Genomic DNA, 57,671 nt, shown 5'->3' with positions numbered 1-57,671 from the left:
AAAACCTGATTGAGCATGTTGGCATAACTAAAGAAGAGGCATTAAGGATGGCAAGCCTTTATCCAGCGAGGGCTTTAGGCATCGAAGACAACTTCGGCAAGCTGAAAGCGGGTTACAAAGCCAATATCGTCATGTTAGATACCGCTCTGGATATAAAAGGGGTCTATCAAATGGGGATAAAGCGGATTTAAGTTTCACAATTGCCCTATCAATCGATGAAAGAGAGCAAGCCAATTCCCTTTATAAACCGGAACCGACTTGCCTTCCAAATGTATTGAGGGGTTACGATTCGAGGGCCTTGGTGGTGCGGAGCTTCTTGGACTGTGCGCCATCAACATCGTCTTTGACAAGCAAGGTATAAACCAAATCCAACACGAAAAGCTGAGTAATTTTGGTTCCGATCGAGTCTCCCTGCAGTTGCCCCTGTCGGTTGCCGTTTAGCAGCACCCAATCCGCATGTTTGCAGATCCCCGACTTGGGATTATGGGTCAAGGCGACCGTACTCGCTCCGGCTTCTTTGGCCAGCATTAAGGCCTTAGTCGTCTCTAACGAATTTCCGGAATGGCTGATACCAATCGCCAGATCCCCCGGCTGCAACAATGACGCTTTCATATACATAAAGTGGTTATTGGTCAGGGCATCAACATTGTAGCCAATACGCATGAACTTGTTTTTGGCATCTTCTGCAGTGATACCCGATGACCCCACCCCAAAGAAATACACAGCGCGAGCATCCCTGAACTGCTGAGCAACGGCTTCAAGTGCTTCGAAATTCAGCAGGTTCAAAGTCTCGGAAAGCACATTGTTAATGGTAGCTTGAAGCTTCTGACCAATGAGCTCAGCACCGTCACCAGCGGTAATATCCGTATCCAAAATCGACTTGTCACCCTGATTTTGGTTAGAAAGCTCGATAGCAAGATCCATTTTGAAATCTTGGAACCCTTTGAAACCCAGCATCCGACAAAAACGGATAATCGTCGCCTCGCCAACATTAACCGTCTGCGACAACTCAGCGATTGAAAGCTTGGTAACCCCTGCTGGATTATCCATCACAAATTCAGAAATACGTCGGGCCGAAGGCGTCATGCTCTCTTGCATGCTGCCCATCATATCAAGCACTTTTCCTGATTTTACGGGTATGTGATTTGCGACCATTCTTCCATCCTACGGTGCTTAAATTCATGTATTTTTGCTGATTCTCCCATTTATCATCACCTTTGTGAAGTAAAGCTCCATTGATATTTGCCTTAGCTCGGCAGACATCAAGCCCAGTAGCTACAATCTACTAGGATGATACCTTCATCACAATTTCGATGTGCCGAGGCGTTTTCGTGTGTATAGAGATTGCTAAATGAAACTTTACTCCATAAGATGACAACCAAACTCCATTATTAATAAATTTTCTGAAGTATAACTTCATAGGTATTTGACTATGCAAAAACTGACCGGGCTAATCGCTGCTCCTCATACTCCATTTACGGCAAATGGTGACGTTAACTTCACGGCTATTGATCAGATCGCCGCTCACCTAATTAAAGATGGTGTAAAAGGGGCATACATCTGTGGCACAACAGGTGAAGGGATCCACTGCTCAGTTGAAGAGCGTAAAGCAATTGCAGAACGTTGGGTGGCTGCTGCCAATGGCCAATTGAAACTGATCATCCATACCGGTGCCCTCAGCATTGTTGATACCCTAGAGCTTACCCGCCATGCCGACACATTGGATATCTTTGCAACATCGGCGATTGGTCCATGTTTCTTTAAGCCTGGCTCTGTGGCTGACTTGGTTGAATACTGTGAAACAGTAGCTGCAGCAGCACCATCAAAAGGCTTCTACTACTACCATTCGGGCATGTCTGGGGTGAATTTGGATATGGAGCAGTTCTTAATTCAGGCCGACTCCCGCATTCCTAACCTTTACGGGTTGAAATTCAACAGCGGTGACCTATACGAATACCAACGCTGCCTCCGTGCTTGCGATGGTAAGTTTGATATTCCATTTGGTGTTGATGAGCACCTACCAGGTGCACTTGCCGTTGGCGCAACCAGTGCTGTTGGTAGTACCTACAACTATGCCGCGCCACATTTCAATGCCATTATCGACGCCTTCCACCAAGGTGAACACCAACAGGTTATCGACGGGATGGACAATGTTATCGCTCTGATCCGTATATTGGTAGAGTATGGTGGCGTCGCAGCAGGCAAAGCAGCAATGGCACTTCACGACATTGACGCTGGCAACCCTCGCCTTCCGCTAAAAGCACTGACAGCTGAACAAAAAGCGGACGTTGTTGCCAAGATGCAAGCCGCTGGTTTCTTGAAAGCCTAAGCGCTACAGCCAAGCGTATCGCATGCTAGATACGATAAACTGATATGAAAAAGCGAGGCAGTGCCTCGCTTTTTTCTTGAATCGATAAAGCTCCGAGCCTATTTCGTCTCAGGCACATCGAAGCCAAAATGCAGGTAAGCACGGTGGGTAGCAATACGGCCTCGCGGCGTACGCTGCAGGAAGCCTTGCTGGATAAGGTATGGCTCTAGCACATCTTCGATGGTATCGCGCTCTTCACCAATAGCCGCGGCAAGGTTATCTAGACCAACCGGCCCGCCCATGAACTTGTCGATAATTGCCATCAGCAATTTACGGTCCATATAGTCAAAACCGCTGCTATCGACATCGAGCATATCCAGTGCCTTGGCGGCAACATCCGGGCAGATATGGCCATTGCCTTTGACTTCAGCAAAGTCACGCACACGGCGCAGCAAGCGGTTGGCAATACGCGGTGTGCCACGGGCACGCATTGCAACTTCCAACGCGCCGGCTTCTTCCATCGACAAATCGAGGCAGTTTGCACTGCGCTGGACAATGCCTTTGAGATCTTCCACCTTGTAATACTCAAGGCGCTGGGTAATACCAAAACGGTCGCGCAGCGGTGACGTCAACGAACCAGCACGGGTGGTGGCACCAATCAGGGTAAACGGCGGCAGGTCAATTTTGATAGAGCGGGCAGCAGGCCCTTCACCAATCATAATATCTAACTGGTAGTCTTCCATCGCTGGATACAGCACCTCTTCGACCTGAGGGCTGAGGCGGTGGATCTCATCGATGAACAGCACATCGTTTTCTTCCAGGTTGGTCAGCAGCGCTGCCAAATCACCGGCCTTTTCCAACACCGGGCCTGAAGTCGTGCGGATACTCACGCCCATTTCATTGGCGACGATATTCGCAAGCGTGGTTTTACCCAATCCCGGCGGGCCGAAAATCAACAAATGATCCAGGGCTTCATCACGCAATTTGGCAGCTTTGATGAAGATCTCCATCTGATCACGGACATGATCCTGCCCCTTGTAGTCTTCGAGCAATTTCGGTCGTATCGCGCGATCGATAATGTCCTCTTCACGCGTTGTCGGATACTCACTGGCGACCAGTCTGTCTGCTTCTATCATCAAGCCTTACCTACATTCACAATCAATAAAAACAGCAGTTAAACCATTGAACGCAGTGCGTCACGGATAATGGCTTCGCTGGTCATTTCCGGCTGGGCAACCTGAGCCACCACTTTCGATGCTTGCTGTGGTTTATAGCCAAGAGCAACAAGGGCACTGACCGCTTCATCTTCGGCGCGGGCTTGAGAGGCTGTATCTTGTACCGGCGCATTCGATGCAGCGGTATCCAGCGCTGGCGTAAACAGATCGCCCTCACCCCAACCTTTAAGACGGTCTTTCATTTCAACCACTAGGCGCTCGGCGGTTTTCTTACCGACACCAGGGATCTTCACCAAGGTTGTCACATCTTCATTCTCGACGCTTAGGACAAACTGGCTGGCTGTCATGGCCGATAGGATAGCAAGGCCAAGCTTAGGGCCAACGCCGTTAGCCTTGATCACTTCACGGAACAGGTCGCGTTCACTCTTCTTGTTGAAGCCATACAGCAGTTGCGCATCTTCGCGCACCACAAAATGGGTCGAGATAGTCGCTTCACGACCAACTTCCGGCAACTCGTAAAAGCAGCTCATCGGCATCTGGACTTCATAGCCCAGGCCGTTCACCTCAAGCAATACTTCAGGTGGTTGTTTTTCAAGGATGATTCCACGTAGTCGGCCAATCACAGTAAGATCTCTTTTCTCAATCCACAAAATTGGCTCTAGGATAGTAAAGAGCTGGATGTATATCCAGCTCTTTTTTCTTTCTGATAGTTACCCCAAGCCAAACATCACGCCATACGCTGGCGCAATCCCACGACCTGATTCAAGCTTTCGGCTAGTGCATTGAGGCGCTCAACCTGCTCTGCTAGCAAAGCTCCTTGCGAGGCTACCGCATCAGATACCTGATTGGTTTCCACTACGCTGCTAGCCACAGCCTGGCTGGCTGACGTCAACTCCCTCAGCGCTTCGACCTGCTGGCTAATATTTTCCGCCAATTGGCTCACATCGCCAGAGATACTGCTCACTTGTTCGATGATCCCCGTTAGCTCAGTGGTGCTGCTTTCGATCACCGCCTGCCCTTGTGATACTTCACGGCGACTGCGTTCAAGCAAAGCGCGGATATCCACCGCAGAGCTATTGCTCTTGGCTGACAGTTCACGAACTTGATCGGCGACAACCGCAAACCCCCTTCCCTGCTCGCCGGCTCTTGCGGCCTCTATCGCGGCATTAAGTGCCAGTAAATTAGTTTGCTCTGCGACCGAGGTGATCACATCGGCGACCGACATGATTTCATCATTACTGCTTAAGATACGGGCGATTGCTTCCTTGGAAGCCTGAAGAGATTCAGAACTGGTTTCCGCCTGGCGGTAAATAATATCGCTGCGCTGTTTCAACTCGGTCACAAACTGATCGGAGGCTTCCATACCTTGGGTAAGGTGCTTAACCTGCTCGCTCATCTGCTCGGCAGCACTGGCCTGTGATTCACAGTTTAAGTTGAGAGTCCCCACCTGCTGGTGCAACTCGGTCGACTGCTGCTCAATCACGGTAGAGACATTACTCAGTGATGCTGCATTGCCACTCGCCTTATCTAGCACTTCAGCCAACTGACTCGCTCCCTGCTTAGCCTGCTCGGCAATTGCTTCACTAGACTGGTGAGCAGACTCAGCATGCGAAATGGCCTGCTGCCGTTGGCGCGATGCCCATGCCTGTGCCATCACTATCACAACCAGGGGTAGCAAAAAGCCAGACCAGGTTTCTACCACCAATGCCGAGGAGTTAAGCTCAACATTAGGGAACACCTGACCGGCTAAGTGACTGTTGACCATCCAACCGGATACCATGACAACCAGCAATGACCATGCGGTAGCCATAAACAGCCTTGCCGATAAATAAAACGCCACAATCAATAACGGTAGCCAGAAAGCTTGGGTCGATTCTACGATGCCACCTGTTTGGTAAATAATATTGACCGCATGGATCACCATGCCAAGAAATCCGATGTTCAACGCCGCTTCTGCTTGTTTGCTCAGTCGAAAGATAATTCCGGCCAAGCACTCAAGCACTACCAGCAAAACGGAAGTCATCACCAATGCACTGTGGTCATGGCTATACCACTTGAACAGGCTATATATGCCGACAAAGAAAGAGGTGAGGGTAAAAAACAAAAAAGTATCGACGTAGCGAGCACCATCGCCCTGCCAACTTGCGTTTGCGGGCATAAATAGCGCACGCCAAATAGCCAATGGCGTCATGGAATCCGTTCCTTATTCTGTCTGAATTATTATTGTTCGCTCTTTAGCGTTGATCTGCAGCGATCACCATCACTTGGTCATATGACCTCCGACCAATATATGCCAAGAAACAATATCGCAACAAAACAAAAAAGCAGCCAAAGGCTGCTTTTTTGATCAAACACTCATTATGCAAGCATCTTACTATGAAATATAAGGCTTTGTATTAAAGGCAGTTATCGATAACGTCCCCGACGGGCGCCACGGGCCTGACCTGCCATAGCGACCAGTGTTTTATGGGTATGGGCATGACAAATCGCCACGGCCAAAGCATCGGCTGCATCTGCTTGTGGTTTACCCGGAAGCTTAAGTACCGAGCACACCATGTGCTGTACCTGTGCCTTGTCTGCCCCACCGGTACCTACCACAGCCTGCTTGATTAAGCGGGCTGCGTATTCACTAACCGGCAAGTCGGCATTCACCGCCGCAACAATCGCACTACCACGGGCCTGGCCCAGTTTCAGTGCCGAGCTGGCATTCTTGCCCATAAACACTTCTTCGATAGCAAATACATCGGGCTGGAACTGAGTAATCACCTCACTCACCCCAGCATAGATTTGCTTGAGTCGACCCGGGATATCTTCGACAGACGTTCTAATGCAGCCACTACCGAGATATTCAAGATGCCGCCCAACTTGGCGGATAACACCATAGCCGGTGATCCTTGAGCCAGGGTCGATCCCCAAAATAATAGACATACTCTTGAGTCGTTACAGCTGAGCCGCAACCTCATCGGAAATATCACCATTGTGATACACTTCCTGGACATCATCCTGATCTTCCAAGGCATCAATCAGACGCAATAGTTTAGGTGCCGTGTCAGCATCCAACTCTGCCTTGGTAGACGGAACTAAAGTCACTTCGGCGTTCTGAGCCTCAAAGCCAGCGGCGTCCAACGCATCTTTTACTGGGCCGAAATCTGCTGGTGCAGTGTAAACATCGATTGAACCGTCATCATTGGTTTCAACATCATCCGCGCCGCCTTCCAGAGCTGCTTCCATCACTGCGTCTTCATCAAGACCTGCTGCGTAGGAAATAACGCCTTTCTTGTCGAACAGGTAGTTCACGCTGCCATCGGTACCCAAATTACCACCGGCTTTCGAGAACGCATGGCGAACGCCTGATACTGTACGGTTACGGTTGTCAGTCATACACTCAACCATTACCGCCGTACCACCCGGCCCGTAACCTTCGTAGATCACGGTTTCCATGTTGTCGTCGCCTTCACCACCTGCACCACGACTGACAGCACGGTTGACCGTATCACGGGTCATGTTGTTTGATAGTGCTTTATCAATTGCTGCGCGCAGGCGAGGATTATTGTCAATGTCGCCACCGCCTTCTTTTGCAGCCACGACGATCTCACGGATCAGCTTGGTGAAAATCTTACCGCGCTTGGCATCCTGTGCCGCTTTACGGTGTCGGATGTTGGCCCATTTACTATGACCTGCCATATCACACTCCAATTTCTTGCTCGCCAAATGGCGAATGTTCCACGAAAAACCAACCTAATATTTTTTAATTAAGTGCCAGGATCGGCTTGAGATTAAAGGTTGGGTAAATCTAGCCCTAAAACAAAGACTGGCCTTTCGGCCAGTCTTAATCAAGGTTGTTGCTTACTCTTGCTCGGCGCTTTCTTCTTTCGCCAAGTTGACCGCAATCGCCAGTTCTTCAAGCGCTGCTGGGTTAGCCAGGCTTGGTGCGTCAGTCAGAAGACACGCAGCTGCCGTTGTTTTCGGGAAGGCAATCACGTCACGGATGTTTTCCGTACCACAAAGTAGCATTACCAAACGGTCTAGACCGAATGCCAGACCAGCGTGTGGAGGTGTACCGAACTTCAGTGCATCCAATAGGAAGCCGAACTTCAGCTGCTGCTCTTCGGCATCAATACCTAGAAGATCGAATACTGCAGACTGCATTTCAGCGTTGTGGATACGTACAGAACCACCACCAACTTCATAGCCGTTGATAACCATATCGTAAGCGTTAGAGTTAGTTGCAGCCGGGTTCGCTTTCAGCTCTTCCGGGCTCACGCCAAGAGGAGATGTGAACGGGTGGTGCATCGCGTGAAGGTTACCTTCGTCGTCTTCCTCGAACATTGGGAAGTCAACAACCCATAGCGGTGCCCAAGCATTGGTATCTGTCAGCTCAAGATCAGTACCTAGCTTCAGACGAAGTGCGCCCATTGCTTCTTCAACAATGCGCTTCTTATCTGCGCCGAACAGGATGATATCGCCAGACTCAGCCTGAGTACGGTCAAGTAGCTGTGCAACCACTTCTTCGTTCAGGAACTTAGCCACTGGAGACTGAACACCTTCGAAGCCAGCTTCGCGGTCATTCACCTTCATCCATGCCAAGCCTTTCGCACCGTAGATGCCAACGAACTTGGTGTACTCGTCGATTTGCTTACGAGTTAGCTTAGCGCCACCCGGTACGCGGATAACTGCAACACGGCCTTTCTCGTCGTTTGCAGGGCCTGAGAACACTTTGAAGTCAACATCTTTCAAGATGTCAGCGACGTCTACAAGCTCAAGCGGGTTACGTAGGTCCGGCTTGTCAGAGCCGTAACGGCGCATTGCTTCTTCGAAAGGCATGATAGGGAACGTGCCAAGATCTACGTTTAGTAGCTCTTGCCACATTTCAGTGATCATACGCTCAGTCACGCCACGTACCTGCTCGGCAGACATGAATGAGGTTTCGATATCGATCTGGGTGAATTCTGGCTGACGGTCAGCACGTAGGTCTTCATCACGGAAACACTTAACGATCTGGTAGTAGCGATCGAAGCCAGACATCATCAGCAGCTGCTTGAATAGCTGTGGAGACTGAGGCAGAGCGTAGAAGCTACCTTTGTGAACACGGCTTGGTACCAAGTAGTCACGTGCACCTTCAGGTGTCGCTTTTGTCAGTACTGGTGTTTCGATATCTAGGAAGTCGTTGCTGTCTAGGAAACGGCGAACAAAGCTCGATGCTTTCGCACGTAGCTTGATGCGGTCGCTCATTTCAGGACGACGTAGGTCTAGGTAACGGTACTTAAGGCGCTGCTCTTCAGTGTTCTTCTGGTTGAAGTCTAGCGGTAGCACGTCTGAGCGGTTGATAATTTCCAGGCCAGTCGCCAGGATTTCAACTTCACCAGTCGCCATGTCTTTGTTTACTTGGCTTTCTGGACGTACACGTACTTCACCAGTTAGGCGAATACAGAATTCGTTGCGCAGTTGGTTAGCGATCTCGAATACATCTTTCATATCTGGATCAACAACAACCTGAACAATACCTTCACGATCTCGCATATCAATGAAGATAAGACCGCCTAAATCACGGCGACGGTTAACCCAGCCGCATAACTCTACTGTTTGCCCTGCTAGGGACTTGTTCAGGTGACCACAATATTGGGTGCGCATATGAAATTCCCGATCTGTTTACTAACTTTCCTGTGCGTATGGCACTGCCCAAGCAGCCGACCACACACATACTGAATCCTTCCCGGCCAATTTGGTTAAACATCGCGCAATTATCGCGCTTAGTCAGGCCGAGAGACAAAAATAACGAGGCATTATATACCCAAGCGCCGTCAACATACATGATCCACGAGAATTAATTGGCAATCCGCCCCAACAGCGAACCATTGAGCTGGCAGCCAACCTATGGCCTAGTACTTTGTATTTTGAACATGCAGGGGAAATAAAGCGAAATACCACTTTAGGAAAAAGTACCCAGTAAGATCAAGGAAAAAACCTAAATCAAGGATTTAAAAGATTGACCTAGCACTACACCCCTTTGCACAATGGCGAGTAAACCCAGTTTGGAAGCCTCGCCATGCCCTCAACCCACGCTAACCTCCCTGTGCGCCTCGGCCTTGCCATGTGGTCCCACAACCAGTGGCAGCAAAGTTTGTATGGCAGCGGCTGTAAAGCAGGCGACCGACTAGCTCAGTATGCCGAGGTGTTCCACACCGTCGAGGGCAACACGACCTTCTATGCTACGCCGGGGATCCCGACAGTGAAGAAATGGCATGAGGCGACGGGAGACAACTTCCGTTTCACCTTTAAACTGCCGCAAACCATTACCCACCAAAACCAACTGGTGCATTGTGATCAGCTGCTAGCTGATTTCTTTACTACCATGGCCCCGCTTGAAGGCAAAATAGGGTTGTGGAAAATCCAACTGCCGGCCCAATTCGGCCCAACCGCACTACCTGCTCTAGAAAAGTTCTTGCAGAGACTTCCAACCAACTACCCTGTGGGCGTCGAAGTACGCCACCCGGCATTCTTTGCCAAGGGGGAGGAAGAGAAACAGCTCAACCGCTTGCTGGTCGAACGCGGGGCCAACCGCATTATCATGGATAGCCGCCCGGTATTTGCCGCCCCGCCAACCACCGAAGCGGTGATAGACGCCCACCAGAAAAAACCTAAGGTCCCGGTGCATGCTATCGCCACTGCAGGCTCCCCGATGATCCGCTTTATCGGCCACCCCGATGACGCTAGCAACGACGCTTTCTTTGCCAATTGGCTAGTCCGCCTGCCCCAATGGTTACGTGACGGCAAGCAGCCTTACCTGTTCATCCATACCCCGGACAACAACCATGCGCCGGAACTGGCAACACGGCTATACCGCTTACTGCAGCAAAAAGCGGCAGATACAAACCTACCAGATGTAGAACTGCCAAAGGCTGAGCCTGATCCGCAGATCACCTTGTTATAACAACACTGGTGTATCAGCGATCTGTCACCAAATGACCTAAACACTATTTAGGCAGATGATAACTTAACAAGCCACTGGGCACTCCCCCTTTGCCTAAGCAACATTATTGTTAAGGAATCATCATGAAAATAATCACTGCCCTGTTTGTCACGGCCCTTGTTACGTTTAACCCCGCATTGGCATCAACCGACTCCATTAGCCAAGAAGATACAGTTTCAGTCGTGCGCCTTGACCATGTTGCTATGAGGGTTGTCGATCTCGATAGCACCATCGCGTTTTACCAAAAGGCATTTAACTTCGAACTAAAAACTCGTTGGGAAACCATGACCTTGGGCAGTGGTGAGGATGCCAAGACCGTCGACATGCATGGAGCCATGCTTCAAGACGATAACGGCGGAATCATTGAACTTTTCGGTGATGGTGATGCAAACCAGCGCCAGCCATTCCAGCAGCCGATCAATCACTTTGGTCTAAACGTCCCTAATATCAACGCCACATACAACCAAGCCCTACAGGCTGGTGCAATGGCTGTGACACCGCCAACAGAAGTCAGTGCCCAAGGTATGAGCGCAACCATCGCTTTTGTTCTAGGGCCTGATGGCGAGCGTATCGAATTGATTCAGTATGATCAATTATAGTGATTACCGTGAACAAATTTCATGATTCAGGTAATCACAACGATAAAAGTAAAAATGAACGTTTTTATACACAATTCATAAACCTATTCTAACGATAAGTAGGTCAGATTAACTATAATAATTAGTGATTAAGTCTATTAGGTCTCTGTTTTCCATAATTAGATCATTTAAATATTACTGTTCAAAAAGTTTTTATTTCAAATTTAAAACTGCATAGAACAGAGTTAGATAATCGTAGAGAAAAATCTCAATTATCTTTAGTAATTGCTAAGAATGAAAACAGATAATCTGTCACATGCATAAAAACAATAGACCGAATAAGCTTGACTTTTCACCATTTTTCTCAATATAGCCAGGTTTTGGCACAACTTTACCTGACTTGGTTTCTTGAATTAAATATTGCATTCTGAAAGTTTCACCAGACTTAGACTTAGCTCTCACTTCAACTATGTCATTACCGTTACTTGATTGAAATTGCTCCCATTCAATATTCTCATTGTATTTTAATGATAACGTATCTTCGAAAGACAAGTCTGAGCCATCGCAAAAGTCAGAATTCTTTATTTGAGAAATTGGGCTTTTTTCACATCCACTAAGTAACAATGTTAAAGCAGCCGCTAATATTAATTTATTTAATCCCATACTATCCCTTTACAGTGCAATCATCTTGAAAAATTATACATTCATCAACTTGACAGTAAACATTGCTTGATGACAATCAATATATAACATTTAAAAAATAATGTTTGTGTGACCTGTGATAGATTGCAAATATAATGAGTATTATCAGTAGGGATTGTGATTAATAATATTTAACTTACGTCATTTTATTATTATAAAAAGGATAACACCAATACCCTATAGGCATCCCCCATTCCTTCACTTAGCCGACAATATATGTACTATCAATTTTAACTTCCACTCTTGAGGCTAACTGACTACACCCCCATAAAAAAACACCCCGCAGGCTTAAACTACGGGGTGTTGTATCTTGCAGTTATAGAATGTGGCTATTACTGCAAAATCTGGCCATTGTACTCACCGTTAAGGGTTTCTAAGTACGCGGTAATCTTGCCGATCTCAGCTTCCGATAGCTTAACGCCAACCTGGTAGTACGCCATCTTATCGACGGCATCCGCCAAGGTTTCTACGCTACCATCATGGAAGTACGGCGCCGTCAGGGCAACGTTACGCAGAGTCGGAACCTTGAAGCGGTGCAAGTCACGATCATCACCCGTTTCGTTGAAGCGGCCGTAATCGGCTTCAGTCAACTCACCGCCGCGCGAGGCAAAGTAGTCATGCTTAAGACCCATCACCTCAAAGCTTTGGCCCCCCATCGCTTCGCCAACGTGGCAAGTACTACATTTGTGTTCTTTGAACAGAGCATAGCCTTCTTGTTCTTCGGCACTCAGTGCGTCATAGTTGCCACGTAGGAATTGGTCGAAGCGACTGTTAGGCGTCACCAGGGTTTTCTCGAACTCGGCTATCGCATCGGTAATACTGTGTTCCGTAATACCTTCTGCATAAATGGCAGCAAAGGCAGCGTTCATTTCATCATCAACCTCAAGTTTTTCGATGATCTGCTCCCAAGAGTCAGAAGCCATCTCCAATGGGTTCAACGGTGGACCGCCAGCCTGAGCCTGCAAATCATGCGCTCGGCCATCCCAAAACTGATGGGTATTGAACACGGAGTTAAACACTGTTGGCGCGTTGATTGGGCCAATTGCGCCGCCAACACCCACAGAAGTCACCAGGCGATCTACACCGCCGGTGTCCAAGCCATGGCAACTGGCACAAGAGACCGTGTTATCACCTGAAAGACGGGTATCGTGATAAAGCTTGTCGCCCAGCTCAACTTTTGCCGTTTCAACATCGAAAGTAGTACGGATAGGCTGAACCGCTTCGTATTTGAATTCAGCCGTTATATTTTGCTGCTCGGTATGGTGGCGCAAGCGCTCTTGCTTCACCCAAGCTTGAAGTGTTTCAGTTTCTTCTTGAGAGAGTTTCGAACGCCAGTGCATAGTCAGGTACAGAGCTGGCGGCATCGAATTATCTTCAAGTACCGACTCAAGCTTAGCCAGGTCAACTTCTGACACCAATTCACCGGCGCGGACCTGATTTAACATGGCATCAACGTAGAAGTGGCGGGTACCGTCCTCTACATCTTTATCCATCAATTGCTTAGCAACCGGAAGGTTGCCATAGAATGGCATTTCACTATCGCTAGTATGGCAGTATGAACAGCCGTTTTTGTTCAGTACATCGAATGCCGCAGTTGAAAGCGGGCTGATATCCTGCTTGGCAATTTCATGGTAACGGGTTACCGCCAGTTGCTGGTCAAACTTATCGACCGTGTAGACCGAGGCCAGGTAGCCGACAAGGCCCACACCAACCGCATAATAGAATTTACGCATTTACTACTCCCCCTATACTCCCCCTAGATATGCGGGGAAGATAAAAGCTAGGAAACCACCTTTCCAATTGAAAAAAGCGTAAAGGCCAATTGATTTATCCGATAAAACATAACCTTAACAACTATAGGTTTATTAATAAGCAGTCTGATGCACCATTGGCGGGATATGTACTGATTTTACACATAACAGCAACAAACATTTTGTTACATTTCATATTCTGGCTTTCGGCTGGAGCAGGGAAATCCTAAACCTGATTTCCTACCCTATTTTGCTATAGGGGAAGTGCAAAGCAGAAAAAAATCATTAAAGACAAATGGCCGGATTTTCACTACAATACGCGACCTTTCAGCGGTGATGGATCACCCCAGTATGTTGATTGACGCCGAAGGCGCAGAAAAGTTCATACTTATCATTTGGGATCCCTGTTTTTTTTATAGATGAGGTTCGTGAAGATGGCCGGTCACGACAATATTTTTGCGGCGCCGATAGATAAAATCGGTGATTTTACGTTTGACGAACGTGTAGCCGAAGTTTTTCCGGATATGATCCAGCGCTCGGTACCGGGCTACAGCAACATCATTTCTGCCATTGGTATGTTGGCTGAACGCTTCGCCAAACCGCACTCGAAAGTTTACGATCTAGGCTGTTCCCTAGGTGCGGCGACCTTATCAATGCGTCGCCATATCCAGCAGGAAGGCTGCGAAATCATCGCAGTCGATAACTCCAGCGCCATGGTAGAGCGCTGCCGCCTGCACGTTAATGCCTACCGCTCAGACACACCGGTACAGGTTGTGGAAGCAGACATCCGCGATATCGAGATCAGCGATGCCTCTGTGGTGGTACTTAACTTTACCTTGCAGTTTCTAGCTCCCGATGATCGCCAAACCCTGCTAGAGAAAATTTATGCTGGTCTGCGCCCAGGCGGTATTTTGATCCTGTCAGAAAAATACATCTTCGACGATGAGCGTGCCCACGAGCTACTCATCGACCTGCACCACGATTTCAAGCGTGCCAATGGTTACAGCGAACTGGAAATCAGCCAGAAACGCAGTGCCATCGAAAACGTTATGCTGCCAGACAGCATCGATACTCATAAACAACGCTTTGAAAAAATCGGCTTCACCAGCTCAGAAGTCTGGTTCCAATGCTTCAACTTCGGCTCGATGTTTGCCATTAAATAAGGTTTCTATTGTCTATGTTTACTTTTGCTGAGTTTTACCAGCTCCTTGCCCAGCATGAAACACTGCGCCCTTGGCTAAACACCCTGCCAAAGCAATTGAGCGATTGGGAAGAAAAAGCTCACGGTGATATGGGACGCTGGATGCGTGCCCTTAAAAAATTCCCAACCGACAAGCCAGATATCATTGACCTGAAAAATGCGGTCAGCGTGCGTAATGAGGATGGTATTGCCGAAGGCGAGCAAAAACGCCTTGAGAGCTTGCTGCGCCTGCTTCACCCATGGCGCAAGGGCCCTTATGAAATGCACGGTATCCATATTGATACCGAGTGGCGTTCAGATTGGAAATGGGACCGCGTCTTACCACATATCTCACCACTCAAAGGCCGCACCGTGCTGGATGTTGGCTGTGGTAACGGTTACCACATGTGGCGTATGTTGGGTGAAGAAGCCAAACTGACCGTGGGTATCGACCCTTCAAACCTGTTCCTGATCCAGTTTGAGGCCATCAAGCGCCTGATGGGGATGGACGATCGTGCTTACCTACTGCCGCTGGGTATTGAACAACTACCTGAGCTGAAGGCTTTCGATACCGTTTTCTCAATGGGTGTGCTTTATCACCGCCGCTCACCGCTTGATCACATCATCCAACTCAAGAACCAGCTACGCAAAGATGGCGAACTGATTTTGGAAACACTGGTGATCGATGGCGACGAGAACGATGTACTGGTACCGACCCACCGTTACGCCCAGATGCATAACGTCTACTTCTTCCCGTCAGCAAAAGCGCTGAAAGTATGGATGGAAAAATGTGGCCTGGTTGACGTTAAAATTGTCGACGAGTGTGTGACCACTACCGACGAACAACGCTCCACTGACTGGATGACCAACAATTCCCTACCGGAATATTTAGACCCTAACGACCCGACAAAAACGGTCGAAGGTTACCCTGCACCTAAGCGTGCCGTGCTAGTCGCACGAAATCCTGACTAACTACTGACAAGGGGGTGCTGTTCGCATCCCTTTTTGTAAGTTAAAATATTGCCGCCTAAGAAAAAATTAGAAGTACCTCCGGGAGATATAATGCTTCGCCGCTTTGTACCATTACTGACCTTTGCCGTCCTTTCTGGCTGTAGCCTTACCCAGCCACAACAAGACCATGAGCAAACTATGCAAGCGATTAACGTCATGGAAGATCGTGTAAATTTCCAGCTTGCAACCATGATCAAACAAATTGATGACCAAAACGCTAATATTGATAAGTTAGAGAGGCAAATTTCTACTCTTTCTGATGATATGAGCCAACGCTACACCGATTCTACCTTGCTGGCTTATACCGAAGAGGAAGAAGAGGCCGCTCCTATCCCTGTCATCATTGATAACGACCCTCGCGTTGCCCATGGCAAGGTGATTTTAGGGGAAGAGGAATGGGTGTGGCTGGACGCTACCCAGAGCTTTTACAAAGCCCGTGTTGATACCGGCGCAACGACCTCATCGGTCAGTGCCACCAACATCCAGATTTTCGAGCGTGATGGCAAAGAATGGGCACGCTTTAATATGAACCACACATCGGATGAAAACCCGAGTGAGGCCGATATTGTCGAAGCGCCTGTGGTTCGTTGGGTCAAAATCCGCCAAGCCAGTGCGAACGGCGTAAACCGTCGCCCTGTCATCGAAGCATGGGTAAAACTCGGCCAGCTTCATGAAAAAGCACAATTTACTTTGGCAGATCGCACACAAATGACCTATCCAGTATTATTAGGGCGAGAGTTTTTCAAAGACATAGCGCTTGTTGACGTAGGTAAAAAGTTTGTTCAAGGAATGAATGAACAACAAGTACAACAAAACTAATAACAAATGATGAGGACGTCATGACATCAAGAATCCCGTTTTATTTTCTTATTACCCTGCTAGTCATCGCAGGGGCGGCACTGAGTATGTACCGCCACGATGTCTACGGGGTGCCATGGACGCCAGGTGAAGAACGCGCGTTATGGGAGCTCGAGGCTCGAATTGAATTCGATGCTATTGGTGACCCGGTAAAAGTCTCTATGGCCGCGCCGGAAACCCAGCAAGGGTTCACACAAATTGATGAGAGTACCTCATCACCGGGTTATGGCGTCGCGCTGATTGATACCAACAAAGGCCGCCGAGCAGAATGGTCGATCCGCGAAGCGACCGGCAAGCAAATCCTTTACTACAAAACCCAAATGCTGGTCGATGATCAGGCAAGCTTCAATATGGTACCGCCTAAAGGCGATACCGTTGCGGTAAGCCTAGATAACCCGCAGCAAACCGCTGCGACAGCCCTGCTCGACCAAGCCCGCAGCCTGTCTTCTGACAACGTCACATTGACCCGTGAGTTAATCAAGCAATTCAACGACCGCAATAACCAAAATGCGGCCTTGTTGCTAAACAGCTTGAGTCGCGAGCAAGCGATTATCAACCTACTGTCCCTAGAGAAAATTCACGCCCGTATCGTTGGTGGCCTGCAACTGGAAGATGGCCGACGTCGCCAGAGCATTACCCCAATGGTTGAAGTGTGGAACGGTCAGGTTTGGGAACTGTTTGACCTGCAAACCGGCCAAGAAGGCAAACCAGACAACATCCTGCTTTGGAACCAGCAAGGTCACTCCCTACTAGATGTGATCGGTGGTCGTAACTCCAACATCAGCTTCTCGATTATTGCCCAGGATATCACTCCGCAGCAGGCAACTCGCGAGAAGGTGCAGGCCGAAGATCTACTGAACTTCTCGATCCATAGCCTGCCGGTTGAAGAACAAGCCATGTTCAAGACCATCATGCTAGTACCTATCGGTGCCCTGATTGTGGTATTCCTGCGTATCATCGTCGGCCTGAAGACCTCTGGTACCTTCATGCCCGTTCTGATAGCGGTCGCATTTGTGCAGACCCAGCTGGTTACCGGTATCCTTGGCTTCCTGCTGATTGTCGGTACCGGTTTGGTGATCCGTAGTTATCTTTCCAAACTCAACCTGCTACTGGTGGCAAGGATATCTGCGGTAATCATCACGGTTATCATGATTATCTCGGTCTTCACCGTTGTTGCCTTCAAGATTGGCTTGGTAGAAGGCCTGACTATCACCTTCTTCCCGATGATCATCCTATCGTGGACCATCGAACGTATGTCTATCCTGTGGGAAGAGGAAGGGGCGAAGGAAGTATTAATCCAAGGTGGTGGCTCGCTGCTTACTGCGGTCTTCGTTTACTTGGCGATGACTAACCCATTGATCCGTCACCTGACATTCAACTTTATCGGTATTCAGCTGATCATCCTGGCGCTTATCCTGATGCTAGGTAACTACACGGGTTACCGTTTGAGCGAGCTACGCCGCTTCAAGCCATTAGCGGAGGACTAAACTATGTCACTGTTTTCACAGTTTACGTCCCCGTTCAAGCTGCGCGAGCGCGGGATCATGGGGATGAACCAGCGCAACCACAGCTACATCGGTCGCTACAATGACCGTAGCCTGTATCCGCTGGTTGACGACAAGCTCAAGACCAAGTTGATTGCCAAACAAGCCGGGGCCACGGTCCCGGAACTGATTGGGGTTATCGACAGCCAAGTATACGTCAAGCGCGTCCACGACATGGTCAAGGACTGGCCGGGTTTTGTTATCAAGCCAGCCCAAGGCTCAGGTGGTAAAGGTATTTTGGTTGTGGTCAAGCACAAGGACGGGATCTATGTAAAACCATCCGGTGCCGAAATGAACAAGCAAGATGTCGAGCGTCACATTACCAACACCTTAGCGGGACTATTCTCGCTAGGTGGTAAGAATGACGTGGCGATGATCGAGAACCTGATCCAGTTCGACGATGTATTCGATGGCTTCAGCTACGAAGGTGTGCCTGACGTCCGGGTTATTGTCTTCAAGGGCTACCCAGTAATGGCGATGATGCGTTGCTCGACGGCAGCTTCCGACGGTAAAGCTAACTTGCACCAAGGTGCGGTCGGGGTGGGTATTGATATCGCGACCGGTAAGGCTATCCGAGCGGTTCAGTTTGACCAGCCGGTCGAACGTCACCCGGATACTGACCGCCTGCTAAGTGAGCTCGCGGTACCGAACTGGCACAAGCTGCTTACCCTCGCCTCTAGCGCCTGGGAAATGACTGGCCTTGGCTATATGGGTACAGATATGGTTCTGGACAAGGTCTATGGGCCGATGGTACTTGAGCTCAATGCGCGTCCAGGTCTGGCAATTCAGACGGCAAATGGTGCCGGCCTGTTACCGCGCTTACAGCATATTGAAAACTTAGGCGTGCCAGCCAAGCCACCGACACCGGAAGAGCGAGTTGCCTACGCTGCAGATCAATTTGGCGTAAAATCAAAGTTCTAGCGCTAATCTCGAAACCTAAAATATCAAGCCCCAGCCATGTGCTGGGGCTTTTTTATTTTTTGCTCATGTGGCAATAATAGGCGAGTTAATTTGCGCAAAGGATTCTTCATGCAGCCCGCTAAACCAGCTAAATCAGCTAGTCCTCAACCCGACCCCTTGTTTGATCAACACATTGACCGTACCAGCAGCAATAGTATCAAATGGCAGAAATACCAAGGCCAAGATGTACTCCCTATGTGGGTCGCCGACAGTGACTTCAAGGTGCCAGAAGCTATCACTAATGCCCTACATAACCACGTCGATCACGGTATATTTGGTTATGGTAGTGCCCCTAAGGCGCTGACGGATCTCATCGTCGAACGTATTCAGCGCCTGTATCAGTGGCATATCGAGCCAGAGTGGATTGTATATTTGCCGGGATTAGTCTGCGGAATTAATCTGGCAGTCCGTGCCGTTTGCGATGCAGAGCAAGGAGTCGCTTGCCCGAGTCCGATTTATCCACCATTCAAATCATCGGCTAAACTTGCAAAGCGTTCTTTGAGCAAATTACCGGTATTGCTTGAAGGGCAACGCTGGTTGATGTCTCTGGATGAAAACGCGCTATTACCTGACACGCGGCTGCTGTTGTTTTGCAACCCATTAAACCCTGGTGGCACGATATACCGAAGAAACGAACTGGAAGCCGTTGCTGACTTTGCCAAACAGCAGGATTTGATTGTTTGCTCTGATGAAATCCATTGTGATTTGCTTCTCGAGCCTGGCTGCCAGCATATTCCTTTTGCCAGCCTCAATGAGGATGCAGCACAGCGATCTATTACCTTGATCGCACCGAGCAAAACATTCAACATCGCTGGCCTTGGTGCCTCGATGGCTATCATCCCTAACCCAACATTACGGCGGGAATTCATCCGTACCAAAGCCGGGATCGTACCGGATGTTAATGTTCTGGCTTACACTGCCGCCCAAGCAGCCTATGAGCACGGCCAACCTTGGCTCGACAGGCAACTTGCTTACCTAAGGCAAAACAAAACTACTGTCGAACAGGCCATTAACCGCATGCCCTATCTCACCCTTCAACCCATCGAGGGCACATACTTAGCCTGGATTGACGCTACGGCACTGCCCGTCCCTTCCCCCTTCAAATTCTTCGAGCAGGCCGGTGTGGGGCTGTCACCCGGAGCAGATTTCGGTCACCCTGGCTTTGTCAGGCTAAATTTTGCCTGCCGCCACCAAACATTGGTTGAGGCTTTACAACGTATGGAGCAAGCTGTTAATTCCTTGCAGGAGCAGCAATAGCCCCCACATAAGCAGTAATTGGCGAAAGAGTAACCATTCACTTGTCTCGCCGTATTTTTTATTAAAGAAATCACCGGCTGTACCGATACAAACCCTATAACACTGGTAGGTTTTCTCGGTACAGCATCCATGCAAATCCATTCACTCGACAAAGCACAGCTGATCAATGAAGTTCAGCTTGGCAGCCAACTCAGCCATGCGGTTGAGGGGGGACGTCGTGCCGATTTTGCCCTGATGCTCGCCCTGCTCTCTCCCGAGCAACTGGAAACCACCCCCGTTGACGCGCTACCTGCCGCAGGCAAAACAGAAAGCGAGCTTCGCGCATACTTTGAACTCCCTGAGCCGCAGCCGCTGTCGACAACAGAGAGCAGCTACCAGAATGCCGCCCTACAAGCACAAGCTTTCCATGAAAGCGGCTTAGCCGATGCCCGCCTGCTCGATAGCCTCAAACCAACCCCTCTGACCTACCCGCCACAAGGCACCAAGGGTATGCCAGAAGAGGTGTACCACAACCTATCAGGCCATGAACGCCGCCTGTTGCCTCCCACTGAAGATGCAACCATCAAGGCATCTCCACAAGATCTATACCTGTCACTGGTCCAAGCCAAACGCTTCGCCGAAATGTACGGCGCCTGAACGCATCCTATTGGGTGATTTTGCCTAAATTTGAAGTCAAAATGAGCTAACTTGCTAGTTATTACGTTGATATGATTATCATTACGAATTTAATTTCGTGACCGCCTTCATAGCTTTGTCACCTTTATGCTGCACAGTGATCACAGTTCACTAACATTTTAATGCTAGGTCGCAAGTTTGGGGGATTATTCACAGACAGCTACTCTGGGACTGCGTAACCTAAGTCTATGATTTGTAAGTTGGCTTTTTGACAGTAACAATGTGTCGGCAGCCTAATATAGGAAGAGCTATGAATATCGCACATTCAGTCATTATCATCACAGCGGCAGGGAGTCCCTTGGGTAAAGCCCTATCGCTCCATTTTGCCTCACTAGGGGCAAAACTGGCCTTGGTCGATGAACGTCAACATGCGCTAGGGCAAACTTTGCAAGCTTGTCAGGCCATCGGGGCACCATGCCAATCCTATCTGATCCCGGATCAAAGCGAGCGCACCATAGCTACCCTCATCAATAATATCCACCAGCATTTTGGCAAAATAGAAGTACTCGTGAACTGTTGGGTGGACTCAGCCCTGCCTTCACTATTAAGTCCTTCTTCAGTGGATCAATTCAGCCGTTCAATGAATGAAAAAGCGACGCCTTTCTTTACCTTCGGCAAGCAGACCGCTCACTATATGCGCGACCACAACTGCCATGGGGTTATCATCAACCTAGCAGCCAATGAGGATTGTTTGCACAATTCTGTCCATTCGGGCTCGAAAGCCATTGTTTCGGGCTTGACCCAAAGCTGGGCCAAAGAGTTAGCAGAGTTCAATATCCGTGTTGGCGGAGTCGTGCCACTCACTATTGAATGCCCTTGTAACAACCACCACCATAAACTCAGCTCACCACTGCAATACGAAATCGCCCGCAGTGCCGAATATATTGTTGCCAATGACTACTTCAACGGCAGGATGATCGAAGCCGAAGTCAGTTAATCTTCCTCAATTTTTCCTGCTTCTTTATTCCCCCTATTACGCTATCCCCTTTTCGACCCAATAAAAAAGCCCGCCAAAATGGCGGGCTAAATAGGTAGTCTAAAGTGCGCTAGCTAAACAATGATTAAGCTTCTGCTTTCTCTTTTTTAGCTTTTGGTGCTTTCACAGCTTCCTGGTCTTCTTTCTTCTTGATGACCGTTGTGCCTTCGAAAGTTTCACCTTCAACAAACGCCTTACCGTAGTAAGAAGCTAGTAGAACTTCTTTCAGCTCAGCAATTAGAGGGTAGCGTGGGTTCGCACCAGTACACTGGTCATCGAACGCTTCAACCGCTAGCTCGTCAAGCTTCGCTAGGAAGTCAGACTCAGCAACACCCGCAGCCTGGATAGACATTGGGATTTCTAGGTTAACTTTCAGCTCATCCAACCATGCAAGTAGACGCTCGATCTTCTGTGCAGTGCGGTCACCTTCCTGAGATAGGCCTAGGTGGTCAGCAACTTCTGCGTAACGACGGCGTGCCTGTGGACGGTCGTACTGAGAGAATGCAGTCTGCTTAGTTGGGTTGTCGTTCGCGTTGTAACGAACAACGTTAGAGATAAGTAGTGCGTTAGCAAGACCGTGAGGTACGTGGAACTCAGCACCTACTTTGTGCGCCATTGAGTGACAAACACCTAGGAAGGCGTTGGCAAACGCGATACCAGCGATAGTTGCTGCGTTGTGTACTTTCTCACGAGCAATTGGGTCGTTAGCACCATTTGCGTAGCTTGATGGTAGGTATTCTTTAAGCATCTTAAGAGCTTGTAGAGCCTGACCGTCAGAGTATTCGTTCGCAAGAACAGAAACGTAAGCTTCTAGGGCGTGAGTTACTGCATCGTAACCACCGAACGCTGTTAGCGACTTAGGCATGTTCATCACAAGGTTGGCATCAACGATAGCCATCTGTGGAGTTAGCTCGTAGTCCGCTAGAGGGTATTTAGCACCAGTCTTGTCATCGGTAACAACCGCAAATGGAGTTACTTCAGAACCTGTACCAGAAGTAGTAGTGATACATACTAGTTCTGCTTTCTTACCCATTTTCGGGAACTTGTAGATACGCTTACGGATATCCATAAAGCGCATTGCTAGTTCTTCGAAGTGTGTTTCTGGGTGCTCGTACATTACCCACATGATCTTCGCAGCATCCATCGGTGAACCACCACCAAGAGCTAGAATAACGTCTGGCTGGAAGCTTTGCATTGCAGCTGCACCTTTCTCTACCACAGATAGAGTAGGATCTGCTTCTACATCGAAGAATACCTGAACTTCAATGCCTTGCGCTTTAAGTAGCTGTACTACATCGTCAGCGTAACCGTTGTTGAATAGGAAACGGTCAGTTACAAGGAACGCACGTTTCTTGCCTTCTAGGTCGCCAAGCGCGATTGGCAGGCTACCACGACGGAAGTAGATTGACTTAGGTAGTTTGTGCCACAACATGTTTTCAGCTCGCTTAGCTACAGTTTTCTTGTTGATAAGGTGCTTAGGACCTACGTTCTCAGAGATAGAGTTACCACCCCATGAACCACAACCCAGTGTTAGAGACGGTGCAACGTTGAAGTTGTACAGGTCACCGATACCACCGTGAGTAGTAGGGATGTTTACAAGAATACGTGCAGTCTTCAGCTTGTCGCCGAAGTAGCGGATGCGGTCTGCATTCACGTCTTGGTTAGTGTAAAGACCAGATGTGTGGCCGATACCACCGATTTCAACCATAGTCACAGCCTGCTCAACAGCGTCTTCGAAGTTGTCAGCGCGGAATAGACCTAGAGTTGGAGATAGTTTCTCGTGAGCGAATGCATCGTCGTAAGACACTTTGCCCAGACCTTCACCTACAAGTACCTTGGTGTCAGCTGGAACTTTAACGCCTGCCATTTCAGCGATAGCTGGAGCTGGCTGGCCTACGATTTTCGCGTTCAGGTTGCCGTCGATAAGCAGTACTTTACGTACTTTCTCAGCTTCTGCCTTAGATAGAACGTAAGCTTTGTGAGAAGCGAAACGCTCTTTTACTTCGTCGTATACTTCGTCAACAACGATTGCAGCCTGCTCAGAAGCACACACTACGCCGTTATCGAAAGTCTTAGACATCAGGATAGAAGCAACAGCACGCTTAACGTCTGCAGTTTCGTCAATAACCACTGGAACGTTACCCGCACCTACACCGATTGCTGGCTTACCAGAGGAGTAAGCTGCTTTAACCATGCCTGGACCACCAGTTGCAAGGATAAGTGCGATGTCATCATGCTTCATCAGTGCGTTTGAAAGCTCTACAGATGGCTGGTCGATCCAACCGATGATGTCTTTTGGTGCACCAGCAGCGATAGCCGCTTCTAGAACCAATTTAGCTGCATCGTTGGTAGAGTTCTTCGCACGTGGGTGTGGCGAGAAGATGATACCGTTACGGGTTTTTAGAGAGATTAGAGATTTGAAGATAGCAGTAGAGGTTGGGTTTGTGGTTGGTACGATACCACAGATGATACCCACTGGCTCTGCGATAGTCATAGTACCTAGGTTGTCATCCTCTTCAAGGATGCCACAGGTCTGCTCGTCTTTGTATTTGTTGTAGATAAATTCTGAAGCGAAGTGGTTTTTAATAACCTTATCTTCGACGATACCCATACCTGACTCTTCTACCGCTTGTTGCGCTAGAGGAATACGTGCTTGGTTAGCCGCTAGAGATGCAGCACGGAAGATTTTGTCTACTTGCTCCTGAGAGTAAGTCGCAAACTCTTTCTGAGCCGCTTTAACGCGTGCAACCATTGCATCTAGTTCAGCCATATTAGTAACAGGCATAGTTAACTCCTAACTTAAGATTGAAAACTTTTTAGTAAGGATGCGTTCACATCCTTTTGGGTTATCCGGGAGCGATCCTGCTCAAAAAACCGGTAACACACATACTTAGTAAATTGCTTTCAAAACTGATTATATTCTTTCACACCGCGAAAAAAATTGATTTAGATCACTTGTAACCATTTAGAGTTACACTTTGTTATTTTTTGACCCATATCACCCAAAAACAATAACCTAAGCGGTTGATTTGTGACCATACCGCTTGAAGTGCAGCGAAGTGAAGCTAAATCACGCAAACATCAAGCCATATTATTACGTAATAAAGCTACACAATTTGTCATATATAGACAATAACGAGACCTAAATCACAGTTTTCAGAGCATCAGCATTCAGTTTTGTTTCATTAATGTAGCACGCAATGTGCTCACCAAAGAATAACCCATACCATGGGCATTTACACCAGCGCAACAAGATATTCATAAATAACTTTAAATAGGGAAAGATATAACTATTTTTAATTGGTGAAAGTCAGACAATTGGCTTAAAGTATCGCCGATCAACAGGTTTATACTGTTTTAATCGAAGGTTAGATCATTGGAAGAACAAGCCTTGCTGACTCTGTCGTGCTTTCCCGTGACACAATTTTCCGACCTTTGGCTACACTGGGTACCTGTTGGGCTCTAAACTCCCATAATTAGCACTAAACTCCATATGCAACCACTTGAATTAGCCATTTTTCTGCAGTTTTTCGTCGGCCTGATTGCTGCTGTCAACCCGGTCGGGATTATGCCCATCTTCGTCTCGTTGACAGGCCACATGAGCCCGGAAGAACGCAATAAAACAGCCCTGACAGCCAACCTTGCCGTTGCTGTGATCCTGACAGTCTCGCTACTGGCAGGCCAGCTTTTGCTTGATATGTTCAGTATATCCCTCGACTCGTTCCGCGTTGCCGGTGGCCTACTGCTGCTGACGATTGCGTTTTCGATGATGAGCGGTAAGCTCGGTGAAGATAAACAGAACAAGCAGGAAAAATCCGAATCTATCAGCCGCGAGCAGATCGGTGTTGTTCCACTTGCCATGCCTTTAATGGCAGGCCCTGGTGCTATTAGTTCCACTATTGTCTACGGTTCACGTTACCCGGGGATGAGCAGCACGATAGGCATTGCAGTGACCATTGTCGCTTTTGCATTTTGCTGTTGGCTGCTGTTCCGTGCCGCACCGATTATCGTTCGTTTCCTAGGCCAGACCGGCATCAACGTCATTACCCGTATCATGGGTTTGATTCTGGCCGCATTGGGTATTGAGTTTATAGCCAACGGACTGCGTGCCTTGTTCCCGGGCCTTGCTTAACAAAGCAGGGGCCAACAACAGTCACCCGTCTCCAACCCTCGTTATGGCCGGATAGCTTTTAAATAAAGCTTCCGGCCTTGTGTCACACCGCTCGACAAAAGAACAATAGTGCTTACCCCTCAGCAATAATTAGGTTTATTATTTATACACTTATCGTAATTTAATGAGACCTATCGCTTTGGTTACCCTGACCCGTAAACAGCGCCTCTATCAAATTATCTTCGGCACCCAGACCAAAGCTGGGCGAAACTTCGACATCGCATTAATTGTCGCCATTCTCTGCTCTGAGCTTATCTTGATCCTATCAACCATCCGTTCGGTTGATTTCAAATACAGCGAAGCATTGACGGTTCTCGAATGGGTTTTCACTATTCTCTTCACGATTGAATATGCGCTGCGCCTATACTGCTCTCCCAAGCCGTGGGCCTATGCACGCAGTTTTTACGGGGTGATTGACTTAATTGCAGTCCTACCCAGCTATCTGGCTTTCCTGTTCCCGGGATCAAACTACCTACTTATCATCCGCCTGATCAGGGTCATGCGAATCTTCCGCATCCTCAAACTGGCACGCTTCCTCAAAGACTCCAATATCCTGCTGCGCTCTCTACTGATGGCTCAGCGTAAGATCTTGGTATTCTTCAGCACAGTTGCGATATTAGTTACTGTCCTGGGCTCATTGCTTTACATCATTGAAGGGCCTGACAACGGGTTCACTAGCATTCCCACCAGTATCTATTGGGCTATTGTCACTATTACTACCGTGGGTTATGGCGATATTGTGCCGCAAACAGATATGGGAAAAGCCATTGCATCTTTTACCATGCTACTCGGTTACTCAATTCTGGCCGTTCCTACCGGGATCATCACGGCAGAACTCAGCCTAGAAATGAAAACGCAGCGTGAGCTGATCCGCTGCACCAACTGCTCGGCCAGCGGCCACGAAAGCGATGCCAACTTCTGCAAAAAATGCGGAACTCAGTTACCTGAACACCTCTGAAAATAGAGGGTAGATTTAACTGATCGTACAGATAGAAAAACGGCACCTTATATGGGTGCCGTTTTCAAATCTCATTTGTGTCTAACACGCTAACGCTAGTTATGCAGGAAGTTCACCGCTTTATCTGGGAAGTCGGTAAACACCCCGTCTACATCGGCGGTGTTGTAGAAAATATCTAGCATATCGTTGAAGTCATTGGCGTAGGCCGGGATACGCCCCTCATCAGATCGGAACGTATATGGGTGTACCTGCATGCCAGCTTCATGGGCAGCCTTGACCAAGCCCGTAAGCTTGATATTGCCCTTGGTTGACTCATCAGACACCACCATCGACTTCCAAGGACCGATACCGTCAGCATATTTGCCAACCGTAGCCATGCCGTTTGGCTCGAACATCCAGTCATAGCTGTAAGGCTGCGCATTACCGTCCTTACCGTATTCCATGGTTTCGTTCCAGTCGGTATAAGCCATCAGCTGGACCAGTTTGACATCCATTCCCATTGCCGGCATCAACTCATCATGGATACGCTTGAGCTCGTTGAAGTCGAATGTTTGCAAATACACCTTACTGTCTTTGCTGGTATAACCGTATTGCTTGAGCACTTTGAGTACAGCAGCACTGATGTCTTTACCTTCGTGACGGTGGAACCAAGGCGCTTTGATTTCAGGGTAGATACCGATGTCATAACCCAAGGTTTTGTTCAGGCCATGGATCATTTCGATCTCTTCTTCAAAGGTCGGCACTTTGAAATCTGACTGCCACATCGGGAAGCGCTCAGGGAAACCCTGCACCTGCTTACCCTCTTTGATGTTGAAGCCTTCAGTCACGCTCAGTTGCTTGATTTCGGCCAGAGTAAAATCAATGGCGTAGTAGCGGCCATCCTTACGGGCACGGTCGGGGAACACCTCGGCAACATTGGTCACACGGTCAAGGTAGTGATCATGCAGCACGACCAGTCTGTCATCTTTAGTCATGACGACATCCTGCTCGATGTAATCCGGCTTCATGGCATAGGCCAATGCTTTGGCAGCTAAGGTATGCTCCGGTAGGTAACCGGAAGCCCCGCGGTGGGCGACAACCACTTTATCACTGCTGGTTTCATTAGTGCCGGTTTGGGCAAAGCTTGGGGAAGCAAGTAGGGCACTGCCAATCATGGCAGCAAGGAAAGCTGTTTTCATTATTATGTCCTAGTCAATGCGTTGTCATTGTCTTGATTTGTAAAAGCATAATAATGATTCGCTAATATTTCAGTAGCATGACTTTCGCTATGTGTGATCAACAGCGCTCGAAACTGAGCATATAAGTTTCGAATGGTGATCTTGATGTAATTTTTGATTGTAAGGCATAAAAAAAGCCGGAGTTTTCACTCCGGCTTAGTTAATTCAAAGAAGGTTATTCTTTACTTACGGCGCCAAGTTGTACCTTGAGGGCCGTCTTCCAGGATGATACCCATTGCGGTCAGCTTGTCGCGCGCTTCATCAGCCGCTGCCCAGTCTTTTGCTGCACGGGCATCCAGACGCTGCTGGATAAGCGCTTCGATTTCAGCGACGTCTTCATCAGGGCCACCTTGCAAGAAAGCTTCAGGCTCTTGCGCCAATAGGCCAAGTACATCTGCCAACTCACTCATACGTGCGCCCAGTGCAGATGCCGCATTGATATCTTCCGCTTTAAGGCGGTTGATCTCACGCGCCATATCAAACAGCACAGAGTAAGCCTCTGGCGTGTTGAAATCATCGTCCATCGCTTCTTTGAAGCGTGCGATAAACTCGTCACCGCCAGCAGCAGCAACAGATGTATCTAGGCCACGCAGTGACGTATACAGGCGCTCAAGGGCTGAACGGGCTTGCTTGAGGTTTTCTTCGCTGTAGTTCAGCTGGCTGCGGTAGTGACCAGACATCAGGAAGTAACGCACGGTTTCAGCATCGTAGTGACCCAGCACATCACGGATAGTGAAGAAGTTACCCAGTGATTTTGACATCTTTTCACGGTCAACCATTACCATGCCGCTGTGCATCCAAGTGTTCACGTACTGTGAACCCGTTGCACAGCAAGACTGGGCAATTTCATTCTCATGGTGCGGGAACTGCAGATCAGAACCACCACCATGGATATCGAAATGATCGCCAAGGATAGCCGAGTTCATTGCAGAACATTCGATGTGCCAGCCAGGACGGCCTGCGCCCCAAGGAGATTCCCAAGTTGGCTCACCCGGCTTAGACATCTTCCAAAGCACGAAATCAAGCGGGCTACGCTTGGCTGTTTCGATATCAACGCGAGCACCGGCCTGTAGTTGGTCAAGGTCTTGCTTAGACAGCTTGCCGTATTCATCGAACTTGCTCACTTCGAACATCACATCGCCATTGTCCGCCACGTAAGCGAAGCCACGCTCAATCAGGCGCTCACACATAGTGATAATCTCGGCAATGAACTCAGTCGCACGAGGTTCGATATCCGGGCGCTTCATGCCTAATGCATCGAAGTCGGCGTGCATTTCGCCAATCAGGCGCTCGGTCAATGAATCACAGCTTTCGCCATTTTCCGCTGCACGCTTGATGATCTTGTCATCAATGTCGGTGATGTTACGAACAAATGTCAGATCGTAACCCGAGTAACGCAGGTAACGCGAAACCACATCGAATGACACAAACGTACGGCCGTGACCGATGTGACACAAATCGTAGATGGTAACCCCACAGACATACATGCCAACTTTACCTGGCTGGATGGGTTTAAATTCCTCTTTCTGTCTTGTCAGTGAGTTATAGATCTTCAACATGTCTCTTCAATACTCATTTGGTGGGGTTACAATTCAAGAGGGTAATTACACCTTTATTGGCTGCCTATAGCAAGGAAAATCACGCCATCGGGACGATTCTGCAACAATATCGCTAAGGATACTGCCGCAATCGCTCAGCCTCTACGACCATAGTCCATGGTGCCAAGCTTTCACACATATTCTATAGTTAAGCAAAAGGTCAATATTTCGCCTATTTATCACAGAGTTTGCTAACTCTAACGGTTATTATTGACGGCTAGGCCGGGTAAGATAGAATCCGATATTTAAAGCAATATACACCTATTTAAAGGACAAGCTCATGGTAACGCTTCACACTACTTTTGGTGACATCAAAATCCAACTAAACACTGAAAAAGCACCTGAGACCTGTGCAAACTTCCTACAGTACTGCCGTGACGGTTTCTACAACGGTACTTTGTTCCACCGCGTTATCGATGGTTTCATGATCCAGGGCGGCGGCATGGCTTCTGGCATGGAAGAGAAAGAAACTCGTGCACCAATCAAAAACGAAGCAAGCAACGGCCTAAGCAACAAAGTGGGTACACTGGCTATGGCACGTACTATGGAGCCGCATTCTGCTAGCTCTCAGTTCTTCATCAACGTGAACGACAACAAATTCCTAGACTTCAAATCAGAAACACCTGACGGTTGGGGTTACTGCGTATTTGCTGAAGTCGTTGAAGGCATGGACGTAGTGAACAAAATCAAAGGCGTAGCAACGGGTAACTGGGGCTACGTACACCAGGACGTACCGGTAGAAGAAGTTGTTATCAACAACGTAACTATCGAAGAGTAATGCTTCACAAAGGGTGGCCGTTGTGCCACCCTTCCCTCCTATGACCACACTTTTTATTTCCGATCTGCACCTGAGTGCCGACAGGCCTGATATCACCGCCTGTTTCCTTCAATTTATGTCCAACGAGGCACGAGGCATTGATGCCCTTTATGTATTGGGCGATCTGTTTGAAATGTGGATTGGCGATGATGATGATTCCCCGTTCCACCAGCAAATAAAAACAGCCTTCCGGCATCTTACCGATAGCGGTGTGCCTTGCTACTTCATCCACGGCAACCGTGATTTCCTGATAGGCAAGCGATTTAGCCAAGAAACCGGCGTCGAACTCCTACCTGAACACACAGTGGTTGATCTCTACGGGACCCCGACCCTAATCCTGCACGGCGACACCTTGTGCACCTTGGATGAAGGCTACCAGCGCTACCGCAAAAAGGTACACAACCGCTTTATCCAATGGTTGTTTTTCCGCCTGCCACTAAGCTATCGCCAGCGCATTGGGGAGAAGATGCGAAGTGGTAGCAGCCAGACCAACCAGGCTAAAAGCCAAGCCATTATGGATGTTATCCCAGGGGAGGTTGTCCATGTTATGGCAGAGCTTGGGGTCAACCAGATGATCCACGGCCATACCCATCGCCCTGATATACATACCCTGTCTGTCAACGGCGAAGACGCACGCCGGATTGTGCTCGGAGACTGGTATGATCATGGCTCTGTATTGGTTTGTACCCCGCAGGGTTGCGAGCTGGAAACACGTGATTTTCAGCCTTAACTAACGCTAGTTACACCCAATCACAGTCGCCACAGCCAAACGCAGACAATAAAAAAGGTACGCCATGCGTACCTTTTTCACCGTTGATGGGATACTACTCCCTACTTGGAAGAGCCTACCAAGGTTTCGTTGCCTGCAAGCGCGCGCTCTTTTGACCACGAACGGTACATGGTAATCGAGGTATACAGCACCACACCAATGACCAACCAAGCCAGCAAATGCAGATCCAGTGACTTCACCAGATAAGCTGCAATCACTACACCAATTGGGCCAGTAATCGCAACCACCAACGCCGCACGGCTGTTGATGCGGTTCATTCGGATAAAGCCACCCGCCGAGAAAAAGCTCAAGAAGGCGCACGAACACATCATAATTGGGAACGCCGCCAACGGGTGCATACCCAGTAGGTAAACCATGGTCATACATGGGGCATAAAGGCCGATACCAACAGTCATCAGCGCGCCGAACAGGAAGTTACCCGCAATGGCGACGGCCAGTTTCCAGCCAGATAGGCCTAACTCCAGGCCACCGAGCGGGAACAACTTAAGTTGGCCTGCCAACATCAAGCTCGCTACCACCAGCAAGGCCCCACTCATTACCAAGCGGATCAACTGGCGATCCCAACTGGAAACCAAACGGGCACCAAAGGTTGCTCCCAAACAGGCTGCCAGCACCATGGAAACCATGGTCGTCGGGTCGACATCCACGGCAGTCAGAAAAATCAGTGACTGAACCACGGTTGCTAGCACCGCCTGGCAATTGAGCGTTCCCGGTAGCAGTTGATCGTCTATAAGCTTAAATTGTTTATAGCCTGCAGTTTTGATAGCAAAGCTACCGACACCCAAGGTGTCACAGAAGTTGGCAAAGCCGCCAATCAGGCCAATAGGTAAGATTTTTGTTTGTGCTTCCTGCTCTCGATTTTTACGCCATGAAAGAAGCAACATAGCGATAAAAACCAGTCCACCTACAAGCAATCCCGCTTGTATGATTGTGAATACGGTCATGAGTTACACAAAATTTTTTCGGAAAGCCGCAGATTATCCATTATGCTCACGAATAATTCCATGTTCAGTATCATTGTAGATAGGCAAAAAAATGTAACACTGTCTTATTGGGCTTATTTTTGTCATAATTTGTACGAAAAGCCATACATTAATCGTCAAATGCAACTACATTAATAATGGCATCACCAACGTAAGATCGATTATTTACTTACATGAATTCATATCTTGCCAGACAGCCAGTCTTAAACAGGGACAAAGACACCATCGGCTATGAGCTGTTATTCCGAGACGGTCCAAACAACAGTTTCCCTGACGTTGATGAAGAACATGCCACTCATCGCCTGCTGACTGACAACTTCCTCAGCACCGGCCACAGTGACGTTGCTTCCGGTAAAAAAGCCTTTATCAATTTTCCGCACGGTAGCCTGATAAACCGTATACCGCTGCTGTTCCCGAAAAAAAGCTTCATCATCGAAATACTGGAAACCTGCCAACCAGATGATAACCTGCTGGCCGCCGTCATGGAGCTCTACCAAGCTGGCTACACCTTGGCATTGGATGATTTCAACCCAACACCGGAATGGAACCGCTTCATCCCGTTTGTTCATATTATCAAGTTTGATCTGCGGGCAACGCCGCTGGCGAAGGCCGGATTTTTTATCCGTCGGCTAAAAGAAAAAGGCAGTAAAATTACTTTCTTGGCAGAGAAAGTCGAGACCTACGAGGAGTTTATTGCCGCCAGTGAGGCTGGCTTTGATCTCTTCCAAGGCTACTTTTTTAGCCGGCCAGAAATTGTTCGCAAAAAAGCGCTTGAGCCTTCGGCACTCACAACTCTTCGGCTCTATAAAGAAATCAGCCGTGTCGAGGTCAACTTTGACAAGATCGAAAAGATCATTGCGACGGATGTAACGCTCTCTTATAAGTTGCTACGTCACGTCAATAACATGACTTATACCCGTGCCAAGCCGATCTCTTCGTTCAAACAAGCATTGATCTATCTCGGCGAGGAAAAGCTCAGGCGTTTTGTCACCTTTGTTGCCACCTCTCACGCTGTTGAAAACAAACCGGAATCGCTGTACTTCCTGTCATTACAACGAGCACGATTTAGCGAGCAATTAAGCCAGCACCTACAGATTCCAATTGATAGCAACGAAGCCTTTTTAACCGGGCTGTTTTCATTGCTCGATAGCATTTTGGATCAACCCATTGAAGCGCTTATCGATCAACTCCCCTTGGACGAAACAGTTCAGCATGCCCTGATCAATCGCCGCGGTTATCTGGGCGGGATCCTGCGTTTGGCTGTTGCCCATGACCAAGCAGATTGGCAAACCATCAAGCGCTTATGCCAGGCGCTAAAACTCGAAGAATCAGTCGTTGCAGAGACCTATATGGAATCTTTAAAATGGGTCACAGTGTTTGAGCAAAAGTTACCGAGTAAACCATGACCCAACCAATCTCGTCATGCCCTTGTGGCAGCCAACGCCCTTTGGCGGAATGCTGCCAACCTATCCACCAAAATCCAAGCCTTGCGACCCACCCAGAACAACTCATGCGTTCACGCTACAGTGCCCATGTCTTGGGCTTAGTGGACTATGTTGTGGCTACCTATCACCCAAGTTGCGAGGCTGAACAATACCGTGAAGCCATTGCAGAATCGGTAAATAGTCAATGGCTGGGACTGGAAGTGATCAACAGTGAAATTGCGACTGACGTCGAGGGTTATGTCGAATTCAAAGCCTTCTACCAGGAAGGTAGCGAGCAATATTGCCTCCATGAACGCTCACGTTTCCTCAAAGAGGTAGTGGACGGCAACCCCCAGTGGTTTTACATCGATGGCGAATACCCTGAGCCACCCGCTGTTGAAGAAAGCAAGCCTTCCCCTGTTGTCAGTGACAAAGTCGGGCGCAATGACCCATGCCCTTGCGGCAGCGGTAAAAAATTCAAAAAGTGCTGTGGCTAAAAAGGCGGGTCAATCCACACCACTTCACGGCTCCCCTCCCCTAGTGATCTAGGGGAGTTTTTCACCTAGGCGAAATTATTCATTAAACAGAATAAACTTTCCCACACCTGACACTACTGCACGCCCACCAATCGTTAACAAATCGTATTCTTTCTTGTTGCGAGACATATTTCCCATTTTCAGCGTAAAAGCAAAAACCTGTCTACAATCTTCGCTTTACACCCCCCATTTGGTTAGGTTTTATCCAACCCAAAATACCAGCCTGATAAAAATTTAAAAATTCCGTAAAATTGCTATTGCAAAATAAATCCAGCTTCGTTAGTGTGAATCACAAGCAAGCGTTAATAATGATTTATACAGAGTACATATCTATGCGTATCCCAATGGTAAACCTACATCACCATCATCATCCTGATTAGTCTTTCGGGAGGATACGCCTCGCTCTGGAAGACGCAAAAAAACTCTTCCAGCGGTCGCTAAGCACAGATTACAAGGCCCTCGGAAGAGATATCTTCCGAGGGTTTTTTCGTTTTCAGGCTCAACATCGAGTACAGGGATTAAAACAATGCAGACACAACGACTACGAATTGCAATTCAAAAGAAAGGACGCCTGAGTAAAGAGTGCCAAGAGTTACTCAAGCGTTGCGGCGTGAAGTTCAATATGATGGGTGAGCGCTTGGTGGTTCACTCTGAAAACATGCCTATCGACCTATTGCTGGTTCGTGATGACGATATCCCGGGCCTGATCATGGACGGTGTTGTTGATCTGGGTGTCATCGGTGAAAACGAGCTGGAAGAAGTCGGCCTTGAACGTGAAGCCCGTGGCGAGCCAGCCGACTATATCAAGCTACGTCGTCTAGACTTCGGTGGCTGCCGCCTGTCCATTGCGATCGACAAAGATGCCGAGTACAACGGTCCACAAGACCTGCAAGGTAAACGGATTGCAACGACCTACCCGCAGCTGGTAAAGCGCTACATGGACGAGCTAGGTGTTAAATTCAGTACCTGTATGCTCAACGGCTCAGTGGAAGTCGCCCCACGTGCTGGCCTTGCCGATGCTATCTGTGACCTGGTTTCGACCGGTGCAACGCTGGAAGCCAATGGCCTGAAAGAAGCCGAAGTGATCCTGCGCTCCAAAGCAGTGCTTATCCAGCAAACCGGCGAATTGTCTGCCGACAAACAAGCCCTAATTGACCGCCTGCTAACCCGTATGCAGGGCGTTATCCAAGCTAAAGAATCTAAGTACATCATGCTCCACGCACCCGCTGAGCGCCTTGACCAAATCAAAGCCCTGCTGCCGGGTGCCGAAGACCCGACGGTATTGCCGCTGTCACAAGACAAGAGCCGTGTTGCGGTACATCTTGTAAGCTCTGAAAACCTGTTCTGGGAAACCATGGAACAACTCAAAGAACTGGGCGCGAGCTCAATCCTTGTCCTGCCTATCGAAAAGATGATGGAGTAAGCAATGAAAACCGTTGTGTGGCAATCCCTGAGCGAAAACCAACAAGAAAGCCTGCTTGAGCGCCCTGCGATCACTGAAGGTGCCAACATCACTGCGATTGTCGAAGGCGTCATTGGTGATGTCCGTAACCGTGGCGACCAAGCTTTGCTTGAGTTGACTGAGAAATTCGACGGCATCAAGCCGGACAGTATTAAGGTGAGTGCCGAAGAAGTCTCTGCAGCTTCAGAAAGGCTGAGCGATGAAATGAAGCAGGCGCTGCAACAGGCCTATCAGAATATCGCCACTTTCCACAAAGCACAAAAGCAACCGACGCTACGGGTGGAAACCCAGCCGGGTGTAGTCTGTGAGCAGGTCACCCGCCCAATCAACTCTGTAGGTTTGTATATCCCTGGCGGAAGTGCACCGCTGCCATCAACGGTATTGATGCTCGGCGTACCAGCCCAGATCGCTGGCTGCCGTCAGGTCGTATTATGTTCACCACCACCTATTGCCGATGAAATCCTTTATGTCGCCAAGCTGTGTGGGATTAACGAGATCTACAATGTCGGTGGCTCGCAGGCGGTTGCGGCTATGGCTTACGGTACAGAATCCGTTGCCAAGGTTGATAAAATCTTCGGCCCGGGCAATGCCTTTGTCACCGAGGCCAAGCGTCAGGTCAGTAATGACTTCCGTGGTGCTGCAATTGATATGCCAGCCGGCCCGTCCGAAGTATTGGTCATTGCCGACAGCAGCGCAGATCCAGATTTCATTGCCGCCGACTTGCTCAGCCAAGCCGAGCACGGCCCTGATTCACAGGTAGTGCTGGTAACGCCTGACCCAAGCATTGCCGATCGCACAGCCGACGCTATCCAGCAGCAGCTAAAAGCCCTGCCGCGAGCAGACATTGCACGCCAGGCGCTAGGCTCAAGCATTTTGATTGTGGCGGAAAGCCTGACCCAGTGTGTGTCTATTTCCAATCACTACGGGCCGGAGCACTTGATTGTGCAAACCCGCAATCCGCGTGATCTGGTTTCTCAACTAGACAACGCCGGTTCAATTTTCCTTGGTAACTGGTCACCGGAATCCGTTGGTGATTATGCCTCTGGTACCAACCACGTATTGCCGACTTACGGCTACACCCGTACTTATTCAAGTCTGGGACTCGCTGATTTTAGCAAGCGCATGACAGTTCAAGAGTTGAGTGCCGATGGCCTGAAAGAGTTGGCACCAACCGTTGTCGCTATCGCCGAAGCAGAAGGCCTTGATGCCCATAAACGCGCTGTCACTATCCGGGTAGAAAAACTGGCTGCGGCACAAGATGTAACTAAAGGGGCGTAACATGAAGATTGAGCAACTGGCACGTAAAACTGTTCGCGAACTGACGCCTTATCAGTCAGCCCGCCGTCTTGGCGGCAGCGGCGATATCTGGCTCAATGCCAACGAATCTCCGTTTGCCAACGAATACAATATCAAATGCGATCGCCTCAACCGTTACAGTACCTGCCAGCCTGCAGAGCTAATTGAAGCCTATGCCGATTATGCTTCGGTGCGCCCTGAGCAGGTATTGACATCACGCGGTGCCGATGAGGGTATCGAGCTGCTGATCCGTGCTTTCTGCGAGCCAAACCAAGACAGCATTCTATATTGCCCACCCACTTATGGCATGTATGCCATCAGTGCAGAAACCTTCGACGTCGCGACTAAGACCGTTCCGCTGACTGCTGATTGGCAGTTGGATCTGGAGGGTATCCGGGAAAACCTTAACGGTGTGAAGTTGGTTTTTGTCTGCAGCCCGAACAACCCAACCGGCAACCTTATCAAGCGCCAAGATATCGAATCCCTGCTGGATCTGACCCAGGGCAAGGCACTAGTTGTCGTTGACGAGGCTTACATCGACTTTTGCCTCGAAGAAACAACGGCGAATATGCTGGAGCAATACCCTAACTTGGTGGTTTTGCGCACTTTATCAAAGGCTTTCGCCCTTGCCGGTCTTCGTTGCGGCTTTACCATTGCCAACCAGGAAGTGATTGAATTACTCCTGAAAGTCATTGCCCCATATCCTGTCCCAGTTCCGGTGACCGATATCGCGGTACAGGCACTCTCCCCTGCAGGGCGTGCCAAAACCAAGTTCCAAGTATTGGATATCAGCGCCAACCGTGCCTACCTTCAGGCAGGACTCGGGATGCTGGAAGGTGTTACCGTGTACGAGGGTTACGGCAACTACTTGCTGGTGAAATTCCCTGACGCTGATGCCCTGTTCAGCGCCCTGTGGGACCACGGCATTATCTTGCGCCGCTCGCCGATCGAGAACTGCATCCGTATCAGTATCGGTAACCGCGACGAATGTGAAAAAACACTGGCCTTCATCCGAGAGCAGCTAGGACAAAATTAAGAGAAAGGACAACACTGTGAGCAAGGAAAAAATCTTATTTATCGACCGTGACGGCACCCTGATCGTTGAACCACCAATCGACTTTCAGGTAGACCGCCTCGACAAGCTCAAGCTGGAGCCTTTTGTGATCCCTGCACTGCTGAAGCTTCAGGATGCCGGTTATAAATTGGTGATGGTCACCAACCAGGACGGTCTGGGAACCAGCAGTTACCCGCAGGAAGATTTCGATGCCCCGCACAATATGATGATGGAGATCTTTGAATCCCAAGGGGTGAAGTTTGACGATATCCTGATCTGCCCGCACTTCGATGAAGACAACTGCAGTTGCCGCAAGCCCAAGCTGGGTTTGGTCAAAGGCTACCTCCAGCAAGGCAGGGTCGATTTCGAAACATCGGCTGTGATTGGCGACCGCCAAACCGACCTGCAACTGGCGGAAAACATGGCTATCCGAGGCATCCAGTACAATCCGCAGACGATGGACTGGCAACAGATCGTTAAAGATCTTACCACCCGCCCACGGATCGCCGAAGTGGTGCGGACGACCAAGGAAACCGATATCCGCGTCAAGGTAAACCTGGATGAGACTGGCGGCAACCACATTGCCACCGGGCTCGGCTTCTTTGATCACATGCTGGATCAAATCGCGACCCACGGTGGCTTCCGCATGGAACTGACCGTCGATGGCGACCTCCACATCGACGATCACCACAGCGTAGAAGATGCCGCACTGGCACTGGGTGAAGCATTGAAAAAAGCACTGGGCGACAAGCGTGGTATTGGCCGTTTCGGCTTCAGCCTGCCGATGGACGAATGCCTGGCCCAGTGTGCATTGGATCTGTCAGGACGTCCTTACCTCAAATTCGACGCGACTTTCAGCCGCGAGCAAGTTGGCGATCTGTCGACGGAAATGGTTTCCCACTTCTTCCGCTCGCTGACTGATACGCTGGCATGCACCCTGCACCTTTCATCGACGGGTAACAATGATCACCACATCGTCGAGAGCCTGTTCAAAGCCTTTGGCCGTACCCTGCGCCAGGCCATTCGGGTAGAAGGTAACGAACTACCGAGCAGCAAGGGAGTATTGTAATGTCAGCATCTAACCAGCAAGTCGTCATCATCGATACCGGTTGTGCCAATGTGTCATCGGTGCGCTTTGCCATTGAGCGGTTGGGCTATGCCGTGACCGTCAGCAAAGAGCCTGACGTTGTTCTGGCTGCAGACAAACTGTTCCTACCGGGTGTGGGCACTGCCAGCGAGGCGATGAAAAACCTCGAAGAGCGTGATCTTATCAACCTCGTGAAGCAGGTCGACAAACCGCTGCTCGGCATCTGCCTCGGTATGCAGTTACTGGGCGAACTGTCTGAAGAACAAGGCCAAAGCGGCACCGAGCAGGTTAACTGCCTTGGCCTTTGCGGTGCGCCAGTGAAGAAGATGCAAACTGGCGAGTTACCCCTACCCCACATGGGTTGGAATACCGTTACCGCCGAGCAGGATCACCCTTTGTTCAAGGACATTCCTGCTGGCAGCTACTTTTACTTTGTACACAGCTATGCGATGCCTGTTTTCGATAAGCCAGAAGCAGGACGCACGATTGCCAGTTGCGAATACGGCCAACCGTTTACCGCTGCGGTCCAGAGCGGTAACTACTACGGCGTCCAGTTCCACCCGGAGCGCTCGAGCAAAGCTGGCTCCCAGTTGATTAAAAACTTTCTTGAAATGTAAGGACACCAAAAGGACTTGATATGATTATTCCCGCTCTCGATTTAATTGAAGGTCAGGTTGTCCGCCTGTTTCAAGGAGACTACGGCAAGGTAACCGAATACAAAGTCGACCCTGCCGAGCAGTTCAACTTATACCACAAGGCCGGTGCGAACTGGCTGCACTTGGTTGATCTAACCGGAGCCAAAGATACCTCTGCCCGCCAGCTTGATTTGATCAGTCAACTTCTGGCCAGCACACCAGCCAATATCCAGATTGGTGGTGGTGTCCGTACCGAACAAGATGTCGCTGATTTACTTAATGCCGGTGCCCAGCGTGTGGTGATCGGCTCGACTGCCGTCAAGCAGCCAGAACTTGTTAAAGGCTGGATGGAAAAGTATGGCCCTGAGCACATTGTACTGGCACTCGATATCAATATTGATGCCGATGGCAAACGCAATGTCGCCGTTTCCGGTTGGCAGGAAGATTCGGGCGTCACCATCGAAGCCCTACTCGATGACTTCCTGACGGTTGGCCTTAAGCATGTACTGTGTACCGATATTTCACGGGATGGCACACTGGAAGGCTCGAACGTCGAACTGTACCAAGATTTGTGTGCCCAATACCCGCAAGTTCAGTTCCAGTCCTCAGGCGGTATTGGTTCACTCGATGACATCGCAGCGCTGAAAGGCTCTGGGGTCGCTGGCGTTATCGTCGGCAGAGCCCTGCTTGATGGCAAATTTACCGCAGAGCAAGCTTTCGCTTGCTGGGCAGAATAAGGGCAAGGAGACAATAAATGTTAGCAAGACGAATTATTCCCTGCCTCGATGTTAGGGATGGCCAGGTGGTTAAAGGGGTACAGTTCCGCAACCACGAAATCATCGGTGACATCGTCCCACTTGCCAAACGCTACGCCGAAGAGGGTGCCGACGAACTGGTTTTCTACGATATCACCGCTTCAAGTGATGGCCGTGTGGTTGATAAAAGCTGGGTTGCCCGCGTCGCAGAAGTGATCGACATTCCTTTCTGTGTTGCCGGCGGGATCAAATCTGCCGAGGACGCCAGCCGCATCTTGCAGTTTGGCGCCGATAAAGTCTCGATTAACTCACCGGCACTGGCGGATCCCAACCTGATCACCGAGCTGGCGGATAAATTTGGGGTTCAATGTATCGTGGTCGGTATCGACTCTTATTTCGATGCCGACACCGGCAAATACCAAGTTTACCAGTTCACAGGTGACGAAAGCCGTACCAAAGCAACCCGCTGGGAGACCCGCGACTGGGTTCAAGAAGTTCAGCGCCGTGGGGCCGGTGAAATCGTCCTAAACATGATGAACCAGGATGGTGTGCGTAACGGCTATGACCTCACCCAGCTCAATATGGTGCGTGAAGTCTGCCATGTTCCGCTTATCGCCTCTGGCGGTGCTGGCGAGATGGTGCATTTTGCCGATGCATTCAACAAAGCGAATGTCGATGGTGCTTTGGCTGCCTCGGTATTCCACAAGCAAATCATCAATATTGGCGAGCTTAAGCAATACCTGAAACAACAAGATGTGGAGATCCGACTATGAGCCTTGTAAGCAGTATTAATTGGGAAAAAGTAGACGGATTGGTGCCGGCGATTGTCCAGGACAATACCAGCGGCCAGGTACTGATGCTGGGTTATATGAATGATGAAGCCCTGAACAAAACCCTTGAAACCAAACAGGTCACCTTCTGGTCCCGTACCAAAGAGCGACTTTGGACCAAGGGCGAAACCTCGGGCAATGTGCTCCAGCTAAAAAGCATCAAGCTGGACTGTGACCAAGATACCCTACTGGTAAAAGTCGACCCTATCGGCCCAACCTGCCACTTGGGCACCCCTACCTGCTTTAGCAATGATACGGCTGAAGAAGGACAGGTCGAGCAACCTGCCTTGGTGTTCCTTCATCAACTTGAGCAGGTCTTGGCTTCTCGTAAAGGTGCCGATCCTGATTCGTCCTACACTGCCAGCCTCTATGCCCGTGGCACCAAGCGGATTTCGCAAAAGGTGGGTGAAGAAGGGGTTGAAGTCGCGCTTGCGGCAACGTCGGGTGACAAGGAGGAGCTGATCTGTGAATCCGCCGACTTGATTTACCACTTGCTGGTACTGCTGCAGGACCAAGGCAAATCACTGTCGGATGTCACTGCTAAATTGCAGGAACGCCATAAATAACGCCTTCCTCTAGATATAATAAAGCCCAGCTGAGTAGCTGGGCTTTTTATATTCAAGGACTGCCCTGTAACAGAATAAAATTACAAAACCTACTCAACATGGATGTAGAGTTGGAGCGACATGGATGTCAGCTTTTGCGTTTTTGAAATTTTCATTCTGTTACTTGGGACACCACAATAAGCAAAATTCTATACGTATTAGATTGCCATGTACTATGGAATTAACGCTCAAGCGCTTCTTTGTAGTGTTTGCGGCATACCGATACATAACGGTCATTACCACCGATTTCGACCTGATCACCGTCGGCAATAGCCTTGCCGCTGGCATCCTGGCGAATAACCATATTGGCTTTGCGGCCACAATGGCAGATGGTTTTCAATTCAACCAACTTATCTGCCCACGCCAGCAAATAACGGCTGCCTTCAAATAGCTCACCACGGAAATCACTGCGAAGACCATAGCAAAGCACAGGAATATGTAGCTTATCGACCACTTCGGTTAATTGATATACCTGCTCTTTGGTCAAGAACTGGCACTCATCAATCAGTACACAGTCGACTTTTTTCGCCGAATTCATATCCTGCATACGCGCATAAAGATCGTCGCTGGCGTTAAATAGCTCCGCCTCTTCCTGCAAACCAATACGCGAGCTGACCTTGCCTTTGCCGTAACGGTCATCAATCGCGGCGGTAAAAATCACCGGTGTCATACCGCGCTCGCGGTAATTAAATGATGACTGTAATAATGTTGTCGACTTACCCGCATTCATTGCCGAGTAATAGAAATACATCTGGGCCATTAAGCTTCCCTAGTAATACGATTGGTGCGTGAAAAAATCAGCCGGAATGCTACAGAAAAGCCCTCCATATTGAAAGGAGCAAGCTCATCTTCTTTGTTACCAAATCACGCTAAAATGGATAAAATTCGCCAATCTGATTGATTTACCACAAAAACAAAAAAAGCCTGTATCAAATACAGGCTTTTTCATCATCAAACTAGCACTGAGTTTGACTGTATTACGCGTTAGCAGTTGCTTCCTGAGGACGGCGCGATAGCCATGAAAGCAGGATACAAGCTACGATAAACGCTACGGTTGCCGTCATAAACGACACAGCTAGCGAACCGGTAAAGCCCAGCACCAAGAAGCCGATTGTCGATACCGCTGCCATAGACAGCGCATAAGGTAGCTGTGTTGCAACGTGGTCGATGTGGTGACAGCGTGCACCTGTCGACGACAGAATAGTTGTATCAGAGATTGGTGAACAGTGGTCACCGAATACCGAACCTGCCAAAACTGCGCCTAGCATCGGAAGCATCAACATAATGTCGGTTGCAGCAGCCAAATCACCAGCGATTGGAAGCATGATACCGAACGTACCCCATGAAGTACCGGTCGAGAATGCCATTACGCCCGCAAGCAAGAACAGGATAGCCGGAAGAAGCATAGGGTCAATACTACCTTCAACCAACGTCGATAGGTATTTACCTGTCGCCATGTCGCTAATTACGGTACCGATACTCCACGCAAATAGCAGGATTAAAATCGCACCGAACATCGACTTGGCACCAATCCACAATGTCGAAGAGACATCAGCCATCGGAATACGCTGGCGCAGTACTGGAATAAGTGCAGCTGCAAAGCCAACCAGACCACCGTATACCAGAGACATGCCAACATCTGTATTTTCGAAGGCGCCCAGTACGCTAAATGCTAGGCCATCTGCAGCAAGGGCTTGGTAGCCGGTAAACAGCATGAAGAAGAAGGTTGCCACAATCAGGGTTACGATTGGCATGACCAAGTCAGCAACGCGGCCGTTCTTGCTCTCTTCAATTTCAAGTTCGTCATTAAGGTCTTTTGCACGGCTGTCGTCGTCACCCTCGTCGAAACCACGGCAGTGGCTCGCCTCTAGCTCGTGCTTCTTCATTGGGCCCACATCAATTTGGAACCAAGCCACCACGAACACCATCAGCAATGCAAAAACTGCATAGAAGTTCATTGGAGCCAACTGCATGAAAGCGCCGAGCGGAGTGTATTCTGTTACACCATGCGACACCAAGATACCGCCGATAAGGGTAATAATGTATGCACCCCAGCTAGAAGCTGGCATCAATACACACATAGGTGCAGCAGTTGAGTCAAGGATGTACGCCAGTTTAGCGCGCGACACGTAGAAACGGTCTGTCACAGGGCGTGAAATCGAACCTACAGCCAGGCTGTTGAAGTAATCATCAACAAAGATGAATACGCCAAGGAAAGCGGCCAGCAGTTTTGCACCACGTTTGCTCTTGATTTTAGTCTGTGCCCATTCAGCAAAAGCACGAGTACCGCCAGAAAGTGTAAGCAATGCTGTGGTCATACCCAGCAAGATAAGGAAGGCGACAATACTCATGTTCCAGCTATTGATGGCACCGTCATCAATAAACAGGCCAGTCACTGTGGTTCCGATATAAGAAGCGGTACCGCCGATTGAAAAATCAGTCAGCAGGAATGCGCCCAACAGGACACCAACACCCAAGGAAACTAAAACACGACGTGTAAGGATAGCCAGGCCAAGTGCAACCAAAGGTGGCAACAACGACATGGCGGAATGTGAAAAATCTACAATATTCATGATCTCGACTACAACCGATCCTGGTTGGAGATCTACTGTTTAACACGACATCTTGTCGTGTATGAAAGAGCATAAGGAAGAGAAGTTACCCTTTTCCGACTCCACAGTAGCGCTCCATAGTTAATGTAATTATATACTATGGCAGTGTTGTCCCTGTTCGGTGACAACCCCAGCAAACGGGCTTGATAATCCGCGTTTACTTCGGCATCGGCTCCTTTCGTAAATCCTCTTCGGAATCACCCTCCGATTTACTACTAATAGACGATGCGCCTCTACCCTTAGTCTAGGTCTGGTCAATTCTACGGAATAGATATCCAAATGCAACAAGTTAAGATGAAAAAAATGACAAAAATAGTGAATAGTCTTGCGGCAGCGGACAAAAAACACTCATTTGCAAGCATTTTATTATAGCTTTCACATATGAAATTGATGGCAAATATTTATCAGTACGAAATGGTTTTAGATAAGAATATTTACTTATCCCGAGCATTACAATTTATTACAAATGAGAAATGAACCATATAAACCACAAAAAATTAAATAAACTCGTCATTTTTTATTTGGCATCGCCGTATTAAAAGTATTATTATTGCAATTATTGAATTGGCACTGCTATTATTATTTTATAGTTTTGGACCTACAGGAAATTAAAAAAATGTCTGATGCAATGAAAGCGCTACTTAACCTTCGCAGCCTTCGCGCACTTTCTCGTGAATATTCTCTAGAACAGCTACAAGAAGCACTAGAAAAGCTACAAACTGTCGTTTCTGAGCGTGAAGAAGCAGAAGCGGAAGAAATCGCTAAAGAAAAAGAACGTACAGAGAAACTAGCTCAATACCGCGAAATGCTACTAGCAGACGGTATTGACCCAGAAGAGCTTCTTGCAACTCTAAATAAAGCACCTAAAGCTAAGCGTGCACAGCGTCCAGCTAAATACCGTTTCCTTGACGAAAATGGTGAAGAGAAAACTTGGACAGGCCAAGGCCGTACTCCAAGTGCACTGAAAAAAGCACTTGATGAAGGTAAGTCTCTAGAAGAGTTTGAAATCAAATAATTCAAATCTTCCGACGAACAACTAAAAAAACCCAGCGATTGCTGGGTTTTTTATTTTATTCATGACAATCAAGAAAAATACATAAGATACTGATTTTTAATGATAATGTTTTAAGCACCCACATAGTAATTAACCTGCAGTCCTATATCGACGCCTTCCAATGCTTAATTGATACCTACCTTTAACAGGGTTAATCCTCTTGTTAGTTGTAAGGTTACTGTCATAAACGCATAAAAAACCAGACCTTGAGGTCTGGCTTAATTGTCATATAACGCTATTAGCGAATCTGGTCTGCCAAATGGCTAACCGCCAAGGCGAAATAATGTGAGCGGTTCCAATTTAGCAGAGATTGATAATTACCATAGATAAGGTAGGCACGGCCATGATTATCATCTGGTTGAATAAGCCACGCATCAATATCAACATTGGGTAGTGCCTGGCCATTCAATCGTCGAACACCAGACGTCTGCCAATCAGATAATGAACGGGCTTTACTCTTTTCTACTCCCATCAATGACTCATCGATAGAGGCAGGAATGGAAACCTGACGCCCCCAAGTGTATTCATCATTCCAGCCCGCTTTCTTTAAATAATTTGCAGCAGAAGCAAAAACATCTGCCTCAGTCTGCCAGATATCTATCTTACCGTCGTTGTTTCCATCAACGGCATAAGATAAAAACGATGTAGGCATAAACTGAGGTTGTCCCATCGCGCCAGCCCAGGACCCTTTCATATCTTCAGGGCTAATATGACCTGCATCCAATATTTCCAATGCCGCCATGACCTGACCACGGAAAAATGCTTCGCGGCGGCCTTCATAGGCAAGTGTCGATAATGCTTCAACAACATTGTAATTACCCATTAGGCGGCCGAAATTACTTTCAACGCCCCATAGAGCAACAATAAATCTTGGCTGCACACCATATTGCTGACCAATTTTATCGAGTGTCGACTTATGCTTACGGTAAAGCTCATTAGCCTGCTTTACTTTCCAGGCAGGAACAGCACGGGGAATATACTCATCCAGCGTTAATTTTCGCTCTGGTTGATTTTTATCCGCTTTTACTGCGCGCTCAACAAATGTAATGCCATCAAAAGCAGAGTTGATTATCGACTCTGAAATTCCTTTTTCCCGGGCTTCTACTTTTAGTCCTTCGACATAATTATCAAACCCCTCATCAGCATAAACTGCCGATGATAATCCTAACCCTAAGGCCACAAGGGCCGATATCAATCGCTTATGCATAGTTTATCCTTGGCTGCTGGCGGATTTGTCCGCTTTGTATTGCTCCAATAAGTTTGGCACGGGTGGCGGTACTTGCAGGTAATAACCTTTATCTTTGAGCTCCGCTTTTACTTTTTCGATATCTGCCTGTGCCAGCTTATGACGTTCATCTAACTTAAGTACCATGACAAATTGAGGTGTACCAAATGTTTTCAACAAAGTTTCAGGTACGGGTGAGAAATCATCTTTGTTGTTGATATAAAGGTAGGTATTGTCTTTTTTAGGACTTTTGTAAATTGCACACAACATATTGTCGGTAACCTGTTCGTTAATTTCGCTATTTTGTCAGACAACAATTAACTGGAATCATTCCCCTTCGAGTCAGGGATCGCCTACTTGATGAGACGGTTGTCTGAATTTCCAACGCAAAAGCAAGGATAGCTTGCTGATATACGGTTTGGAATATAACATGCAAGTTACCCAAGAGATAACGTTCCCGGACGACTAATTTAGCGAAAGTCATCAGCACACATGACAAAATCTGCAGAACTCAAGGGAGGCTCTTTTACCCTCTCTGCCCTCCACCTGGTGGATGGCGACATACAGCAAGCAGTCAACTTTCTAAAAGAGAAAGTTGAGCAAGCGCCTAATTTCTTTTCAGCAGCTCCCATCGTCATTGATGTCAGCCAGATCGGTAACGACATCGATTTTGCTTTGCTAAAAAGCCAAGTCCATGAAGCTGGCATGATCCCTGTCGGCATCAGCGGCTGTAAGCAACGTGCGCTGCAAGAGCAGGCAAAAGAGGCCGGATTCGCCATTATGAATGCGGCTAAGCAGGCCAAAGCCGCCGAACCTGTGATGACACCGACAAAAATCATTAAAAATCCGGTTCGGTCAGGACAACAAATTTATGCTAAAAATAGTGATTTAATAGTGCTTGGACATGTCAGTGCAGCAGCAGAGATCATTGCCGATGGTTGCATCCATGTCTACGGGACCCTTCGAGGCCGTGCTATTGCTGGAGCTAGCGGTCAGAAAGAGGCAAAGATATTCTGCCATAACTTACAGCCAGAACTCATTTCCATCGCAGGGAACTACTGGTTGAGCGACAAAATCCAACAAGAGTTCTGGGGAAAAAATGTCGTTATCTCGCTTGCTGAAAACAATTTGAACATAGAGCAGATGGCTCTATAACGTTTAATAAGGAATTTAAAGATGGCACGTATTATCGTTGTTACCTCAGGTAAAGGTGGCGTTGGTAAAACTACCTCGAGTGCAGCTATTGCATCGGGTCTTGCACTGAGCGGCAAGAAAACAGCGGTGATCGATTTTGATATCGGCCTGCGTAACCTAGACCTTATCATGGGCTGCGAGCGCCGCGTGGTTTATGATTTTGTTAACGTCATCAATGGCGAAGCAAACCTTAACCAAGCGCTTATCAAAGACAAGCGTGTCGACAACCTCTATGTTTTACCCGCCTCACAGACACGTGACAAAGATGCACTAAGCCGTGAAGGTGTAGAACGCGTATTTAACGACATGGCAGAAATGGGCTTTGAGTTCATTATCTGTGATTCACCAGCGGGTATCGAGACAGGTGCGCTGATGGCACTGTACTTCGCCGACGAAGCCATTGTCACCACCAACCCTGAAGTCTCTTCTGTACGTGACTCAGACCGTATCCTCGGCATCCTTGATTCCAAGTCTCGCCGCGCTGAACAAGCTGAAGAGCCAGTGAAAACACACCTGCTACTGACTCGTTATAACCCTGCTCGCGTGACTCTGGGTGAAATGCTAAGCGTCGGCGATGTCGAAGAAATCCTTCATATCCCGTTACTTGGCGTGATCCCTGAAAGCCAGGCCGTACTGAATGCTTCGAACAAAGGTGAGCCAGTCATCTTTGACAAAGAGTCTGACGCCGGTATCGCCTACGAAGATACTGTTGCGCGCCTGCTTGGCGAAGAACGCCCGTTCCGCTTCCTTGAAGAAGAGAAGAAAGGCTTCCTAAAACGTCTGTTCGGAGGGTAATACACGATGGCATTGTTAGAATTCTTCCGCCCCAAGAGACCAACGACTGCCAGTGTAGCCAAAGAGCGCCTGCAAATTATCGTTGCTGAACGCCGCTCTGCCGATCAGGGTGCACCTAGCTACTTACCGCAGTTGAAGCAGGATATTCTGGATGTGATCCGCAAATACGTTGAGATCAGCCCAGATCAGGTTACCGTTAACCTCGACCAGAAAGAAGAAGATCTTTCTGTTCTGGAGCTCAACGTCACCCTGCCAGACGAAGAGAAATAATCTGGGTCAGTTGCAAAAAAGCCCCGCTCAATAATATTGAGCGGGGCTTTTCTTTTACCGCTTACTTATTCTATTTAAGCAGCGGTAACACTTTGTCTTCAAACAATGGCTTGCGCCATGTTTTGAGCATATCTGGCATTTGTTCCGTTGAGCGTTCTTTTTTCCACGCCCATGAAATCAACTGATTGATTTGCTTCTTTGAAGCCAAGAATTCGGACATCAGGCCAGTTTCCTGCTCAACCGCGGTTACCACATCTTTGATGTGTTTTACTTTCTGCTTATAGCCTGGCAAATCCACAAGGCGGGTGATTTTCTCAGGGTACTGTTCTTCTGGCATGTCATCGACATCATGAACCATTTTCAGCAGTCGGTTAGCGTGGCGCTGAATTTCCATGTTATCGAAGCCTTCTTTGGCCATCACAGCCTTGGATTTAATACCGTAACGGGCCAACTTCCACAGATGCAGTTCTTTGACAATAAAGTTAAGGGCCAAGTCACGCTTACGCGCTTCCAGTACCCGCCATTTGGCCACTTTTTGTAACACTGCCAGTTGCTTCGGGTTTAGCTGCCAAGCATTTTTAATATCCAGATAGGCTTTTTCCGGATCCAAGGTCTTCACTCGCTTGAGCATTAGGCCTGCACATTCCTGCGCCAAAGCTTCCTGCCAACCCTTGGCTTCAACCAACGGCATCAGTTTCTGGTATAGCGGTAGCAGGTAGTAAACATCGGCGGCAGCATAATCGAGCTGACGATCGGTTAGCGGGCGCGCCAACCAATTTGTTCGTGCTTCACCTTTATCCAACTCGACTCCCAAGAAGTCTTTGACCAAAGTACCAAAGCCAGCAGAGACCCCATAACCAAGGAACGAAGCCATCACCTGGGTATCAATCATTGGTACTGGCAGGCAACCAGCGTAGTACTGGAACACTTCCAGATCTTCGCCACAAGCATGCAGGACTTTGATCACCGACTGATCGCGCAGCAACTCCCACAATGGTTCTAGGTCGTCGATAGCCAGCGGGTCAATCAGTGCCAGAGACTCGCCATCAAACAGCTGGATCAAACCCAGCTTAGGATAAAGGGTCCGGGTTCTGACAAACTCGGTATCCAGCATGACTGCCGATTGACGACGTGCCTGCTGGCACACCGTTTCCAACCGCGTACGGCTGGTGATCATTTCAAAATTCACAGTTATCTCACCAATAAAATGCCGGCTTGATGCCGGCATTTTTAATCTTTAATTGAGGATCCGATTACGCATCCTGAGTTTGCTGATTGGATTCTTCACGCAAAGCACGGCGGAGGATCTTACCGACATTGGTCTTTGGCAGTTCATCACGGAACTCAACAATCTTAGGGATCTTATAACCGGTCAGGTGCTCACGGCAGTGCTCTAGCAACTCTTCGCGAGTCAGGCTGGCATCACGCTTAACGACGCATACCTTCACGACCTCACCAGAGATTTCATGCGGTTCACCAATAGCCGCAACTTCCAGCACTTTGCTATTAAGGGCAACCACATCTTCGATTTCATTCGGGTAAACATTGAAGCCCGATACCAAGATCATGTCTTTCTTACGATCGACAATGTGCAGGAAACCTTCGTCATCAAAGCGGACAATATCACCGGTCGATAGCCAACCGTCTTCGGTCAGGACTTCTTTACTCGCTTCCGGGCGCTGCCAGTAACCCTGCATTACCTGCGGACCACGAACCTGTAGTTCACCGGTCTGATCGTTACCCAGCACCTGGCCTTCGTCGTCAACAATACGCACATCGGTCGATGGGACTGGCAAACCGATAGAACCATTATAGTCTGTTAGATCATAAGGGTAAGCAGCAACCAATGGCGAACACTCGGTCAGGCCATAGCCTTCCAGCAAGTAGTTGCCGGTAATTTGCTTCCACTTGTCAGCGACAGCACGCTGGACAGCCATACCACCACCTACTGATAGGCGCAGCTCACTGAAGTCGATTTCATGGAAGTCTTCATTGTTAACCAACGCATTGAACAAGGTATTTACCCCTGTAATTGCGGTAAATGGGTAACGCTGCAACTCTTTGACAAATGTCGGGATATCACGTGGGTTGGTGATCAACAGGTTACGGCCCCCCATTTCAATGAACAGCAAGCAGTTCACGGTCAGGGCAAAGACGTGGTAAAGCGGCAATGCGGTTACAATCAGCTCACGGCCCTCGGTCAATACCGGGCCATAGGCACCTTTTGCCTGCATCACGTTCGCTAGCATGTTGCGGTGGCTAAGAATCGCACCCTTAGCAACCCCAGTTGTCCCGCCAGTGTACTGCAGGAATGCCGTATCTTCACCAGACATAAATGGTTTCACATATTGCATACGGCGACCTTTACGTAGCGCCATACGCATTGATGTGGCATGAGGAAGGTGATACTTAGGCACCATCTTCTTAATGTATTTCACCACAAAGTTAACCAGAGTGCCTTTCGGGCGTGATAGCTGGTCACCAAGGCTGGTCAGCACTACGTGTTGAACACTGGTGTTTTTAACGATGCTTTCTAGGGTGTGGGCGAAGTTAGAAACAATGACGATCGCCTTGGCACCAGAGTCATTCAACTGGTGTTCTAGCTCACGTGGAGTATAAAGTGGGTTAACATTCACCACCACACAGCCGGCACGCAGAATACCAAACAAAGCAATCGGGTACTGAAGCAGGTTAGGCATCATCACCGCAACGCGATCACCTTTCTTCAACTTCAGTTCATTTTGCAGGTAGGCAGCAAAAGCACGGCTTCGCTCTTCCAGCTTGCGGAAGGTCATAACCTGACCCATGTTGATAAACGCTGTCTGATCAGCATACTTCTGTACTGACTGTTCAAACATTTCAACCAACGACGGATACTGGTCCGGGTTGATCTCAGCCGGTACATCTTCCGGATAGCGGTTAAGCCAAACCTTATCCACTTTGCACTCTCCTTATTGATTTTGGCATGATGCCTATCTGTGCTAACGGGTATTTAAAACATGTGTTTACACCACAATTACAGCACAATTAACATACAAGTAACACTGGCCTATTGGGCCAATGCATTAAATTTTGAACTAAACGACACTATCTCTTCTGCCACCCTTACAGGGCTCTGAAGATGGCAATGATGGCCACCAGCGACTACTACTTGTTCTAGGTGCTGCCATCCTGAAGATGCTGGTTGTTCCAACTTCAACGCCTGATAGCCAGTTTGCCCGACAATAGACAATACCGGACAGTTAACCGCTGCAATCAAAGCCTCGGCATGATCAGGCGACATCCGATAAAGCGAATCGCACCGCAGGCGGTTGTCGTGGCGCCAATAACAACGTCCATCTTGCTGGTACACAGCACGCTCTACTAGCGGCTGAATTTGCTCAGGTAATACGCCATTAACCGCGCAGCGCAAATCCACAGCCTGCTGAAGTGTCGCCATTGACCGACTCTGGCGCTGCTGCGCCCTAGCACGATAACGCTGGCGGCTTTGGATTCCCTTTCGCAACCTATCTACTGTATTTAGCGTCGCTTCTGATAGCGGAGCAAGACCTTCTATGAGGTTGAGCGCCAACACTTTATCGCTAAAGGCAGCCGCATAACAGACTGAAATTATTGCTCCCATTGAATGACCGACAAGTGTCACTCTTGGTTGATCTAATAAATCAACCAACTGTGCGAGGTCATCAACATAATCGATAAAATGGTAGAAGTTATCAGCTGCCCTTGGTGCCGATAGCCCATGGCCGGGCCAATCGATCGCAATAATATGGAAATGCTCAGCAAGCGGACCAAACAAAGGGGCAAAGCTGGCAGCATTATCCTGCCAACCATGCAACATAAGCATCACTGGCTTTTGTGATAAAACACCACTTAACAGGGGCTTGTCGACGATGGGATGCCCGACAGGAAATGAGGCAAGCCCGGACAACCGCTGTTCAGACAGCTGAAATTCAATCGGAAACATGATTATTTACTTGGTCACCCGTTCCCTGACTTCGGCCCGGGAAAAACCTTTATTAATAAGGCTTGGTGAACAATGCAGACCGATACAACTTCTGTAGCGGTCAAAATCATCAATCCAAACCTCTTGCTTCACTTGCCACAGCTGTGTTCCCGAAGCGGCAACCACAGGGAACCGGTAGTTGTATTCACCGACCTTGCCGTACTCCTCGCCATCGACATGGCCCGCGACAGAAATCAACCGACCAGGATGATACTCTATTGGCTCAAGGAATCCGTCGACATAAGCAACAAACCGTTGCTGGGTACTGTTTCCCAACTTGGGCTTACCATCACTGCCTATCGGCATAGCAACGATCTCCAAACGGGTTTTCTGCTCACCATTATCGATTGCAGCAATCACGCCCCCGAGACGAATAGCCTGCCCTAGATCCTGACCGGTAGGATCACTCAATGCCATCACATCGGTGATCGGATTATCGCTGTCGGTCATCAGGCTCTCAGGCACCGCGGCGCAGCCTATCATAGTCGCAGCAAGCAACCCAACGATTAGCTTCCTAAACATAGCTAACTCCATTGTAAATGATGAATATCCGCGCAATTCCCCGAGATTCAGGCAACTAACCGCGCTTTAAACATATACATCGACCCCAACCAACATCGAGAGTTCATCACGCTTTTGCTGGTGCATTACACCCAAATAGCTCTCCAATGCCTGGCGATTTTTTCCCTCAGGTTGATCGTACTGAATATGGGAGTGTGCTGCATTGAGCACTTCAGGATCACGAACAGATTGGGCGACAGCTTTAGCGACGGGAGTGGGCTCACTGGCATCCTGAACGGAAGCGCGGGATATTTTCGTCTTCGACGGGGTTTGGGGGATGGTGACGGGGAGGCGCTGAATAGAAACCATAGGAAACGTCCAGTATCCAAATAATTGCCGAGCATGCTAATACAATAGTATGCATACACGGCAATGAGGCAAGTGTATTATTCGCGGCCTGGCAGTTTTTTCCAGGTTACGGTATCGCGAAGGTACACAGGGCTTGCTTCTTCGGCTGCAACAGCCTCGCCACGTGCGAATGCATATTTGGCCAAATGCACCATATCGGCTGAATCAGGGTACAACACTGAACCTGATACTGTTTCGATTGGTAATTGTGCCAATGCCTCAGCATAGCTTTCCCAACCTGTACCCGCCGTTAACCACTGGCCCTCGCTCGGCGGTAGTTGCGTGATCAACATCTCAGGCTTGATAACCAGTTCGCTACCCTGCAATGCCCAGTCACCATCTGCTTGGCGACGGTATTGGCCCCAGTAGATTTCATTCATACGGGCATCAATGGCTGCCATCACCTGCTCTGCCTGATGCTGGCGGTATGACCCCTGAGCCATAGCCGCTAGTGTTGAAACACCCACCATTGGCAGATCTGCACCAAAAGCCAAGCCCTGTGCGATACCAATACCGATACGCACACCGGTAAAGCTACCCGGACCACGACCAAATGCCAGTGCATCTAGTTGGTTGAGCTTCAAGCCAGCTTGTGCCAATACGCTATCGACCATCGGCAATACTTTGGTGGTGTGCTCACGCGGGGCGTATTCACAGTGAGAAATCACCTCATCGCCCACCAGCAGGGCAACGGAACAGTTTTCAGTAGCAGTGTCTACTGCAAGGATTTTGTTGCTCATTCAAGCCTCTGAATGCTGTTCTTCGGGAGCGGCAGACTCTTGCGGGCCATTCACCGAAGATAAAAATTGCCCGACACCAATCACATCCCGGGTTCGCGGGATAGGTGGCAGGCTGTTAAGAAATACAGCGCCATAAGGGCGCGTAACTAAACGGTTGTCACAGATCACCAGAACACCTTTGTCCTGCTTGTCGCGGATCAGTCGGCCAACACCCTGCTTGAGGGTGATCACCGCATCCGGGATCTGTACTTGCGCAAAAGGATCACCACCGCGTAAACGGCAATCCTCGATGCGCGCTTTCAGCAGCGGGTCATCCGGTGCTGTAAAGGGTAATTTGTCGATGATAACACAGCTTAAGGCCTGTCCTCTAACATCCACCCCTTCCCAAAACGCACCGGTGGCTATCAATAAGGCATTACCTCGTTCGAGATATTCCGCCAGCAATTTTTTCTTGGTTGTCTCACCTTGCACCAACACCGGCAAATCGAGCTTAGCCCGGAACCCTTCAGCCAAGTCACGTACCATCTGGTGCGAGGTACACAGGAAGAAACAGCGTCCGTCATTATCTTCAATAACAGGCGCAAGCATCTCCACTAGCCTGTCAGCAATACCAAAGCTATTGGGCTCAGGTAAAAAACGGGGAACACAAAGCAATGCTTGCTGCTGGTAATCAAACGGGCTTTCCAGCGAAAACTGCTGTTTGGGTTTGAGCCCCAATCGATCGCTGAAATGACTGAAGTCATCATTGACGGCTAGGGTCGCTGAGGTAAATATCCACGCCCCGCCTTGCTGTTCCATCTGCTCATGAAACTTGTCGGCAACCGATAATGGTGTGATATGCAAGCTGAAATGACGCGGGGTACATTCATACCAATAGGAGTAACCGGTAATACTTGTATCGCAAACTCGATCTAATCTTGCCTTGATAAGCGTTGCCCGTTCAAAGGCCGTATCCAACAATTGGCTCCGCCCCAGTGCCAACTTCAGCACTTCATGGGTCAGATCCAAGGCATCACTCAAGCGAGTGATTTCTCGCTGAATCGTCGGGCTGGCAATGGCTTCCCGCCAGTTACCACGAAATCCCGGCTCTCCTAGCACAATGCGCATATCGGCTGCCGCCTGATGCAATCTGTCAGCCGTTTTTTGCAGCTGACGCATATCCTTAGCTTCCGTGCGGTAACCAATTTCGACATCTTTGGCTAACTCTTGGATCTGGCGGCTGGTTAGGCTTTGGCCAAAATATTGGCTGGCAATATCCGGCATCTGGTGGGCTTCATCAAAAATGAACACCTCAGCCTCCGGGATAAGCTCACCAAACCCGGTTTCCTTGATAGCCTGATCAGCCAGAAACAAATGGTGGTTGACCACCACGACATCTGCTTCCATCGCCCTGCGTCGGGCCTTGACCACAAAACACTCTTCATAAGACGGGCACTCGCGACCGAGACAGTTGTCATTAGTCGAGGTGATCATCGGGATCACTGGGCTATCTTCAGCAATGTCTTCACAATCGCCAAGATCCCCGCTTTTGGTCGACGACGACCAGCTCCTGACCTGAACCAACTGGCTAAGTAGTTTCGGATCGGTATGGACACCATGGCTTTCGGTAATCTGGCGGCTCAGGCGGTCAAGGCACAGATAGTTGGAGCGCCCCTTAAGCAGGGATACCCGCCCGGTGAAACCAAGGGCATCAGCCATCAACGGCAAATCACGGTGGAAGAGCTGCTCTTGCAGGTTCTTGGAACCGGTCGAGATAATGGTTTTCTTGCCACTAACAAGGGCCGGCACCAGATAAGCAAAGGTCTTGCCGGTCCCGGTTCCTGCCTCGACGACAAGTTGGGTCTCGGATTTAATGGCATCAGCCACGGCTTCTGCCATATCAATTTGCGGTTGGCGGGCCTGGAACCCGGGAATGGCTTTATCCAGCGCACCACCGGAGGCAAAAAACTTGGCTATCATAGACTTTTGAGTCTCTAGGGTTTCAACTATTGGGCTTTAGAATAACGGACTTAGGACATTGCCGTCGGTTGACCGGTCATTATGCCAATATTCCCAGCTAGCAGCCATGATTTATTCCCGTTCAAAATTTAGCCTTTGACCCTGAAAGCAATCCAAGGTAAATACTATTAAACCGGATTACACAAATGCCTGATTTTTACGCCAAGATGTAAACCGATTTGAAAATAGTAGTTCAAGGAAGAGCACCATGGAAAAGAAAACCCTGCTGACAGACTGCCCGGATGCAATGGGATTAATCAGCAAAATCACCAACATCTGTTACAAGCACCAACTCAATATTGTCCACAACAACGAATTTGTCGATCATTCCCACAGCCAGTTCTTCATGCGAACCGAGCTTGAGGGTTATTTCAATGACGAGACCTTCCTGTATGATTTGGACCGTGCACTTCCCGAAGGCAGCCACCGCCGCCTGATCAGTTCCGATCGCAAGCGCGTTGTGATTATGGTGACCAAAGAAGCCCATTGTTTGGGGGACATCTTGGTTAAGACATTTGACGGTACACTGGATATCGAGATTGCTGCCATTGTTGGTAACTACGACCACCTTGCGGATCTCGCTACCAAATTTGACATTCCCTTCCACCACATCAGCCATGAGGGCATTAGCCGTGACGAGCATGAAGCCCTATTGCTTGAAGCCGTTCAGCAATACAACCCAGATTATGTGGTGCTGGCCAAATATAT

General features: G+C 48.8%; 55 protein-coding genes, 1 riboswitch and 1 other annotated feature (2 of these 57 cut by a window edge). Of the genes, 31 read left to right on the top strand and 24 right to left on the bottom strand.

Annotated features, from left to right (window positions below; genetic code table 11):
- Nucleotides 1-191: the end of an N-acetylglucosamine-6-phosphate deacetylase gene (gene nagA, locus C9J01_RS12965; protein ID WP_107298683.1), read on the top strand. 964 nt of this gene lie to the left of the window's left edge; 191 of the gene's 1,155 nt are visible here — the last part of the coding sequence; the start codon falls outside the window, past its left edge; it ends in the stop codon at nt 189-191.
- Between the two features lie 91 nt (nt 192-282).
- Here the strand turns inward: nagA and C9J01_RS12960 are convergent, their stop codons facing one another.
- Nucleotides 283-1,155: a MurR/RpiR family transcriptional regulator gene (locus C9J01_RS12960; RefSeq protein WP_107298575.1), complete on the bottom strand. Its 873-nt coding sequence runs from the start codon at nt 1,153-1,155 to the stop codon at nt 283-285.
- 277 nt (nt 1,156-1,432) lie between these two features.
- On the opposite strand from C9J01_RS12960, the gene C9J01_RS12955 reads away from it, so the two are divergent.
- Nucleotides 1,433-2,329 (top strand): dihydrodipicolinate synthase family protein, encoded by an 897-nt coding sequence (locus C9J01_RS12955; RefSeq protein ID WP_107298574.1) that lies wholly within the window; start codon nt 1,433-1,435, stop codon nt 2,327-2,329.
- A gap of 98 nt (nt 2,330-2,427) precedes the next feature.
- On the opposite strand, the gene ruvB is transcribed toward C9J01_RS12955, so the two are convergent.
- The 6 genes from ruvB to aspS form a co-directional block, all read right to left on the bottom strand.
- Nucleotides 2,428-3,444, bottom strand: a complete 1,017-nt coding sequence (gene ruvB / locus C9J01_RS12950) for a Holliday junction branch migration DNA helicase RuvB (RefSeq protein WP_107298573.1) — start codon at nt 3,442-3,444, stop codon at nt 2,428-2,430.
- 38 nt (nt 3,445-3,482) lie between these two features.
- A complete protein-coding gene (gene ruvA / locus C9J01_RS12945) occupies nt 3,483-4,106 on the bottom strand; it encodes a Holliday junction branch migration protein RuvA (protein WP_107298572.1) in 624 nt (207 codons plus the stop codon).
- Between the two features lie 104 nt (nt 4,107-4,210).
- Complete coding sequence (locus C9J01_RS12940; RefSeq protein ID WP_107298571.1) at nt 4,211-5,674, bottom strand: methyl-accepting chemotaxis protein; 1,464 nt, start codon at nt 5,672-5,674, stop codon at nt 4,211-4,213.
- Between the two features lie 215 nt (nt 5,675-5,889).
- Nucleotides 5,890-6,411, bottom strand: coding sequence for a crossover junction endodeoxyribonuclease RuvC (gene ruvC, locus C9J01_RS12935; protein WP_039458823.1), 522 nt, complete (start codon nt 6,409-6,411; stop codon nt 5,890-5,892).
- Between the two features lie 12 nt (nt 6,412-6,423).
- The gene (locus C9J01_RS12930) at nt 6,424-7,167 is read right to left on the bottom strand and encodes a YebC/PmpR family DNA-binding transcriptional regulator (protein WP_107298570.1); all 744 of its coding nucleotides are present in this window, start codon (nt 7,165-7,167) and stop codon (nt 6,424-6,426) included.
- Nucleotides 7,168-7,329: 162 nt separating this feature from the next.
- A complete protein-coding gene (aspS, locus tag C9J01_RS12925; RefSeq protein WP_107298569.1) occupies nt 7,330-9,114 on the bottom strand; it encodes an aspartate--tRNA ligase in 1,785 nt (594 codons plus the stop codon).
- Nucleotides 9,115-9,529: 415 nt separating this feature from the next.
- Here aspS and C9J01_RS12920 point away from each other — a divergent pair, with 415 nt between their 5' ends.
- Nucleotides 9,530-10,414, top strand: coding sequence for a DUF72 domain-containing protein (locus C9J01_RS12920; protein ID WP_237156961.1), 885 nt, complete (start codon nt 9,530-9,532; stop codon nt 10,412-10,414).
- A gap of 122 nt (nt 10,415-10,536) precedes the next feature.
- On the top strand, nt 10,537-11,052 hold the full coding sequence (locus C9J01_RS12915; protein ID WP_107298568.1) for a VOC family protein: 516 nt from the start codon (nt 10,537-10,539) through the stop codon (nt 11,050-11,052).
- A gap of 291 nt (nt 11,053-11,343) precedes the next feature.
- On the opposite strand, the gene C9J01_RS12910 is transcribed toward C9J01_RS12915, so the two are convergent.
- Both C9J01_RS12910 and C9J01_RS12905 read right to left on the bottom strand, forming a co-directional pair.
- The gene (locus C9J01_RS12910; protein WP_107298567.1) at nt 11,344-11,694 is read right to left on the bottom strand and encodes a hypothetical protein; all 351 of its coding nucleotides are present in this window, start codon (nt 11,692-11,694) and stop codon (nt 11,344-11,346) included.
- A 371-nt stretch (nt 11,695-12,065) separates the two neighbouring features.
- On the bottom strand, nt 12,066-13,466 hold the full coding sequence (locus C9J01_RS12905) for a cytochrome c peroxidase (RefSeq protein WP_107298566.1): 1,401 nt from the start codon (nt 13,464-13,466) through the stop codon (nt 12,066-12,068).
- Between the two features lie 452 nt (nt 13,467-13,918).
- Here C9J01_RS12905 and cmoA point away from each other — a divergent pair, with 452 nt between their 5' ends.
- From cmoA to C9J01_RS12865, 8 genes are all read left to right on the top strand, one after another.
- On the top strand, nt 13,919-14,647 hold the full coding sequence (gene cmoA, locus C9J01_RS12900; RefSeq protein ID WP_107298565.1) for a carboxy-S-adenosyl-L-methionine synthase CmoA: 729 nt from the start codon (nt 13,919-13,921) through the stop codon (nt 14,645-14,647).
- A 14-nt stretch (nt 14,648-14,661) separates the two neighbouring features.
- Entirely contained in the window at nt 14,662-15,636 is a 975-nt protein-coding gene (gene cmoB, locus C9J01_RS12895; protein ID WP_107298564.1) for a tRNA 5-methoxyuridine(34)/uridine 5-oxyacetic acid(34) synthase CmoB, read from the top strand.
- Nucleotides 15,637-15,726: 90 nt separating this feature from the next.
- Entirely contained in the window at nt 15,727-16,494 is a 768-nt protein-coding gene (locus tag C9J01_RS12890; RefSeq protein ID WP_107298563.1) for an ATP-dependent zinc protease family protein, read from the top strand.
- Between the two features lie 20 nt (nt 16,495-16,514).
- Complete coding sequence (locus tag C9J01_RS12885) at nt 16,515-18,020, top strand: inactive transglutaminase family protein (protein WP_107298562.1); 1,506 nt, start codon at nt 16,515-16,517, stop codon at nt 18,018-18,020.
- A 9-nt stretch (nt 18,021-18,029) separates the two neighbouring features.
- Entirely contained in the window at nt 18,030-18,998 is a 969-nt protein-coding gene (locus tag C9J01_RS12880) for an alpha-L-glutamate ligase-like protein (protein ID WP_107298681.1), read from the top strand.
- Between the two features lie 108 nt (nt 18,999-19,106).
- Nucleotides 19,107-20,294, top strand: a complete 1,188-nt coding sequence (locus C9J01_RS12875) for a MalY/PatB family protein (protein ID WP_107298561.1) — start codon at nt 19,107-19,109, stop codon at nt 20,292-20,294.
- 129 nt (nt 20,295-20,423) lie between these two features.
- On the top strand, nt 20,424-20,930 hold the full coding sequence (locus tag C9J01_RS12870) for a VC2046/SO_2500 family protein (RefSeq protein ID WP_107298560.1): 507 nt from the start codon (nt 20,424-20,426) through the stop codon (nt 20,928-20,930).
- Nucleotides 20,931-21,219: 289 nt separating this feature from the next.
- Complete coding sequence (locus C9J01_RS12865; protein WP_107298559.1) at nt 21,220-21,906, top strand: SDR family oxidoreductase; 687 nt, start codon at nt 21,220-21,222, stop codon at nt 21,904-21,906.
- Nucleotides 21,907-22,030: 124 nt separating this feature from the next.
- Here C9J01_RS12865 and adhE read toward each other — a convergent pair whose 3' ends face one another.
- The gene (gene adhE / locus C9J01_RS12860) at nt 22,031-24,730 is read right to left on the bottom strand and encodes a bifunctional acetaldehyde-CoA/alcohol dehydrogenase (RefSeq protein WP_107298558.1); all 2,700 of its coding nucleotides are present in this window, start codon (nt 24,728-24,730) and stop codon (nt 22,031-22,033) included.
- Between the two features lie 708 nt (nt 24,731-25,438).
- Here adhE and C9J01_RS12855 point away from each other — a divergent pair.
- Both C9J01_RS12855 and C9J01_RS12850 read left to right on the top strand, forming a co-directional pair.
- The gene (locus C9J01_RS12855; RefSeq protein ID WP_107298557.1) at nt 25,439-26,077 is read left to right on the top strand and encodes a YchE family NAAT transporter; all 639 of its coding nucleotides are present in this window, start codon (nt 25,439-25,441) and stop codon (nt 26,075-26,077) included.
- A gap of 163 nt (nt 26,078-26,240) precedes the next feature.
- Complete coding sequence (locus tag C9J01_RS12850) at nt 26,241-27,074, top strand: ion transporter (protein ID WP_158264537.1); 834 nt, start codon at nt 26,241-26,243, stop codon at nt 27,072-27,074.
- Between the two features lie 95 nt (nt 27,075-27,169).
- Here the strand turns inward: C9J01_RS12850 and glpQ are convergent, their stop codons facing one another.
- Both glpQ and cysS read right to left on the bottom strand, forming a co-directional pair.
- Nucleotides 27,170-28,252 (bottom strand): glycerophosphodiester phosphodiesterase, encoded by a 1,083-nt coding sequence (glpQ, locus tag C9J01_RS12845; RefSeq protein WP_107298556.1) that lies wholly within the window; start codon nt 28,250-28,252, stop codon nt 27,170-27,172.
- A 221-nt stretch (nt 28,253-28,473) separates the two neighbouring features.
- Complete coding sequence (gene cysS, locus C9J01_RS12840) at nt 28,474-29,850, bottom strand: cysteine--tRNA ligase (RefSeq protein WP_107298555.1); 1,377 nt, start codon at nt 29,848-29,850, stop codon at nt 28,474-28,476.
- 319 nt (nt 29,851-30,169) lie between these two features.
- Between cysS and C9J01_RS12835 the strand changes: the two genes are divergently transcribed.
- A complete protein-coding gene (locus tag C9J01_RS12835; RefSeq protein WP_039463212.1) occupies nt 30,170-30,667 on the top strand; it encodes a peptidylprolyl isomerase in 498 nt (165 codons plus the stop codon).
- 40 nt (nt 30,668-30,707) lie between these two features.
- Nucleotides 30,708-31,436 carry a UDP-2,3-diacylglucosamine diphosphatase gene (lpxH, locus tag C9J01_RS12830; RefSeq protein ID WP_107298554.1) on the top strand — a complete coding sequence of 243 codons (729 nt, stop codon included), beginning with the start codon at nt 30,708-30,710 and terminating at the stop codon, nt 31,434-31,436.
- Nucleotides 31,437-31,537: 101 nt separating this feature from the next.
- On the opposite strand, the gene C9J01_RS12825 is transcribed toward lpxH, so the two are convergent.
- Complete coding sequence (locus C9J01_RS12825) at nt 31,538-32,440, bottom strand: sulfite exporter TauE/SafE family protein (protein WP_107298553.1); 903 nt, start codon at nt 32,438-32,440, stop codon at nt 31,538-31,540.
- A 212-nt stretch (nt 32,441-32,652) separates the two neighbouring features.
- Between C9J01_RS12825 and C9J01_RS12820 the strand changes: the two genes are divergently transcribed.
- The 10 genes from C9J01_RS12820 to hisIE all read left to right on the top strand — a co-directional run bounded on the left by C9J01_RS12820 (nt 32,653) and on the right by hisIE (nt 42,124).
- Nucleotides 32,653-33,885: an EAL and HDOD domain-containing protein gene (locus C9J01_RS12820; protein WP_107298552.1), complete on the top strand. Its 1,233-nt coding sequence runs from the start codon at nt 32,653-32,655 to the stop codon at nt 33,883-33,885.
- A complete protein-coding gene (locus C9J01_RS12815; RefSeq protein ID WP_107298551.1) occupies nt 33,882-34,400 on the top strand; it encodes a YchJ family metal-binding protein in 519 nt (172 codons plus the stop codon). Before C9J01_RS12820 ends, C9J01_RS12815 begins: the two co-directional genes overlap by 4 nt.
- A gap of 394 nt (nt 34,401-34,794) precedes the next feature.
- Nucleotides 34,795-34,930: a sequence feature (His leader region), on the top strand.
- A 35-nt stretch (nt 34,931-34,965) separates the two neighbouring features.
- Nucleotides 34,966-35,862 (top strand): ATP phosphoribosyltransferase, encoded by an 897-nt coding sequence (hisG, locus tag C9J01_RS12810; RefSeq protein WP_107298550.1) that lies wholly within the window; start codon nt 34,966-34,968, stop codon nt 35,860-35,862.
- Between the two features lie 3 nt (nt 35,863-35,865).
- Nucleotides 35,866-37,179 (top strand): histidinol dehydrogenase, encoded by a 1,314-nt coding sequence (gene hisD / locus C9J01_RS12805; RefSeq protein WP_107298549.1) that lies wholly within the window; start codon nt 35,866-35,868, stop codon nt 37,177-37,179.
- Between the two features lie 7 nt (nt 37,180-37,186).
- Nucleotides 37,187-38,233, top strand: a complete 1,047-nt coding sequence (gene hisC, locus C9J01_RS12800; protein ID WP_107298679.1) for a histidinol-phosphate transaminase — start codon at nt 37,187-37,189, stop codon at nt 38,231-38,233.
- A 16-nt stretch (nt 38,234-38,249) separates the two neighbouring features.
- Complete coding sequence (hisB, locus tag C9J01_RS12795; RefSeq protein ID WP_107298548.1) at nt 38,250-39,320, top strand: bifunctional histidinol-phosphatase/imidazoleglycerol-phosphate dehydratase HisB; 1,071 nt, start codon at nt 38,250-38,252, stop codon at nt 39,318-39,320.
- Entirely contained in the window at nt 39,320-39,955 is a 636-nt protein-coding gene (hisH, locus tag C9J01_RS12790; RefSeq protein WP_107298547.1) for an imidazole glycerol phosphate synthase subunit HisH, read from the top strand. Before hisB ends, hisH begins: the two co-directional genes overlap by 1 nt.
- 20 nt (nt 39,956-39,975) lie before the next feature.
- On the top strand, nt 39,976-40,710 hold the full coding sequence (gene hisA / locus C9J01_RS12785) for a 1-(5-phosphoribosyl)-5-[(5-phosphoribosylamino)methylideneamino]imidazole-4-carboxamide isomerase (RefSeq protein WP_107298546.1): 735 nt from the start codon (nt 39,976-39,978) through the stop codon (nt 40,708-40,710).
- A 17-nt stretch (nt 40,711-40,727) separates the two neighbouring features.
- Entirely contained in the window at nt 40,728-41,501 is a 774-nt protein-coding gene (gene hisF / locus C9J01_RS12780) for an imidazole glycerol phosphate synthase subunit HisF (RefSeq protein ID WP_107298545.1), read from the top strand.
- Nucleotides 41,498-42,124, top strand: a complete 627-nt coding sequence (gene hisIE, locus C9J01_RS12775) for a bifunctional phosphoribosyl-AMP cyclohydrolase/phosphoribosyl-ATP diphosphatase HisIE (protein WP_107298544.1) — start codon at nt 41,498-41,500, stop codon at nt 42,122-42,124. Before hisF ends, hisIE begins: the two co-directional genes overlap by 4 nt.
- Nucleotides 42,125-42,344: 220 nt before the next feature.
- Here hisIE and C9J01_RS12770 read toward each other — a convergent pair whose 3' ends face one another.
- Nucleotides 42,345-42,923, bottom strand: coding sequence for a thymidine kinase (locus C9J01_RS12770; RefSeq protein WP_107298543.1), 579 nt, complete (start codon nt 42,921-42,923; stop codon nt 42,345-42,347).
- A gap of 217 nt (nt 42,924-43,140) precedes the next feature.
- Nucleotides 43,141-44,736, bottom strand: coding sequence for a Na+/H+ antiporter NhaC family protein (locus C9J01_RS12765; protein WP_107298542.1), 1,596 nt, complete (start codon nt 44,734-44,736; stop codon nt 43,141-43,143).
- Between the two features lie 99 nt (nt 44,737-44,835).
- Nucleotides 44,836-45,019, bottom strand: a riboswitch (Lysine riboswitch).
- A gap of 372 nt (nt 45,020-45,391) precedes the next feature.
- Here C9J01_RS12765 and C9J01_RS12760 point away from each other — a divergent pair.
- The gene (locus C9J01_RS12760) at nt 45,392-45,790 is read left to right on the top strand and encodes an H-NS family histone-like protein (protein ID WP_107298541.1); all 399 of its coding nucleotides are present in this window, start codon (nt 45,392-45,394) and stop codon (nt 45,788-45,790) included.
- Nucleotides 45,791-46,067: 277 nt separating this feature from the next.
- Here C9J01_RS12760 and C9J01_RS12755 read toward each other — a convergent pair whose 3' ends face one another.
- Both C9J01_RS12755 and C9J01_RS12750 read right to left on the bottom strand, forming a co-directional pair.
- Complete coding sequence (locus C9J01_RS12755; RefSeq protein WP_107298540.1) at nt 46,068-47,036, bottom strand: lytic murein transglycosylase; 969 nt, start codon at nt 47,034-47,036, stop codon at nt 46,068-46,070.
- A gap of 3 nt (nt 47,037-47,039) precedes the next feature.
- On the bottom strand, nt 47,040-47,324 hold the full coding sequence (locus C9J01_RS12750) for a YcgL domain-containing protein (RefSeq protein ID WP_107298539.1): 285 nt from the start codon (nt 47,322-47,324) through the stop codon (nt 47,040-47,042).
- A 222-nt stretch (nt 47,325-47,546) separates the two neighbouring features.
- Between C9J01_RS12750 and minC the strand changes: the two genes are divergently transcribed.
- From minC to minE, 3 genes are read left to right on the top strand one after another with little or no spacing between them, the layout of a single operon-like run.
- Nucleotides 47,547-48,209: a septum site-determining protein MinC gene (gene minC / locus C9J01_RS12745; protein ID WP_107298538.1), complete on the top strand. Its 663-nt coding sequence runs from the start codon at nt 47,547-47,549 to the stop codon at nt 48,207-48,209.
- 21 nt (nt 48,210-48,230) lie between these two features.
- On the top strand, nt 48,231-49,043 hold the full coding sequence (gene minD, locus C9J01_RS12740; RefSeq protein WP_107298537.1) for a septum site-determining protein MinD: 813 nt from the start codon (nt 48,231-48,233) through the stop codon (nt 49,041-49,043).
- A 6-nt stretch (nt 49,044-49,049) separates the two neighbouring features.
- Nucleotides 49,050-49,313: a cell division topological specificity factor MinE gene (gene minE, locus C9J01_RS12735; protein ID WP_107298536.1), complete on the top strand. Its 264-nt coding sequence runs from the start codon at nt 49,050-49,052 to the stop codon at nt 49,311-49,313.
- A gap of 70 nt (nt 49,314-49,383) precedes the next feature.
- Here minE and rnd read toward each other — a convergent pair whose 3' ends face one another.
- From rnd to C9J01_RS12700, 7 genes are all read right to left on the bottom strand, one after another.
- Nucleotides 49,384-50,502, bottom strand: a complete 1,119-nt coding sequence (rnd, locus tag C9J01_RS12730) for a ribonuclease D (RefSeq protein ID WP_107298678.1) — start codon at nt 50,500-50,502, stop codon at nt 49,384-49,386.
- Between the two features lie 64 nt (nt 50,503-50,566).
- Entirely contained in the window at nt 50,567-52,252 is a 1,686-nt protein-coding gene (gene fadD, locus C9J01_RS12725) for a long-chain-fatty-acid--CoA ligase FadD (protein ID WP_107298535.1), read from the bottom strand.
- Between the two features lie 110 nt (nt 52,253-52,362).
- A complete protein-coding gene (locus C9J01_RS12720; protein ID WP_107298534.1) occupies nt 52,363-53,277 on the bottom strand; it encodes an alpha/beta fold hydrolase in 915 nt (304 codons plus the stop codon).
- A 6-nt stretch (nt 53,278-53,283) separates the two neighbouring features.
- On the bottom strand, nt 53,284-53,838 hold the full coding sequence (locus C9J01_RS12715) for a Slp family lipoprotein (RefSeq protein ID WP_107298533.1): 555 nt from the start codon (nt 53,836-53,838) through the stop codon (nt 53,284-53,286).
- A gap of 66 nt (nt 53,839-53,904) precedes the next feature.
- Nucleotides 53,905-54,186, bottom strand: coding sequence for a hypothetical protein (locus C9J01_RS12710; protein ID WP_107298532.1), 282 nt, complete (start codon nt 54,184-54,186; stop codon nt 53,905-53,907).
- Between the two features lie 77 nt (nt 54,187-54,263).
- Entirely contained in the window at nt 54,264-54,965 is a 702-nt protein-coding gene (tsaB, locus tag C9J01_RS12705) for a tRNA (adenosine(37)-N6)-threonylcarbamoyltransferase complex dimerization subunit type 1 TsaB (protein ID WP_107298531.1), read from the bottom strand.
- Entirely contained in the window at nt 54,966-56,924 is a 1,959-nt protein-coding gene (locus C9J01_RS12700) for a DNA repair helicase YoaA (protein ID WP_107298530.1), read from the bottom strand. It abuts the gene before it with no gap.
- Between the two features lie 247 nt (nt 56,925-57,171).
- On the opposite strand from C9J01_RS12700, the gene purU reads away from it, so the two are divergent.
- Nucleotides 57,172-57,671 carry the 5' portion of a formyltetrahydrofolate deformylase gene (gene purU, locus C9J01_RS12695; protein WP_107298529.1) on the top strand. It continues 334 nt past the right edge of the window, so the window shows 500 of its 834 coding nt (coding positions 1-500); it begins with the start codon at nt 57,172-57,174; its stop codon lies off the right edge, out of view.

Origin of the sequence: Photobacterium rosenbergii (assembly GCF_003026455.1) — a bacterium.
GTDB classification, from domain to species: Bacteria; Pseudomonadota; Gammaproteobacteria; order Enterobacterales; family Vibrionaceae; genus Photobacterium; species Photobacterium rosenbergii.
This window is presented reverse-complemented; position numbering and strand designations above follow the sequence as displayed.

What these genes read in the sequence shown, in the direction of transcription:
- C9J01_RS12760 (WP_107298541.1), top strand. Translation starts at nt 45,392, where the DNA reads ATGTCTGATGCAATGAAAGCGCTACTTAACCTTCGCAGCCTTCGCGCA.
- hisF (WP_107298545.1), top strand. Translation starts at nt 40,728, where the DNA reads ATGTTAGCAAGACGAATTATTCCCTGCCTCGATGTTAGGGATGGCCAG.
- C9J01_RS12710 (WP_107298532.1), bottom strand. Translation starts at nt 54,186, where the DNA reads ATGGTTTCTATTCAGCGCCTCCCCGTCACCATCCCCCAAACCCCGTCG.
- minE (WP_107298536.1), top strand. Translation starts at nt 49,050, where the DNA reads ATGGCATTGTTAGAATTCTTCCGCCCCAAGAGACCAACGACTGCCAGT.
- C9J01_RS12875 (WP_107298561.1), top strand. Translation starts at nt 19,107, where the DNA reads ATGCAGCCCGCTAAACCAGCTAAATCAGCTAGTCCTCAACCCGACCCC.
- lpxH (WP_107298554.1), top strand. Translation starts at nt 30,708, where the DNA reads ATGACCACACTTTTTATTTCCGATCTGCACCTGAGTGCCGACAGGCCT.
- C9J01_RS12955 (WP_107298574.1), top strand. Translation starts at nt 1,433, where the DNA reads ATGCAAAAACTGACCGGGCTAATCGCTGCTCCTCATACTCCATTTACG.
- cmoB (WP_107298564.1), top strand. Translation starts at nt 14,662, where the DNA reads ATGTTTACTTTTGCTGAGTTTTACCAGCTCCTTGCCCAGCATGAAACA.
- C9J01_RS12770 (WP_107298543.1), bottom strand. Translation starts at nt 42,923, where the DNA reads ATGGCCCAGATGTATTTCTATTACTCGGCAATGAATGCGGGTAAGTCG.
- C9J01_RS12715 (WP_107298533.1), bottom strand. Translation starts at nt 53,838, where the DNA reads ATGTTTAGGAAGCTAATCGTTGGGTTGCTTGCTGCGACTATGATAGGC.
- C9J01_RS12930 (WP_107298570.1), bottom strand. Translation starts at nt 7,167, where the DNA reads ATGGCAGGTCATAGTAAATGGGCCAACATCCGACACCGTAAAGCGGCA.
- C9J01_RS12920 (WP_237156961.1), top strand. Translation starts at nt 9,530, where the DNA reads ATGCCCTCAACCCACGCTAACCTCCCTGTGCGCCTCGGCCTTGCCATG.
- minD (WP_107298537.1), top strand. Translation starts at nt 48,231, where the DNA reads ATGGCACGTATTATCGTTGTTACCTCAGGTAAAGGTGGCGTTGGTAAA.
- hisIE (WP_107298544.1), top strand. Translation starts at nt 41,498, where the DNA reads ATGAGCCTTGTAAGCAGTATTAATTGGGAAAAAGTAGACGGATTGGTG.
- C9J01_RS12855 (WP_107298557.1), top strand. Translation starts at nt 25,439, where the DNA reads ATGCAACCACTTGAATTAGCCATTTTTCTGCAGTTTTTCGTCGGCCTG.
- C9J01_RS12815 (WP_107298551.1), top strand. Translation starts at nt 33,882, where the DNA reads ATGACCCAACCAATCTCGTCATGCCCTTGTGGCAGCCAACGCCCTTTG.
- tsaB (WP_107298531.1), bottom strand. Translation starts at nt 54,965, where the DNA reads ATGAGCAACAAAATCCTTGCAGTAGACACTGCTACTGAAAACTGTTCC.
- C9J01_RS12940 (WP_107298571.1), bottom strand. Translation starts at nt 5,674, where the DNA reads ATGACGCCATTGGCTATTTGGCGTGCGCTATTTATGCCCGCAAACGCA.
- adhE (WP_107298558.1), bottom strand. Translation starts at nt 24,730, where the DNA reads ATGCCTGTTACTAATATGGCTGAACTAGATGCAATGGTTGCACGCGTT.
- C9J01_RS12915 (WP_107298568.1), top strand. Translation starts at nt 10,537, where the DNA reads ATGAAAATAATCACTGCCCTGTTTGTCACGGCCCTTGTTACGTTTAAC.
- hisH (WP_107298547.1), top strand. Translation starts at nt 39,320, where the DNA reads ATGTCAGCATCTAACCAGCAAGTCGTCATCATCGATACCGGTTGTGCC.
- C9J01_RS12835 (WP_039463212.1), top strand. Translation starts at nt 30,170, where the DNA reads ATGGTAACGCTTCACACTACTTTTGGTGACATCAAAATCCAACTAAAC.
- cmoA (WP_107298565.1), top strand. Translation starts at nt 13,919, where the DNA reads ATGGCCGGTCACGACAATATTTTTGCGGCGCCGATAGATAAAATCGGT.
- C9J01_RS12825 (WP_107298553.1), bottom strand. Translation starts at nt 32,440, where the DNA reads ATGACCGTATTCACAATCATACAAGCGGGATTGCTTGTAGGTGGACTG.
- glpQ (WP_107298556.1), bottom strand. Translation starts at nt 28,252, where the DNA reads ATGAAAACAGCTTTCCTTGCTGCCATGATTGGCAGTGCCCTACTTGCT.
- hisA (WP_107298546.1), top strand. Translation starts at nt 39,976, where the DNA reads ATGATTATTCCCGCTCTCGATTTAATTGAAGGTCAGGTTGTCCGCCTG.
- C9J01_RS12865 (WP_107298559.1), top strand. Translation starts at nt 21,220, where the DNA reads ATGAATATCGCACATTCAGTCATTATCATCACAGCGGCAGGGAGTCCC.
- C9J01_RS12755 (WP_107298540.1), bottom strand. Translation starts at nt 47,036, where the DNA reads ATGCATAAGCGATTGATATCGGCCCTTGTGGCCTTAGGGTTAGGATTA.
- aspS (WP_107298569.1), bottom strand. Translation starts at nt 9,114, where the DNA reads ATGCGCACCCAATATTGTGGTCACCTGAACAAGTCCCTAGCAGGGCAA.
- cysS (WP_107298555.1), bottom strand. Translation starts at nt 29,850, where the DNA reads ATGTTGAAGATCTATAACTCACTGACAAGACAGAAAGAGGAATTTAAA.
- C9J01_RS12905 (WP_107298566.1), bottom strand. Translation starts at nt 13,466, where the DNA reads ATGCGTAAATTCTATTATGCGGTTGGTGTGGGCCTTGTCGGCTACCTG.
- C9J01_RS12910 (WP_107298567.1), bottom strand. Translation starts at nt 11,694, where the DNA reads ATGGGATTAAATAAATTAATATTAGCGGCTGCTTTAACATTGTTACTT.
- ruvB (WP_107298573.1), bottom strand. Translation starts at nt 3,444, where the DNA reads ATGATAGAAGCAGACAGACTGGTCGCCAGTGAGTATCCGACAACGCGT.
- ruvC (WP_039458823.1), bottom strand. Translation starts at nt 6,411, where the DNA reads ATGTCTATTATTTTGGGGATCGACCCTGGCTCAAGGATCACCGGCTAT.
- C9J01_RS12870 (WP_107298560.1), top strand. Translation starts at nt 20,424, where the DNA reads ATGCAAATCCATTCACTCGACAAAGCACAGCTGATCAATGAAGTTCAG.
- C9J01_RS12885 (WP_107298562.1), top strand. Translation starts at nt 16,515, where the DNA reads ATGACATCAAGAATCCCGTTTTATTTTCTTATTACCCTGCTAGTCATC.
- C9J01_RS12765 (WP_107298542.1), bottom strand. Translation starts at nt 44,736, where the DNA reads ATGAATATTGTAGATTTTTCACATTCCGCCATGTCGTTGTTGCCACCT.
- C9J01_RS12850 (WP_158264537.1), top strand. Translation starts at nt 26,241, where the DNA reads ATGAGACCTATCGCTTTGGTTACCCTGACCCGTAAACAGCGCCTCTAT.
- hisG (WP_107298550.1), top strand. Translation starts at nt 34,966, where the DNA reads ATGCAGACACAACGACTACGAATTGCAATTCAAAAGAAAGGACGCCTG.
- minC (WP_107298538.1), top strand. Translation starts at nt 47,547, where the DNA reads ATGACAAAATCTGCAGAACTCAAGGGAGGCTCTTTTACCCTCTCTGCC.
- C9J01_RS12700 (WP_107298530.1), bottom strand. Translation starts at nt 56,924, where the DNA reads ATGATAGCCAAGTTTTTTGCCTCCGGTGGTGCGCTGGATAAAGCCATT.
- C9J01_RS12890 (WP_107298563.1), top strand. Translation starts at nt 15,727, where the DNA reads ATGCTTCGCCGCTTTGTACCATTACTGACCTTTGCCGTCCTTTCTGGC.
- C9J01_RS12820 (WP_107298552.1), top strand. Translation starts at nt 32,653, where the DNA reads ATGAATTCATATCTTGCCAGACAGCCAGTCTTAAACAGGGACAAAGAC.
- C9J01_RS12750 (WP_107298539.1), bottom strand. Translation starts at nt 47,324, where the DNA reads ATGTTGTGTGCAATTTACAAAAGTCCTAAAAAAGACAATACCTACCTT.
- C9J01_RS12720 (WP_107298534.1), bottom strand. Translation starts at nt 53,277, where the DNA reads ATGTTTCCGATTGAATTTCAGCTGTCTGAACAGCGGTTGTCCGGGCTT.
- C9J01_RS12960 (WP_107298575.1), bottom strand. Translation starts at nt 1,155, where the DNA reads ATGGTCGCAAATCACATACCCGTAAAATCAGGAAAAGTGCTTGATATG.
- hisD (WP_107298549.1), top strand. Translation starts at nt 35,866, where the DNA reads ATGAAAACCGTTGTGTGGCAATCCCTGAGCGAAAACCAACAAGAAAGC.